The organism is Streptantibioticus cattleyicolor NRRL 8057 = DSM 46488 (assembly GCF_000240165.1).
Taxonomy (GTDB): domain Bacteria; phylum Actinomycetota; class Actinomycetes; order Streptomycetales; family Streptomycetaceae; genus Streptantibioticus; species Streptantibioticus cattleyicolor.
Map to the genome: position 1 here is coordinate 4,276,193 of NC_017586.1, position 56,650 is coordinate 4,332,842.

General features: G+C 74.5%; 51 protein-coding genes and 1 pseudogene (2 of these 52 cut by a window edge). 30 read left to right on the forward strand and 22 right to left on the reverse strand.

What is annotated here, in order from left to right:
* Positions 1-556, forward strand: the 3' portion of a protein-coding gene (gene dapE, locus SCATT_RS18865) for a succinyl-diaminopimelate desuccinylase (RefSeq protein WP_014144709.1). It extends 512 nt beyond the left edge of the window; the window shows 556 of its 1,068 coding nt (coding positions 513-1,068); its start codon lies off the left edge, out of view; its stop codon occupies positions 554-556.
* Between the two features lie 64 nt (positions 557-620).
* On the forward strand, positions 621-1,523 hold the full coding sequence (locus SCATT_RS18870; protein WP_014144710.1) for an LOG family protein: 903 nt from the start codon (positions 621-623) through the stop codon (positions 1,521-1,523).
* Positions 1,524-1,539: 16 nt separating this feature from the next.
* Here SCATT_RS18870 and folP read toward each other — a convergent pair whose 3' ends face one another.
* A complete protein-coding gene (folP, locus tag SCATT_RS18875; RefSeq protein WP_014144711.1) occupies positions 1,540-2,400 on the reverse strand; it encodes a dihydropteroate synthase in 861 nt (286 codons plus the stop codon).
* A 145-nt stretch (positions 2,401-2,545) separates the two neighbouring features.
* On the opposite strand from folP, the gene SCATT_RS18880 reads away from it, so the two are divergent.
* Together SCATT_RS18880 and SCATT_RS18885 are read left to right on the forward strand one after the other, a co-directional pair.
* On the forward strand, positions 2,546-2,965 hold the full coding sequence (locus tag SCATT_RS18880) for a DivIVA domain-containing protein (RefSeq protein WP_014144712.1): 420 nt from the start codon (positions 2,546-2,548) through the stop codon (positions 2,963-2,965).
* The gene (locus tag SCATT_RS18885; protein WP_014144713.1) at positions 2,958-3,599 is read left to right on the forward strand and encodes a DNA-3-methyladenine glycosylase I; all 642 of its coding nucleotides are present in this window, start codon (positions 2,958-2,960) and stop codon (positions 3,597-3,599) included. The genes SCATT_RS18880 and SCATT_RS18885 overlap by 8 nt, the downstream gene beginning before the upstream one ends.
* Here the strand turns inward: SCATT_RS18885 and chcB are convergent.
* Positions 3,584-4,384 carry a 2-cyclohexenylcarbonyl CoA isomerase gene (gene chcB, locus SCATT_RS18890; RefSeq protein ID WP_014144714.1) on the reverse strand — a complete coding sequence of 267 codons (801 nt, stop codon included), beginning with the start codon at positions 4,382-4,384 and terminating at the stop codon, positions 3,584-3,586. The genes SCATT_RS18885 and chcB overlap by 16 nt on opposite strands.
* 305 nt (positions 4,385-4,689) lie before the next feature.
* On the opposite strand from chcB, the gene SCATT_RS36640 reads away from it, so the two are divergent.
* Positions 4,690-4,857, forward strand: a complete 168-nt coding sequence (locus SCATT_RS36640) for a DUF3117 domain-containing protein (protein WP_014144715.1) — start codon at positions 4,690-4,692, stop codon at positions 4,855-4,857.
* 119 nt (positions 4,858-4,976) lie between these two features.
* On the opposite strand, the gene SCATT_RS18895 is transcribed toward SCATT_RS36640, so the two are convergent.
* Positions 4,977-5,612 carry an O-methyltransferase gene (locus SCATT_RS18895; protein WP_041824868.1) on the reverse strand — a complete coding sequence of 212 codons (636 nt, stop codon included), beginning with the start codon at positions 5,610-5,612 and terminating at the stop codon, positions 4,977-4,979.
* A gap of 189 nt (positions 5,613-5,801) precedes the next feature.
* On the opposite strand from SCATT_RS18895, the gene sigE reads away from it, so the two are divergent.
* The 5 genes from sigE (at position 5,802) to SCATT_RS18920 (ending at position 10,587) form a co-directional block, all read left to right on the forward strand.
* The gene (gene sigE, locus SCATT_RS18900) at positions 5,802-6,590 is read left to right on the forward strand and encodes an RNA polymerase sigma factor SigE (protein WP_014144717.1); all 789 of its coding nucleotides are present in this window, start codon (positions 5,802-5,804) and stop codon (positions 6,588-6,590) included.
* A 59-nt stretch (positions 6,591-6,649) separates the two neighbouring features.
* Positions 6,650-7,483, forward strand: a complete 834-nt coding sequence (locus SCATT_RS18905; RefSeq protein ID WP_014144718.1) for an anti-sigma factor family protein — start codon at positions 6,650-6,652, stop codon at positions 7,481-7,483.
* A 151-nt stretch (positions 7,484-7,634) separates the two neighbouring features.
* Positions 7,635-9,101: a S1C family serine protease gene (locus SCATT_RS18910; protein WP_078590899.1), complete on the forward strand. Its 1,467-nt coding sequence runs from the start codon at positions 7,635-7,637 to the stop codon at positions 9,099-9,101.
* A gap of 197 nt (positions 9,102-9,298) precedes the next feature.
* A complete protein-coding gene (locus tag SCATT_RS18915) occupies positions 9,299-9,757 on the forward strand; it encodes a sec-independent translocase (RefSeq protein WP_014144720.1) in 459 nt (152 codons plus the stop codon).
* Positions 9,758-9,891: 134 nt separating this feature from the next.
* Positions 9,892-10,587 carry a hypothetical protein gene (locus SCATT_RS18920; RefSeq protein WP_014144721.1) on the forward strand — a complete coding sequence of 232 codons (696 nt, stop codon included), beginning with the start codon at positions 9,892-9,894 and terminating at the stop codon, positions 10,585-10,587.
* Between the two features lie 39 nt (positions 10,588-10,626).
* On the opposite strand, the gene SCATT_RS18925 is transcribed toward SCATT_RS18920, so the two are convergent.
* From SCATT_RS18925 to SCATT_RS18935, 3 genes are read right to left on the reverse strand one after another with little or no spacing between them, the layout of a single operon-like run.
* Positions 10,627-11,805: an Mrp/NBP35 family ATP-binding protein gene (locus SCATT_RS18925; protein ID WP_014144722.1), complete on the reverse strand. Its 1,179-nt coding sequence runs from the start codon at positions 11,803-11,805 to the stop codon at positions 10,627-10,629.
* Positions 11,806-11,815: 10 nt separating this feature from the next.
* A complete protein-coding gene (locus SCATT_RS18930; protein WP_014144723.1) occupies positions 11,816-12,409 on the reverse strand; it encodes a DUF1003 domain-containing protein in 594 nt (197 codons plus the stop codon).
* The gene (locus SCATT_RS18935) at positions 12,396-13,703 is read right to left on the reverse strand and encodes a magnesium transporter MgtE N-terminal domain-containing protein (RefSeq protein ID WP_014144724.1); all 1,308 of its coding nucleotides are present in this window, start codon (positions 13,701-13,703) and stop codon (positions 12,396-12,398) included. Before SCATT_RS18935 ends, SCATT_RS18930 begins: the two co-directional genes overlap by 14 nt.
* 235 nt (positions 13,704-13,938) lie before the next feature.
* Between SCATT_RS18935 and SCATT_RS18940 the strand changes: the two genes are divergently transcribed.
* Entirely contained in the window at positions 13,939-14,634 is a 696-nt protein-coding gene (locus SCATT_RS18940) for a hypothetical protein (RefSeq protein WP_014144725.1), read from the forward strand.
* On the opposite strand, the gene SCATT_RS18945 is transcribed toward SCATT_RS18940, so the two are convergent.
* On the reverse strand, positions 14,621-15,151 hold the full coding sequence (locus tag SCATT_RS18945; RefSeq protein WP_014144726.1) for a hypothetical protein: 531 nt from the start codon (positions 15,149-15,151) through the stop codon (positions 14,621-14,623). The genes SCATT_RS18940 and SCATT_RS18945 overlap by 14 nt on opposite strands.
* Before the next feature lie 23 nt (positions 15,152-15,174).
* Between SCATT_RS18945 and SCATT_RS18950 the strand changes: the two genes are divergently transcribed.
* Positions 15,175-16,197, forward strand: coding sequence for a DMT family transporter (locus SCATT_RS18950; RefSeq protein ID WP_014144727.1), 1,023 nt, complete (start codon positions 15,175-15,177; stop codon positions 16,195-16,197).
* A 13-nt stretch (positions 16,198-16,210) separates the two neighbouring features.
* Here the strand turns inward: SCATT_RS18950 and SCATT_RS18955 are convergent, their stop codons facing one another.
* Entirely contained in the window at positions 16,211-17,329 is a 1,119-nt protein-coding gene (locus SCATT_RS18955; protein ID WP_014144728.1) for a magnesium and cobalt transport protein CorA, read from the reverse strand.
* A gap of 543 nt (positions 17,330-17,872) precedes the next feature.
* Between SCATT_RS18955 and SCATT_RS18960 the strand changes: the two genes are divergently transcribed.
* The 4 genes from SCATT_RS18960 to SCATT_RS18975 all read left to right on the forward strand — a co-directional run bounded on the left by SCATT_RS18960 (position 17,873) and on the right by SCATT_RS18975 (position 20,987).
* Entirely contained in the window at positions 17,873-18,487 is a 615-nt protein-coding gene (locus SCATT_RS18960) for a suppressor of fused domain protein (protein ID WP_014144729.1), read from the forward strand.
* 98 nt (positions 18,488-18,585) lie between these two features.
* Positions 18,586-19,224 carry a DUF6758 family protein gene (locus SCATT_RS18965; protein WP_041824871.1) on the forward strand — a complete coding sequence of 213 codons (639 nt, stop codon included), beginning with the start codon at positions 18,586-18,588 and terminating at the stop codon, positions 19,222-19,224.
* A gap of 149 nt (positions 19,225-19,373) precedes the next feature.
* Positions 19,374-20,270 (forward strand): PHP domain-containing protein, encoded by an 897-nt coding sequence (locus tag SCATT_RS18970; RefSeq protein ID WP_014144731.1) that lies wholly within the window; start codon positions 19,374-19,376, stop codon positions 20,268-20,270.
* A 111-nt stretch (positions 20,271-20,381) separates the two neighbouring features.
* The gene (locus SCATT_RS18975) at positions 20,382-20,987 is read left to right on the forward strand and encodes a MarC family protein (RefSeq protein WP_014144732.1); all 606 of its coding nucleotides are present in this window, start codon (positions 20,382-20,384) and stop codon (positions 20,985-20,987) included.
* Positions 20,988-21,068: 81 nt separating this feature from the next.
* Here the strand turns inward: SCATT_RS18975 and SCATT_RS39030 are convergent, their stop codons facing one another.
* The 3 genes and pseudogenes from SCATT_RS39030 to SCATT_RS18985 form a co-directional block, all read right to left on the reverse strand.
* On the reverse strand, positions 21,069-21,209 hold the full coding sequence (locus SCATT_RS39030) for a hypothetical protein (protein WP_014144733.1): 141 nt from the start codon (positions 21,207-21,209) through the stop codon (positions 21,069-21,071).
* Positions 21,210-21,410: 201 nt separating this feature from the next.
* The gene (locus SCATT_RS18980; protein ID WP_041824873.1) at positions 21,411-22,313 is read right to left on the reverse strand and encodes an alpha/beta fold hydrolase; all 903 of its coding nucleotides are present in this window, start codon (positions 22,311-22,313) and stop codon (positions 21,411-21,413) included.
* 92 nt (positions 22,314-22,405) lie between these two features.
* Positions 22,406-24,659: pseudogene (locus SCATT_RS18985) on the reverse strand (DEAD/DEAH box helicase).
* 510 nt (positions 24,660-25,169) lie between these two features.
* On the opposite strand from SCATT_RS18985, the gene SCATT_RS18990 reads away from it, so the two are divergent.
* Positions 25,170-25,901 carry a ferritin-like fold-containing protein gene (locus tag SCATT_RS18990; protein ID WP_014628325.1) on the forward strand — a complete coding sequence of 244 codons (732 nt, stop codon included), beginning with the start codon at positions 25,170-25,172 and terminating at the stop codon, positions 25,899-25,901.
* Positions 25,902-25,954: 53 nt separating this feature from the next.
* Here the strand turns inward: SCATT_RS18990 and SCATT_RS18995 are convergent, their stop codons facing one another.
* The 4 genes from SCATT_RS18995 to SCATT_RS19010 form a co-directional block, all read right to left on the reverse strand.
* Complete coding sequence (locus SCATT_RS18995) at positions 25,955-26,227, reverse strand: hypothetical protein (protein WP_014144736.1); 273 nt, start codon at positions 26,225-26,227, stop codon at positions 25,955-25,957.
* Positions 26,228-26,411: 184 nt separating this feature from the next.
* Positions 26,412-26,639 carry a DUF3107 domain-containing protein gene (locus SCATT_RS19000; RefSeq protein WP_014144737.1) on the reverse strand — a complete coding sequence of 76 codons (228 nt, stop codon included), beginning with the start codon at positions 26,637-26,639 and terminating at the stop codon, positions 26,412-26,414.
* A gap of 95 nt (positions 26,640-26,734) precedes the next feature.
* Positions 26,735-27,385, reverse strand: a complete 651-nt coding sequence (locus SCATT_RS19005; protein WP_014144738.1) for a TetR/AcrR family transcriptional regulator — start codon at positions 27,383-27,385, stop codon at positions 26,735-26,737.
* Between the two features lie 146 nt (positions 27,386-27,531).
* Positions 27,532-27,714, reverse strand: a complete 183-nt coding sequence (locus tag SCATT_RS19010; RefSeq protein WP_014144739.1) for a hypothetical protein — start codon at positions 27,712-27,714, stop codon at positions 27,532-27,534.
* Between the two features lie 132 nt (positions 27,715-27,846).
* On the opposite strand from SCATT_RS19010, the gene SCATT_RS19015 reads away from it, so the two are divergent.
* The 10 genes from SCATT_RS19015 to moeZ all read left to right on the forward strand — a co-directional run bounded on the left by SCATT_RS19015 (position 27,847) and on the right by moeZ (position 39,985).
* Positions 27,847-28,845, forward strand: coding sequence for an alpha/beta fold hydrolase (locus tag SCATT_RS19015; protein WP_014144740.1), 999 nt, complete (start codon positions 27,847-27,849; stop codon positions 28,843-28,845).
* 7 nt (positions 28,846-28,852) lie between these two features.
* The gene (locus SCATT_RS19020; RefSeq protein ID WP_014144741.1) at positions 28,853-29,899 is read left to right on the forward strand and encodes a DUF3152 domain-containing protein; all 1,047 of its coding nucleotides are present in this window, start codon (positions 28,853-28,855) and stop codon (positions 29,897-29,899) included.
* A gap of 80 nt (positions 29,900-29,979) precedes the next feature.
* The gene (locus SCATT_RS40595) at positions 29,980-30,072 is read left to right on the forward strand and encodes an Ms4533A family Cys-rich leader peptide (RefSeq protein WP_322972944.1); all 93 of its coding nucleotides are present in this window, start codon (positions 29,980-29,982) and stop codon (positions 30,070-30,072) included.
* A 164-nt stretch (positions 30,073-30,236) separates the two neighbouring features.
* On the forward strand, positions 30,237-31,958 hold the full coding sequence (locus tag SCATT_RS19025) for an ABC transporter substrate-binding protein (RefSeq protein ID WP_014144742.1): 1,722 nt from the start codon (positions 30,237-30,239) through the stop codon (positions 31,956-31,958).
* A complete protein-coding gene (locus SCATT_RS19030) occupies positions 31,955-32,920 on the forward strand; it encodes an ABC transporter permease (protein ID WP_014144743.1) in 966 nt (321 codons plus the stop codon). Before SCATT_RS19025 ends, SCATT_RS19030 begins: the two co-directional genes overlap by 4 nt.
* Entirely contained in the window at positions 32,917-33,909 is a 993-nt protein-coding gene (locus SCATT_RS19035; protein WP_014144744.1) for an ABC transporter permease, read from the forward strand. Before SCATT_RS19030 ends, SCATT_RS19035 begins: the two co-directional genes overlap by 4 nt.
* The gene (locus SCATT_RS19040) at positions 33,906-35,516 is read left to right on the forward strand and encodes a dipeptide ABC transporter ATP-binding protein (RefSeq protein WP_014144745.1); all 1,611 of its coding nucleotides are present in this window, start codon (positions 33,906-33,908) and stop codon (positions 35,514-35,516) included. The genes SCATT_RS19035 and SCATT_RS19040 overlap by 4 nt, the downstream gene beginning before the upstream one ends.
* Positions 35,517-36,642: 1,126 nt before the next feature.
* Positions 36,643-37,620, forward strand: a complete 978-nt coding sequence (locus SCATT_RS19045) for a hypothetical protein (RefSeq protein ID WP_014144747.1) — start codon at positions 36,643-36,645, stop codon at positions 37,618-37,620.
* Positions 37,621-37,698: 78 nt separating this feature from the next.
* Positions 37,699-38,622, forward strand: coding sequence for an NAD-dependent epimerase/dehydratase family protein (locus SCATT_RS19050; RefSeq protein ID WP_014144748.1), 924 nt, complete (start codon positions 37,699-37,701; stop codon positions 38,620-38,622).
* A 184-nt stretch (positions 38,623-38,806) separates the two neighbouring features.
* Positions 38,807-39,985 carry an adenylyltransferase/sulfurtransferase MoeZ gene (gene moeZ / locus SCATT_RS19055; RefSeq protein ID WP_014144749.1) on the forward strand — a complete coding sequence of 393 codons (1,179 nt, stop codon included), beginning with the start codon at positions 38,807-38,809 and terminating at the stop codon, positions 39,983-39,985.
* A 62-nt stretch (positions 39,986-40,047) separates the two neighbouring features.
* Here moeZ and SCATT_RS19060 read toward each other — a convergent pair whose 3' ends face one another.
* The 6 genes from SCATT_RS19060 to SCATT_RS19085 form a co-directional block, all read right to left on the reverse strand.
* A complete protein-coding gene (locus tag SCATT_RS19060) occupies positions 40,048-40,755 on the reverse strand; it encodes a VC0807 family protein (RefSeq protein ID WP_014144750.1) in 708 nt (235 codons plus the stop codon).
* A gap of 176 nt (positions 40,756-40,931) precedes the next feature.
* The gene (locus tag SCATT_RS19065) at positions 40,932-43,508 is read right to left on the reverse strand and encodes a hypothetical protein (RefSeq protein WP_014144751.1); all 2,577 of its coding nucleotides are present in this window, start codon (positions 43,506-43,508) and stop codon (positions 40,932-40,934) included.
* A 183-nt stretch (positions 43,509-43,691) separates the two neighbouring features.
* Positions 43,692-45,635, reverse strand: a complete 1,944-nt coding sequence (locus tag SCATT_RS19070) for an ABC transporter permease (RefSeq protein WP_014144752.1) — start codon at positions 45,633-45,635, stop codon at positions 43,692-43,694.
* The gene (gene modA, locus SCATT_RS19075; RefSeq protein WP_014144753.1) at positions 45,632-46,426 is read right to left on the reverse strand and encodes a molybdate ABC transporter substrate-binding protein; all 795 of its coding nucleotides are present in this window, start codon (positions 46,424-46,426) and stop codon (positions 45,632-45,634) included. The genes SCATT_RS19070 and modA overlap by 4 nt, the downstream gene beginning before the upstream one ends.
* 30 nt (positions 46,427-46,456) lie before the next feature.
* Entirely contained in the window at positions 46,457-46,858 is a 402-nt protein-coding gene (locus tag SCATT_RS19080) for a TOBE domain-containing protein (RefSeq protein WP_014144754.1), read from the reverse strand.
* A gap of 107 nt (positions 46,859-46,965) precedes the next feature.
* Positions 46,966-49,845 carry a flippase-like domain-containing protein gene (locus SCATT_RS19085; RefSeq protein ID WP_407696620.1) on the reverse strand — a complete coding sequence of 960 codons (2,880 nt, stop codon included), beginning with the start codon at positions 49,843-49,845 and terminating at the stop codon, positions 46,966-46,968.
* Positions 49,846-50,012: 167 nt separating this feature from the next.
* Here SCATT_RS19085 and SCATT_RS19090 point away from each other — a divergent pair, with 167 nt between their 5' ends.
* Positions 50,013-50,378: an MGMT family protein gene (locus SCATT_RS19090; protein WP_014144756.1), complete on the forward strand. Its 366-nt coding sequence runs from the start codon at positions 50,013-50,015 to the stop codon at positions 50,376-50,378.
* Between the two features lie 309 nt (positions 50,379-50,687).
* Complete coding sequence (locus SCATT_RS19095; RefSeq protein ID WP_231905124.1) at positions 50,688-53,975, forward strand: ATP-dependent helicase; 3,288 nt, start codon at positions 50,688-50,690, stop codon at positions 53,973-53,975.
* Positions 53,976-53,977: 2 nt separating this feature from the next.
* Here the strand turns inward: SCATT_RS19095 and SCATT_RS19100 are convergent, their stop codons facing one another.
* Entirely contained in the window at positions 53,978-54,517 is a 540-nt protein-coding gene (locus SCATT_RS19100) for a Uma2 family endonuclease (RefSeq protein ID WP_014144758.1), read from the reverse strand.
* 88 nt (positions 54,518-54,605) lie between these two features.
* Between SCATT_RS19100 and SCATT_RS19105 the strand changes: the two genes are divergently transcribed.
* Positions 54,606-56,650, forward strand: partial view of an ATP-dependent helicase gene (locus SCATT_RS19105; protein WP_014144760.1) — the 5' portion only. It continues 1,246 nt past the right edge of the window; 2,045 of the gene's 3,291 nt are visible here — the first part of the coding sequence; the start codon lies at positions 54,606-54,608; its stop codon lies beyond the right edge, outside the window.

Consider the following 56,650-nt stretch of genomic DNA (forward strand, 5'->3'; position numbering starts at 1 on the left):
GCGGGTACGGGTGGAGACCACCGGCCGGCGCGCCCACTCCGCGCGCAGCTGGCTCGGCGAGAACGCCATCCACGCCGCCGCCCCCGTCCTCGCCCGGCTCGCCGCCTACACCCCGCGCCAGGTCGAGATCGACGGGCTCACCTACCGCGAGGGGCTCAACGCGGTGCTGATCGAGGGCGGCCACGCGGGCAACGTCATCCCGGACGCCTGCGCGGTCACCGTCAACTACCGCTTCGCGCCGGACCGCGGCGAGCGGGAGGCGCTCGCCCACGTCCGGGAGGTCTTCGACGGCTTCACCGTGGTGCTCACCGACTCCGCCCCCGGCGCGCTGCCCGGACTGAGCCACCCGGCCGCCGCCGCCTTCACCGCCGCGGTGGGCGGCGAACCCGCCGCCAAGGCCGGCTGGACCGACGTGGCCCGCTTCGCCGCGCTCGGCATCCCGGCCGTCAACTACGGCCCCGGCGACCCGAAGCTGGCCCACACCCGCGAGGAGCACGTGCGCACCGCCGACGTCCTGGCCTGCGAGGAACGGCTGCGTCGCTGGCTCACCGGCTGAGCCGGGCGGGTACGTACGCTGCAAGAGTGCCCCGTGACCCACCCGGGGCGGAAGGGAGCGATCCGTGGGACACACCGACCCCGAGGAGCCGACCGGGCAGCACCCCGCCGATCACCCGCGGCGGCCATCACGCACCCGCGCGGAACCGGACGCGGAACCCAGGTGCAGCCCCGCGCAGGAGGCGTCGGCCGCCGCCAACGCCGCCGCCGAGGCCACCCCGGGCGCCACGCACCCAGCCGGCCGGGCCTGGCCGGAACGCCACCTCGGCCCGGTGGTGCGCCGCCGGGGCCAGGTGCTGGCCGGCACCACCGACCAGCGGCTGCTGGACACCAAGGGGCCCACGGACTGGCTGCACGAGGACCCGTGGCGGGTGATGCGGATCCAGTCGGAGTTCGTCGAGGGCTTCGGCGCCCTGTCCGAACTGGGCCCGGCCATCAGCGTGTTCGGCTCCGCCCGCACCCCGGCCGGCTCGCCCGAGTACGAGGCGGGGGTACGCATCGGCCGGGCGCTGGCCGAGGCCGGCTTCGCGGTGATCACCGGCGGCGGACCGGGCGCGATGGAGGCGGCCAACAAGGGCGCGGGCGAGGCCGGCGGGGTCTCGGTGGGGCTCGGCATCGAGCTCCCCTTCGAGCAGGGCCTCAACCCCTACGTCGACATCGGCATCAACTTCCGGTACTTCTTCGTCCGCAAGACGATGTTCGTCAAGTACGCGCAGGGGTTCGTGGTGCTGCCCGGCGGCTTCGGGACGATGGACGAGCTCTTCGAGGCGCTGACGCTGGTGCAGACCAAGAAGGTCACTCGGTTCCCCATCGTCCTGTTCGGCGGCGACTACTGGCGCGGACTGGTGGACTGGGTGCGCACCGCCGTGGTCGGCCAGGGCAAGGCGTCCGCGGTCGACCTGGAGCTGTTCCACCTCACCGACGACGTGGACGAGGCGATCGCCCTGGTCACCAAGGAGACCTCCTGACCGGGTGAGCGGTGGCTCAGGCCAGCCCCCTGCGGGCCACCGCGGGGGGCCGGTGGCCGGCGATGGAGGCCACCATGTCGAGCACCTGCCGGGTCTCGGCGACCTCGTGCACCCGGTAGACCCGGGCCCCCAGCCACGCCGAGACCGCGGTGGTGGCCAGCGTGCCCAGCAGCCGCTCCTTGACCGGGCGGTCCAGCGTCTCGCCGACGAAGTCCTTGTTGGACAAGGACACCAGCACCGGCCAGCCGGTGCCCACCATCTCGCCGAGCCGCCGGGTCGCCTCCAGCGAGTGCCGGGTGTTCTTGCCGAAGTCGTGCCCCGGGTCGATCAGGATGGCGTCCCGCGGCACCCCCAGTTCGGCCGCCCGCTGCGCCAGGCCCAGCGTCACCCGCAGGATGTCGGCCATCACGTCCTCGTACCCCACCCGGTGCGGGCGGGTCCGCGGCTCGGCGCCGCCGGCGTGGGTGCACACCAGCCCCACCCGGTGCCGGGCGGCGACCTCGGCGAGGTGCGGATCGACCCCGCCCCAGGCGTCGTTGAGCAGGTCGGCGCCGACCGCGCAGACCGCCTCGCCGACCTCGTGGCGCCAGGTGTCCACGCTGATCACCACGTCCGGGTGGCGCTCGCGGACCTCGGCGACGAAGGGCACGATCCGGCGGATCTCCTCCTCGGTGGTGACCTCCTCGCCGGGTCCGGCCTTCACCCCGCCGATGTCGATGATGGCGGCCCCCTCGGCGACCGCCCGGTCGACCCGGGCCAGCGCCGCCTCGTCGGCGAAGGTGGCACCTTGGTCGTAGAAGGAGTCCGGGGTACGGTTCACGATCGCCATGATCACCGGCTCGTGATCGCCGAATTCGCGCTTGCCCAGCCGCAGCATGCTGTTTCCGTCCTCCTCGTGTCCTGTCGGCGACCTTAGCGTCTACGCCGCCGGGGCCCGGACACCGCGATCCCGCGCCGGGCGGGGCATGGCACGATCGTGACCGACAGCAGCCCCACCACAGGTCCGGACCCGGGAGATCGTCTTGTTCTGGTTCATGCTCATCGCGCTGGTCGCGGTGGTCGCCGCGGTCGCCCTCGCGGTGCTCGGCGACGGCGGGACGCTGCCGGAGACCGAACCCGACCTGGCCGCGGGGGCGTTGCCGGCCGACCGGCCCACCGCCCGCGCCGACCTGGAGGAGCTGCGCCTGCCGGTGGCGCTGCGCGGCTACCGGATGACAGAGGTGGACGACGTGCTCGACCGGCTCGGCGCCGAACTGGCCGAACGGGACGCGCGCATCGCGGAGTTGGAGGCCGCGCTGGCCGGGGCGCACGACGCCGCGCTGGGCGGCCGGGCGCTCGGCGAGGGGCATCCGCCCGCCCCGGAACCCGGCGGTCCGCCGGGCGCGCCGGACGCGGGCGCCGGTGACCACCCGGCCGGCGGCGAGGAGGGGCGCCATGAGTGAGCCGGTACGCCCGCCCCGCCCGGTCGCCCCGGTCACCGGCGCCGACGGCCTGGCCCGCTGCCCGTGGGGCATGGAGGGCGACGGGTACCAGGACTACCGCGACTACCACGACACCGAGTGGGGACGCCCGGTCCACGGCGACGACGCGCTCTACGAGCGGGTCTGCCTGGAGGCGTTCCAGTCCGGGCTGTCGTGGCTGACGATCCTGCGCCGCCGGGAGGGGTTCCGGCGGGCCTTCGCCGGGTTCCGGATCGAGGCGGTCGCCGGCTTCACCGAGGCCGACCGGGAACGGCTGCTGGCCGACCCCGGCATCATCCGCAACCGCGCCAAGATCGACGCGGCCATCGCCAACGCCCGGGCGGCGCTGGCGCTGGCCGAGTCGTACCAGGGCGGGCTGGACGCGCTGATCTGGTCCTACGCGCCCGACCCGGCGGGGCGGCCGGTGCCGGATACGCTCGCCGACGTGCCCGCGGTCACCCCCGAGTCCACCGCGCTCGCCAAGGACCTCAAGAAGCGCGGCTTCCGCTTCGTCGGCCCCACCACCGCCTACGCGCTGATGCAGGCGTGCGGCCTGGTCGACGACCACCTCGCCGGGTGCCACGTCCGGCGGGCGGCGGCTCAGCGGCCGGTGTAGCGCGGCTTCTCCTTCTTCAGGAAGGCGTCCACCGCGATCCGGTGGTCGGCGGAGGTGCCGGCGCGCTCCTGGAGTTCGTCCTCCTTGGCCAGCGTCTCGATCAGCGAGTGGCCGGCGCCGTAGGCCAGCGACTCCTTGAGCGCCGCGTAGGCGACGGTGGGCCCCTCGGCGAGCCGCCGGGCCACCGCGCGGGCCGCCTCGGACAGTTCGGCCGCGGGCACCACCTGCTGGGCGATGCCCAGCTCCAGGGCCTCGGCGGCGGTCACGGAGCGTGGGAAGAACAGCAGGTCGGTGGCGCGGGCGTGGCCCACCAGGCGCGGCAGCGTCCACGAGACGCCGGAGTCGGCGGTGAGCGCCACCCCGGCGAACGCGGTGGTGAACGAGGCGCTGTCGGCCACCACCCGGTAGTCGGCGGCGAACGCGAAGCCCGCGCCGGCCCCGGCGGCCACCCCGTTGACCCCGGCCACCACCGGCTTGGCCATGGTGGCGATGGCGGTGACGATCGGGTTGTAGTGCTCCTGCACGGTGCTCATGGTCCGCCCGCCCGGCGCCCGGCCGTCGCCGTGCAGGGTGGCCACGTGCTCCTTGAGGTCCTGGCCGACGCAGAACGCGCGGCCGGTGCCGGTGAGCAGCACCGCGCGTACCGCGGGGTCGGCCCCGGCCTCGCGCAGCGCGTCCCGCAGCGCGTTCTTGGTGGCGGTGTCGAGGGCGTTCATCGCCTCCGGCCGGTTCAGCGTGATGGTGGCGAGGGCGTCGGTCACCTCGTAGAGCACGGTGTCGGCCATGGCAGTAGTCCCTCCGTCGCGGCTCGGGTCGGCCCCAGCATGCCGGAGATCACCGGGGGCGAACATGTGACCTGCGTCAAAGTTCCGGACCGGCCGGGGTGCGCCCGGTACGCGGCGGGACACGAGTATCGCGCCGGGCTCGCCGGATTGGGGGGTTTTGCGGGTGTGCGTCGCCGAAGGGGCGGCCCCCGATGTTGTTCATCGGGGACCGGCATGCGGGATAATGGCGTGGAACCAATGTGTTCGAGTCCGGTGGCGCCTGGGTTGCCGGTTGCGAAGAACGGGTTTCAGGAAGGGGAACGAGCATGGCGGCCATGAAGCCGCGGACGGGTGATGGCCCGCTCGAGGTGACCAAGGAGGGGCGGGGCATCGTCATGCGCGTTCCGCTCGAAGGCGGCGGGCGTCTGGTCGTCGAGCTGACACCGCAGGAGGCCGAGGAACTCGGCGAGGCTCTGAAGAAGGTGTGCGCCTGAATCCGGCGCGCTGAGCCACGGCTCAAGTCATCCGGACGGCTCCGGGCTGCGGTCACCCACGCGGGAAGCGTGAGCGGCCGGAGCCCGGAGCCGTCGGCGTTCCCGCCCGGCCGCGCGGCTCAGGCCCGCTTCACCGCGCACAGCAGGCCGTCGTCGGTGGGGAGCAGCACCGGCACCAGCGCCGCGCTGTCGCGCACCACCCGCAGCACCTCGCGCAGCTCCTGCACCTCGGTCTCCTGGTGCGCGGCGTCCATCGAACGCCCCTGGGCGAGCACGCCCTCGAAGCAGACCACCCCGCCGGGGCGCAGCAGCCGCAGCGACTCGGCGAGGTAGCTGAGGTACTCCTGCCGGTCGCCGTCGCAGAAGACGAGGTCGTAGCCGCCGTCCGCGAGGCGGGGGAGGACGTCCAGCGCCCGGCCGGGGATGAAGCGGGCGCGGTTGGCCGCGAAGCCGGCCTCGCGGTAGGCGGCGCGGGCCAGTTGCTGCCGTCCCGGCTCGGTGTCCACGGTGGTCAGCACCCCGTCCGGCCGCATGCCCTGGAGCAGATGGATACCGGAGACCCCCAGGCCCGTGCCGATCTCGGCGACCACCCGGGCGTCCGCGGTGGCCGCCAGCATCCGCAGGGCGGCCCCGGTGGCCGGGGAGACCGCGCGCACCCCCGCCTCCCGGGCGCGCTCGCGGGCCCGTAGCAGCGCGTCGTCCTCGGCGACGAACGCATCGGCGAACGCCCAGCTCGCCTGCCGGTTGCCGGTAATGGCCCTCTCCTGTCCCCGTCGCTGTGATGCGGTAGCCGCTCGGCGACTGTATCCGCTGCGCGCGGGAACCTGCCCGGGAGGCCGCGCGTTGACGCTGGTGGGATCGGGTACGGAAGGCGCGCAGGCTTCCGGCCCGACGGGAAGAGCTGGGGCAAAGTTTCTTATCCGGAGCTAACGGGCGAGGTGGATATGGTGGGGGCTCTACTGGACACCACCAGAGCCGACAGGGGAGGTGCGGCTGCCGACGGCGACAGGCGGGTGCTTCGGCGCCTCCGCAGGCCGGCCGGCCAGCCGAGATCCGTGAACGAGACCGCTGACCGTCCCGCCGCCGACACCGGCTCCGCGACCGCGTCCTTCGCCGCGACCGCCTCCTTCGGCACCGACGGCGAGGCGTGGACCCCTCCCTCCTGGGAGGAGATCGTCAGCACCCACAGCGCTCGGGTCTACCGCCTCGCCTACCGCCTCACCGGCAACCAGCACGACGCCGAGGACCTCACCCAGGAGGTCTTCGTCCGCGTCTTCCGGTCGCTGTCCACCTACACCCCCGGCACCTTCGAGGGGTGGCTCCACCGCATCACCACCAACCTCTTCCTCGACATGGTCCGCCGCCGCCAGCGCATCCGCTTCGACGCGCTCGGCGAGGACGCGGCGGAACGGCTGGCCAGCCGCGAACCGTCGCCCGCGCAGCACTTCAACGACACCCACTTCGACGCGGACGTCCAGCAGGCGCTGGACACCCTCGCCCCGGAGTTCCGCGCCGCGGTCGTGCTGTGCGACATCGAGGGGCTGTCGTACGAGGAGATCGCGGCCACCCTCGGGGTGAAGCTCGGCACCGTACGCAGCCGCATCCACCGCGGCCGGTCCCACCTGCGCAGCGCCCTCCGGCACCGTGCGCCCGCCACCCGTCCCGGGCGTGCGATGGCTGCCGTGTCGGGCGCGACGGGCAGTGACGGAGCGGCGACGCGGGGGAAACAGTGAGTGGTGCCGGACCCTTCCGACAGATCCGAAACCCCCGGGGCCTCGGTACGAGACCGGCGGTGAAGCCGGCCGCGGCCTCCGCCGCCGAGGAGCACCTCGGCGACCGGCTCGCCGCCTTCGTCGACGGTGAGCTCGCCGACGACACCCGGGAACGCGTGCTGGCCCATCTGGCCACCTGCGAGCAGTGCAAGGCCGAGGCCGACGAGCAGCGCCGGCTGAAGGACGCCATCGCCGGCGCCACCCCGCCGGTGCTCTCCGCCGGGCTGCTGGCCCGGTTGCAGCAGTTGCCCGGGGGCGGCCCGGACGGCCCCGGCGGCGGTCCGCTCGACCGGATCGACGGCGCTCTGTTCGGCGGTGGCCTCTTCGGCCCGGCCGACGGCCACCACGGTCACGGCGAGGCGGAGGTCCGCGGGCCCGAGCGGGAGCCGCTGCTGGCGCCCGGCCGTGGTTCCGCCGCTCACCCGGGGCGGATGGACGGCTTTAGAATCCACGAGTTCTCGCGCCCCTCGCGCGGCCGTCGGTTCGCCTTCGCCGCGGCCGGCGCGTTCTCCATGGCGGCGCTGGCGCTCGGCGGCGCGCTGCCGCTGGACGCGGCGATCGAGGGCGGTACGGGCCCGTCCGACGGCGGGGCGGGCACCTCGCTGACGCCGATCGGGGCGAGCGGTGCCGGGGGGCGTCCGGCCCGCCCGGAGCCGGGGCTGCTCAGCGCCCAGGTGGGCGGCGCGGCCACCCCGGTCTCGGCCTCCTGGCCGCTGCTGCTGCGCCCGCGGCCGGACGCCGGTGTCACGCGGCCGGTGCCGGTCATATCCGGGGTTCCGGCGACGCCGCTGGCACAGGCCCCGTCGCCGCTGATCGGCGGTGCCGTCCCGGCCCGGGGCGACACCCAGCGCTGATCACCCGCCCGCCTCGCACACCTGGTTGAATCCTCGGTGACACCGGCCGCGTTGCGACCCGCGGCGGACGGGTGTGGGCTTGGAGTGCTTCGGCACCGGGGTGACGCCGTTCGCGTCCACCCTCCGCCGGACCGCGGACCGAGGGGAGAACATGGACGAGGGGAAGAACACCCGGCCGCACTGGTGGAGCCGCCCGCGGCAGGCCGACGGCGACCCCGCCCCGGCCGCCCCGCCGCCCCCGGACGCGCCGCCCGCCGGCCCCGGCGCCCCCGTACCGCCCGGCCCGGCCGACCCGGTGCCCGCCGCGCCTCCGGTCGGCCCCCTCGCCGGGGAGCCCCCGGTACCGCCGCCGCACCCGGCCGACCCGTACGACACGCCGCCGTACGGGCCGCCCGGGCCGTGGGCGCCTGCCCCGCCGGTGCAGCGCACCTGGCAGCCGTACGACCCCTGGGCGGCGCCGGGGTACCCCGCGGTGGTGCCGGTGCCGGCCACGGCGACCGGGCGGCGGCGTGGGCGGCTGCTGGCCGGGGCGGTGCTGATCGCGCTGGTGGCCGGCGGCATCGGCGGGGTCACCGGGGCCTGGCTGCAGCGTGCCGGCGGGGTCGGCGGGGTCACCCTGCCGCAGGCGCCCGCCGACCACAGCGGCCGGGCGGCGGGTACGGTGGCCGCCATCGCCCGCGCCGCGCTGCCCGGGGTGGTCTACATCCACGTCAAGGGCGGCGGCGAGGAGGCCACCGGCACCGGTTTCCTGCTCGACTCCGACGGCCGCATCATCACCAACAACCACGTGGTGGAGCCCGCCGCGACCAGTGGCGAGATATCGGTGACCTTCAACGGCGGCACCGTCCGCAAGGCGCGGGTCCTCGGCCGGGACGGCGGCTACGACCTCGCGGTGATCAAGGTGGACGGCGTCGCCGGGCTCAGGCCGCTGCCGCTGGGCAACTCCGACTCGGTGCGGGTGGGCGACCCGGTGGTGGCCATCGGCGCCCCCTTCGGGCTGGAGGGCACCGTCACCTCCGGCATCATCAGCGCCAAGGACCGGCCCATCACGGCGGGCGGCAGTGGCGGCGGGGGCGACCAGGTCTCCTACGTCGACGCGCTCCAGACCGACGCGCCGATCAACCCGGGCAACTCCGGCGGCCCGCTGATGAACGGGCAGGGCCAGGTGATCGGCATCAACAGCGCGATCCGCTCCGCCGACGGCGGCGCCTCCGGCGGCATCGGCGGCCAGGGCGGCAGCATCGGTCTCGGCTTCGCCATACCGGTCAACCAGGCCCGGCGGGTCGCCGAGGAGCTGATCAACACCGGCCACGCCGAGCACCCGGTGATCGGGGTGACGGTGGACATGCGGTACACCGGCGACGGCGCCCGGATCGCCGACAAGGGCACCGGCGGCGCCCCCGCGGTGGTCCCCGGCGGCCCCGGCGACGCGGCCGGCCTCGCCTCCGGCGACGTGATCACCGCGGTCGACGGCGACCGGGTGCACAGCGGCCAGGAGCTGATCGTCAAGACCCGCAGCCACCGCCCCGGCGACCGGATCACGCTCACCGTGCGGCCGTCCGGGGGTGGCGCCGAACACACCGTGGAGCTGGTGCTGGGCAGCTCGTCCGGCGGCTGACCGGCGGCTCGGCCGGGGCGCGGCGCCGCCAAGGCCCCCGCGGCCTGCGCGAAGTCCCGTCCCGGCGGTCCGCCGCCCCCGCCGCGGCGCCCCCGTCGGCCGCCGCTCGCCATCCGGTGTTCAACCCGGTACCCTCCCGCGTCGCCGGGGCGGCCGGGTACCGTGGTGTTCTCTGACGTCTCCGAGGAGCTGCACCGGTGTTCTTCGACATAGGGCCACTCAAGCTGGTCACGCTCGTGCTGCTTGCCGTGATCGTCTTCGGCCCGGACAAGCTCCCGAAGCTCATCCAGGACGTCGCCCGGATGATCCGCAAGCTCCGCGCGTTCTCCGACAACGCCAAGGAGGACATCCGCAAGGAGCTGGGCCCGGAGTTCAAGGACTTCGAGTTCGAGGACCTCAACCCCAAGACGTTCGTCCGCAAGAACCTGCTGGACAACGACCGGCTCGGGCTCCAGGAGATCCGCAACGGCTTCGACCTCAAGGACGAGATGGCCACCGTCACCGACGCGGTGCAGGAGGGCCGTGGCGCCGTGCGCGGTGCCACCGGTTCCGACGCCGGTCCGGTGAACGGCACCCCGTCCGCCGCCGACCCGCTGCGCAAGCGCGACCCGCTGGCCCCCGGGGAGCCGCCGCCGTTCGACGCGGACGCCACCTGATCCGGCGGGCGGCCCGGTGTGCCGTCATGATGTGGCTATTCTCCTAAGGTTGGATTCGCCCGGGGGTGGCGCGCGCGAGCCGCGCGGGGGATCCGGCCGACCGGACGTCAGGGCATGGAGGAGGCGCCGCGCGTATGGAGACGACGAGTCGTACCGGTGGAACGGCGGGCGCCGACCGGACGGCCGAGGACCCGCGGGCGGTGGACGGTTACCTGATGGCCGCCTTTCCCTGGTACGGCCTGGACGAGGCGTTCACCGGCCCCAGATGGCTGTTGCGGGTGGGGGTCACCGCGGACGGCACGGTGGAGCACGGCTCGCTGGGCCACGGGGACACCCCGACGCTGAAGTCCTCGGTGCCCATGGGGGACCCGGCGCCCGACGCCCGACGCTTCGCGGTGGTGGTCACCCTCGCCCGGCGCCCGGTGCGGCCCAGCCCTGACGGCAGCGGGGTGCTGGAGGCCACCACGGCCGCCTCCGCCGCCTGGCTGGCCGGGGCCGGACTGCTCAGCTCCACCTGGCCGCTGCGGATGGCCCGCGGGCTGCGCCAGGCGTGGGTGGACCAGCAGACCGCGATCGCCTGGGAGCTGGCCGACGCGCTCGACGGCCCCGAGTGGTCCTCGCTGACCCTGCCGGTGGACGGCGCGCCGGTGCCGTTCCGCTACCGGGAGTCGGAGTACGGCTGGGTGGTCGCCGGATCGGCGCGCGGGGTGCACCTGGGCGCGTACGGACGCGGGATGAGCCCGTACGGCCTGGGGTTCGCGGTGGTGCGGGACATCACCGGCTACGGGACGCCCGGTGCGGTGCGCGGGGCCGCCGCCCGCCAGGGGTGACCCCGGCGCGGGCGGCGGCCCGTGCGCCGTCCGGAACGTTCAGAACTTGTTGCGCGGGGTGAGCCCCAGCGACATCCCGGACAGGCCGCGCTGCCGGCCGCCGAGCTTGCCGGCCACCGTGCGCAGCGCCGCGCCGGCCGGGGAGCCGGGGTCGGTGAGGACCACCGGGCGGCCGTCGTCGCCGCCTTCGCGCAGCCGCACGTCGATCGGGATGGAGCCGAGCACCGGCACGTTGGCGCCGGTGACCTTGGTGAGCCCCTCGGCGACCCGCTGGCCGCCGCCGGTGCCGAAGACGTCCACCATCTCGCCGCAGTGCGGGCAGGGCATGCCCGACATGTTCTCGATCACGCCGACGATCTTCTGGTGGGTCTGCACCGCGATGGTGCCCGCGCGCTCGGCGACCTCGGCGGCGGCCTGCTGCGGGGTGGTCACCACCAGGATCTCGGCGTTGGGGACCAGCTGGGCCACCGAGATCGCGATGTCACCGGTGCCGGGTGGCAGGTCGAGCAGGAGGACGTCCAGGTCGCCCCAGTAGACGTCGGCGAGGAACTGCTGGAGCGCGCGGTGGAGCATCGGGCCGCGCCAGACCACCGGGGCGTTGCCGGGGGTGAACATGCCGATGGAGATGACCTTCACGCCGTTGGCGGACGGCGGCATGATCATGTTCTCCACCTGGGTGGGCCGCCCCTCGACGCCCAGCATGCGCGGCACCGAGTGGCCGTAGATGTCGGCGTCGACCACGCCGACCTTGAGCCCGTCGGCGGCCATCGCGGCGGCCAGGTTGACGGTGACCGACGACTTGCCGACCCCGCCCTTGCCGGAGGCGACCGCGTAGACCCGGGTGAGCGAGCCGGGCCTGGCGAACGGGATCTCCCGCTCGGCCTGACCGCCGCGGAGCGAGGCCGCCAGCTCACGGCGCTGCTCGTCGCTCATCACGTCCAGCTCGACCTCGACCCCGGTGACCCCGGGGACCTTGGCCACCGCGTCGCCGACCTGCCGGGTGATGGTCTCCCGCAGCGGACAGCCGGAGACGGTCAGGTACACGCCAACCCGTACGGTGCCGTCCGCCTCGACGCCGATCGATTTGACCATGCCCAGGTCGGTGATGGGCTTGTGGATCTCGGGGTCGTTGACCGTGGCGAGCGCGGCGCGGATCGCGTCCTCGCCGGGCGTCTCGGGCAGGCCTTGTGTCCCGGAGCCGTACGTGTCGGTAGCCATACGACCGATGTTACGGCGCCTCGGGCGGCGAGCCGTCGTCGCCTTCGTCACGCCGGTCGCGGCGGTGGCGCTCGACGTCGGCGTAGACGCGTTCCTCCAGTTCCTTGATCATGTCCTGGAGTTCGGAGCGGATCCAGTCGCGGGTGGCCACCTCGCCCAGGTTCATCCGCAGCGCGGCGATCTCCCGGGTGAGGTACTCGGTGTCGGCGATGGAGCGCTCGTTCTGCCTGCGGTCCTGCTCCAGGTTGACCCGGTCGCGGTCGTCCTGCCGGTTCTGCGCCAGCAGGATCAGCGGGGCCGCGTAGGACGCCTGCAACGACAGCGCCAGCGTCAGGAAGATGAACGGGTACGTGTCGAAGCGCAGATCACGCGGGGCCGAGACGTTCCAGATGATCCACACGATGATGACCACGGTCATCCAGACGATGAACCGTCCGGTTCCCAGGAACCGCGCGATGCGTTCACTCATCCGCCCGAACGCCTCCGGGTCCCAGGCGGGCAGCAGACTGCGGCGCGGTGCCCGCGGCTGGTCCAGCCGCACCCGGGAACGCGGCGGCGCGGCGGTGGCGCCCAGCGCCGGCTTGGTCCGCTCAGTGCTGCTCATCGGTGGCCTCCCGCAGCCCCGGCACGGGGGTCAGCCCGGTCGTCGTGTCGTGGGCCGCCGAGTCCCGCCAGTCCTCCGGCAGCAGATGGTCGAGCACGTCGTCGACGGTGACCGCGCCCAGCAGCGACCCGCTCTCGTCGACCACCGGCGCGGCCACCATGTTGTACGTGGCGAGATAGCTGGTGACCGCGGGCAGCGAGGTGTCCGGCGGCAGCGGACGCAGGTCGGTGTCGACGATCGAGCCGACCAGGGTGAACGGCGGATCACGCAGCAGCCGCTGGAAGTGGACCACCCCCAGGTACTTGCCGGTCGGCGTTTCGTCCGGCGGGCGGCACACGTACACCTGCGCGGCGAGCGCCGGCGACAGGTCCTTGTTCCGTACCCGGGCGAGCGCGTCGGCGACCGTGGCGTCCGGGCGCAGCACGATCGGCTCGGTGGTCATCAGGCCGCCCGCGGTGCGCTCCTCGTAGGTCAGCAGCCGGCGCAGCGGGGCGGCGTCCTGCGGGCGCATCAGCTCCAGCAGCCGCTCCTTGTCCTCCTCCGGCAGCTCGGACAGCAGGTCGGCGGCGTCGTCGGGGTCCATCGCCTCCAGCACGTCCGCGGCGCGCTCCTCGGCCAGCTTGCCCAGGATCTCCACCTGGTCGTCCTCGGGCAGCTCCTCCAGCACGTCGGCGAGGCGGTCGTCGTCGAGGGCGGCGGCCACCTCGGCGCGGCGCTTGGCCGACAGATGGTGGAGCACGTTGGCCAGGTCGGCGGGGCGCAACTGCTCGAAGGTGGCGAGCAAGGTGGCCGCGCCCTGCCCCTGTTCCTCGGCGGAGAACCCGGTCACCGCCGACCACTCCACGGTCAGCGCCTCCCCGCGCCGGCGCAATGGGCCGCCCTTGCCGCGCCGTACGAAGACCTTGTCGATCTCCCACTCGCGGCGGGCCGGCAGCTGCACCATGGCCACGTCCAGCACGGTGACCTCCTCTCCGCCGTCCACCAGGCGCACCCGCCGGTCCAGCAGCTCGCCCAGGACCAGCGTCTCGGCGGCGCGCTGCTCGAACCGGCGCAGGTTGACCACCCCGGTGGTGATCACCTGCCCGGACTCCAGGCTGGTGACCCGGGTCATCGGCAGGAAGATCCGGCGCCGGCTGACCACCTCGACCACCAGGCCGAGCACCCGCGGCGGCAGCTTGCCGACCCGCAGTATGACGACGACGTCCCGTACCCGGCCGACCTCGTCGCCGTTCGGGTCGAAGACGGCGACCCCCGACAGATGCGAGATGAACACCCGTGGGGCCCCTGCGACCATGCCGAGCCTCCGTTGCGGTATGCGCGCGCCGCGCCTGCCGGTACGACGCGCGTGTGGTGTGCGGATGATGGGGCCGATCTCGTCAACGGTCCCGGACCGAACAGAAGATCAGTCGTAAGACTAACCGCCCGGCGCGGCCGGGTCGCGGCGCGCCTACCCGTGGGCGCGCGGGCGGACACCCACCGCCCTCGGCTGCGGTAGCTTCGGTGGCCGACCGGAACGGAAGGGAGCGCGGGTGATCGCCGGACGGGTCGGGTCCGCGGGGTTGGCGGTGGTGTGCGCGGGGCTGCTGGCCGCCGGGTGCGCCGGCGACCCCGACGAGGGCACCAACGGGGTGGGCAGACTGCCCGCGCCGACGATAGTGCGCCAGGCCCGGGACGCCGCCGAGCACGCCGACACCGTACGGCTGACCGGCTCGGTGGTCAGCCGGGGGCGCACCTACCGGCTCGACATGCGGCTCGCCCCGGACGGCGGCACCGGCCAGGTGGCCACCGACCGGCGGACCTTCACCCTGCTGCGGGTCGGCGGCGACCTCTACCTCAAGGGCGGCGCCGGCTTCTACGACCACGCCCAGCCGTCCGCCGCCGCCGCGCTCACCGGCAAGTACGTCAAGGTGCCGGCCGGCGACCCGGCCTACCGCGAACTGTCCGGCTTCACCGACAAGAAGAGCCTGCTGGACGGGCTCTTCGCGCTCGGCGGCCACCCCGCCCGCGGCGACCACCGCACCGTGGCCGGCGTCCGCACCGTCGCCGTCACCGCCGACGCCGGCACGCTGGACGTCTCGCTGGAGGGGCTGCCGTACCCGGTGCGCTACCAACGGGCCGGCGGCGCCGGATCGCTCCGGCTGGCCGACTGGGGCGAGCCGGTCGCGGTACGGGCGCCACGCCGCGGTGACGTGGTCGACTACGGCCGGCAGATCAGCGCGGGGTGACCCCGCGGCGCCGCAGGAGCAGCTTGGGCAGGGCCGCCGGGACCGGGCGGCGGGTGGTGGCCGGCGAGGGGACCGGGGCGGCGGCCCCGCTGCCGTCCGGCATCGCCCCGGGCGTCTCGGTGGGCGGCCCGGACGGCTCCAGCCGCAGCACCCGGCACTCCCGGGCCCACCGCCGCGGCATGGTGTCGGCGTCCGGGGCGTTGAGCCGCTTGCCCTTCAGCTCCTCGACGGCGGCCGTCCACGCCTCGCCGTCCGGCGGCAGGGCGACGACCCGGGCCGGGAAGGACACCAGCCGCCCGCCCTTGTCCTTGCTGCGGACGGTCACCGTCGCCGTGCCGCCGTCCGCCAGCCCCGGCAACGGCTGCTCGCCGGGCCCGTCACCGACCACGCAGACGGCCCCGTCGTGCCAGACGTGCCACAGCGCCGTCGTCCTCCCCTCCGCCCCGCGCACCCACACCAGCCCCGACTTCTTGGCGGCCTCCTCGACGAGCGCGCGGCCCAGCAGCATGTCGTCCATGCGGCCAGCCTAGTGGGGGGTGGATGAGGGGCCACTACGGGCGGATCCGGCGCCCGCACTACGCTGAACGGGTGCGCGCCTCACCCCGTTCCTCCCTGCCCTCGGCCGTCGTTCCGCGGAGCGGAGGCGGGGAGCCGGACGGGGCGGGTGGACGCCGGGTCGACCTGGTGCTGCTGGCGGTGGCGATCTGCGGGGTGTCGCTGTCGGCCCCGCTGATCGCGGCGACCGCGGCGCCGGCGCTGGCCATCGCGTTCTGGCGCAACGCCATGGCGGTGGGCGTGATGTCGCCGTTCGTGCTGGTGCGCAACCGTGCGGAGCTGCGCGGGATGGGGCGGCGGGCGGTCGGGCTGTCGGCGGCGGCCGGGGTGGTGCTCGCGGTGCACTTCGGGCTGTGGCTGCCGAGTCTGTCGATGACCTCGGTGGCCTCCTCCACGGCGCTGGTGACGACGACCCCGATCTGGACCACGGTGCTGCTGCGGCTGCGCGGGCAGCGGCGGCCGGGGCTGGTGTGGGCCGGTGGCGCGCTGGCCGTGCTGGGCGTGGCCGTCCTGTCGGGGCTGGACTTCTCCGCCTCGCCACGGGCGCTGGCCGGGGACGCGCTGGCGCTCGGCGGCGGGATGGCGGCGGCCGGGTACGTGCTGCTCGGCGCCGAGGTGCGGCGCACGGTGGGCACGGCCGCGTACACCTACGTCTGCTACGCCACCACGGCGCTGGCGCTGCTGGTGGCGTGCCTGGTCTCCGGCGCGTCGCCGTTCGCCGGCTACCCGGCGGCGACCTGGGGCAAGCTGGCGGCGCTGACGGTGGCCGCGCAGTTGCTCGGGCATTCGCTGCTCAACCGGGTGGTGCGCGGGCTGGGCCCGTCGGTGACCTCCACCGCGATCCTGCTGGAGACGCCGGGCGCGGCGCTGGTCGCCGCCGTGTGGCTGGGCCAACGGCCGCCGGTGGCCGCCTACCCGGCGCTGCTGCTGGTGCTCGCCGGGCTGGCCCTGGTGATCCTCGCCGACCGCCGGGGGAGCGCCACCGCCACCCCCGAACCGGGCGTGTGAGGCGGTACCGCGGCTACAGCCAGCCGTTGCGCCGGAAGCCGCGGTGGATGGCGGCGCAGACCACGACCATGGAGACGAGCACCACGTAGTAGCCGTAGCGGGTGTGCAGTTCGGGCATGTGGTCGAAGTTCATCCCGTAGACCCCGGTGATCATCGTGGGGACGGCGAGGATGGCCGCCCACGCGGTGATCTTGCGCATGTCCTCGTTCTGCGCGACGGTCGCCTGGGCCAGGTTGGCCTGGAGGATGGAGTTGAGCAGGTCGTCGAAGCCCACCACCTGCTCGTGGACGCGCACCAGGTGGTCGGCGACGTCCCGGAAGTACTTCTGGATGCCGGGGTCGACCACCGGCAGCGGGCGCTCGCTGAGCAGTTGCAGCGGACGCATCAGCGGGGTGACCGCGCGCTTGAATTCCAGCACCTCGCGCTTGAGTTGGTAGATCCGGCCGGCCGTGGTGTCGGCGCCGGAGGTGGCGGTGTCGGAGAAGACATCGATCTCCACCTCGTCGATGTCGCTCTGCACCGCGTCGCAGACCGCGAGGTAGTCGTCGACCACCCGGTCGGAGATCGCGTGCAGCACCGCGCTGGGCCCCTTGACCAGCAGCTCCGGCTCGTCCTCCAGCCGGTGCCGCAGCGCCCGCAGCGAGCCGTGGCCGCCGTGCCGGACGGTGATGACGAAGTCGGGGCCGGTGAAGACCATCACCTCGCCGGTCTCCACCACCTCGCTGGTGGCCGTCAGTTCGGCGTGCTCGACGTAGCGGATCGTCTTGAACACGGTGAACAGCGTGTCGTCGTACCGCTCCAGCTTGGGCCGCTGGTGGGCGTGGACGGCGTCCTCCACGGCCAGCGGGTGGAGGCCGAACTCCCCGGCGAGACCGGCCAGTTCGCGCTCGCCCGGCTCGTGCAGCCCGATCCACACGAAGCCCTCCCCGGCGCCTCGGACCCGTTCCAGCGCCTCGCGCGGGGTGAGCCGTTCGGCACAGCGGCGCCCACCGGTGTAGACGGCGCAGTCGACCACCGAGTCGCCCAGGGCGTCGGCCCCGGCGCGCGGGGCGGCACCGGAACCGGCGGCGTAGGCATCGCCCTTGCGCAGGGCCGGGCGGACCACGGCACGCAGATCGCGCATCATCGACATGGCAAGCTCCTTCACGGGCCGGCCGCCGGGACGGTCGGCGGCGCCTGGCCGAACGGGGACGTTTCGGCAACTGCGGGAAAGGGCGCTCTTCCCGAGGAGCGGGCCGCCTCGGCCGTCGCCCCGCGACCGCGTCCGGTACGCCGGCCTACCCGCGCGTGGAACGGATCGCGGGACGGACGGAGCCGGTGACGTGCCGCGGGGTTACCCGGCTGTGGGGCCGGGTAGGGGGACGACGCCTGGAGTCGACGGAGCCGGTGCTTCACGCGGCCGACGGGCGCACGGCCGATGCCATGGACGGCCGGCGAGGGCCGGCATCGCGGGGGATCGGTGCGTCAGGCGGACAGGGACGCTCGGCGGGAAGAGCTGCCGGTACTGCACGGTCGACTGGGATCCATCGCAGCCCCACCTCCTCCGGCCGGTCCCCGCCAGGGGATTGTCCAACAGGAGCCGCCGGAACACCGGCGGCCAGCGATCCACCTTATCAAGGGGGCACCCCGTCACCATGCCGTTTTGCCTGTTCGATACGGGCTCTATGCTCCCCGTATGGCTGACGATGCGCGCCCCCCGGCGGACGCCGATGTGCTGGAGCTGACGGAACGACGGCTGCGTGCGGCCCTCGGCGAACCCGACGCCCGCGCGGCGGTGACGTTCCTGGGCACCGAACGCATCGAGGTGCTGCGCTTCGCCGACGGCGACGTGATCCGCTACGCCACGCTCGGCATGGCCCGGCAGCCGATGAGCGACCCCACCGCCCCGACCGCCGACCCGTTCCGCGGCCCCCGGGCCGAACTGGTGCTGTCGGTACGGGGCGGCAGGGCCGACACCGACAAGGTGCTGCGCCCGCTGGCCGTGCTCGCCGCCACCCCGCAGGTCGAGGGCGTCGTGGTGGCCCCGGGCGCCTCGCTCGACCTGGGCGAGCCGCTATGGCCCGGGGCGCCGTTCTCCGCCGTGCTGGTCGCCGAGCCCGGCGGGCTGGTGGCCGACCTGGAGCTGCCGGAGCCGATGGAGGCGGTGCGGTTCTTCCCGCTGCTGCCGATGACCGCCAACGAGGCCGCCTGGAAGCGGGTGCACGGCGCCGCGGCCCTCCAGGAACGCTGGCTGGCGGCCGGCACCGACCTGCGGGACCCGCTGCGCGCCCCGGTGCCGCTGGCCGGCTGACCCCCGCCGGGCCGCCCCCGCCGGGCCGCCCCGGCGACCCGCTGCGGACGGGTGATCGTCCTTGACGCGGCCTGCCGCGGAGAGGACCGTGGGGCGCTATGAGGGGCGAACCCAGTTGCCCGAAGTGCGGTGGCCGGGTGCGGGCGCCCGGCCTCTTCTCGGATTCCTGGCAGTGCGACGACCACGGCGCCGTCCACCCGTTGCAACCGGTCGTACCGCCCAGCGTGGAGGCGCTCGGCGTGGTCGTGCACCGGGCGCGGGTGCCGGTGTGGATGCCGTGGCCGCTCCCGGTCGGGTGGCTCTTCACCGGGGTCGCCTCGGCCGGCGACGACCGCAGCGGCGGACGCGCGACCGCCGTCGCCTGCTCCGGCCCCGGCCCGCTCGGCGGCCCCGGCGAGCTGCTGCTGGTCGCCGAGGAACTGGGGGTCGGCCTCGGCGCCCGGTACGCCGGCATCCCCGGCCCGGACCCGGGGCCCCACATGTGCGTGGACAAGCCGCCGGACGCCAAGGTGCTGGCGGCCGGCCACCCCACCCCGCTGTGGCACGTGGCCGGCTCCCCGGCCGACCGCGCGGTCTTCGCCGGCGAGGCGTCCGGCCTGTGGCTGTGGGCCGTCGTCTGGCCCGAGCGCTCCGGGATGCTCGTCTACGACGAGCTGATACTGGCCGATCTGCGTGACGCGGGCGCGGAGGTGGAGATGGTGCCGTGCGGGGCGCTCTCGCCCCGGCTGCTGGAGTGAACCCCGGGCGCTCGGCCCCACCCGCGCCCCCGCGGCTCGCCTTGCGAAACGGGGGTTGCCACGGCCGTTATCCTTGGAATCCGAAGATTGACCCCGGGCCCGGGGTCGGGACCTGAAGCGAGGCCGGGGAAGCCGGGAGGAGGAGAGCCGTGCGCATCGACCTGCACACCCATTCCACCGCCTCCGACGGCACCGACACCCCGGCCGAGCTGGTCCGCAACGCCGCCGCGGCCGGGCTCGACGTGGTGGCCCTCACCGACCACGACACGGTGGCCGGACACCCCGAGGCCACCGAGGCGCTGCGCACCCTGCACCGGCTGGACGGCTCCCGCCTGACCCTGGTCACCGGAGCCGAACTCTCCTGCCGGGTCGGCGGCGTCAGCATGCACATGCTGGCCTACCTCTTCGACCCGGCCGAGCCGGAACTGGCCCGGGAACGCGAACTCGTCCGCGACGACCGGGTGCCGCGCGCCAAGGCCATGATCGCCAAACTGCGCGACCTGGGGGTCCCGGTCACCTGGGAACAGGTCGCCCGGATCGCCGGCGTACCGGCGACGGCCGCCACCGGCGGCGGGATATCGGTCGGCCGCCCGCACCTGGCCGCCGCGATGGTCGAGCTCGGCGTCGTCGCCACCGTCTCCGACGCCTTCACCGACCAGTGGCTGGCGGACGGCGGCCGGGCCTACGCCGAGAAGCACGAACTCGACCCGTTCGACGCGATCCGCCTGGTCAAGGCGGCCGGCGGGGTCACCGTCTTCGCCCACCCGGCCGCCGCCAAGCGCGGCCGGCTGGTCCCCGAGGACGTCATCGCCGAACTCGCCGCGGCCGGCCTCGACGGCATCGAGACCGACCACATGGACCACGACGAGGACACCCGCGTCCGGCTGCGCGGCCTCGCCGCCGAGCTGGGCCTGCTGACCACCGGCTCCAGCGACTACCACGGCAGCCGGAAGACCTGCCGGCTCGGCGAGTACACCACCGACCCCGAGGTCTACCGGGAGATCTCGCGCCGGGCCACCGGCGCGGTCCCGATCAGCGCCATCTAGCGCGCTCCCCTCCGCCCCGGCGGCCACGCGCCCGTCAAGCGCGCCGCGCCGCCGCCCCCGCCCGCCCGGCGGCGTCACCCTGCCCGAGAACCGCGAAAGCCCCTCACTGAAATGTTCGACGTCACCCTCTTCGGGTCGGTCTTCGTCACGCTGTTCGTGATCATGGACCCGCCCGGGATCACCCCCATCTTCATCGCCCTCACCGGCGGTCGCACCACCAAGGTCCAGCGGCGGATGGCCTGGCAGGCGGTACTGGTCGCGTTCGGCGTCATCGCCGTCTTCGCCCTGTGCGGCCAGCAGATCCTGGACTACCTGCACGTGTCGGTGCCGGCCCTGCGGATCTCCGGCGGGCTGCTCCTGCTGCTGATCGCGCTCGACCTGCTGACCGGCAAGGCCGACGAGCCGAGCCAGACCAAGGACGTCAACGTCGCCCTGGTGCCGCTGGGCATGCCGCTGCTGGCCGGCCCCGGCGCCATCGTCACGGTGATCCTCGCCGTGCAGCACGCGGGCGGCGCCGGCCAGCAGATCTCGGTCTGGGCGGCCATCGTCGCCATGCACATCGTGCTGTGGCTGACCATGCGCTACTCGCTGGCGATCATCCGGATCATCAAGGACGGCGGCGTGGTGCTGGTCACCCGGCTCTCCGGCATGCTGCTGTCGGCCATCGCCGTCCAGCAGGTGGCCAACGGCGTGATGGGCTTCATCCACGGCGGCTGACGGCACCCGCGCCGTCCCGGACGCGTCAGCGCCCCCGTACCACGTCGTACGGGGGCGCTCGGCGTCTTCAGTCTCGACCGTTCACTCCGCAGGGCGGATGTAGAGGCGCTGGCCGGTCGCCGCGGCCTGCTGCACGATCTTCTTGACGGAGGCGGCGTCCACGACGGTGCTCTCGACAGCGGTGCCGTCGACATCGTCGAGTCGCATGATCTCGAAGCGCATGGGGCTTCTCCCTTCGTCCGTCCCGCGTCGACCACGGGGTTCAGGCAAGCGAGCACTCCTCCATTGGAGAACGACGCTGGGTCACGGCCGTTGCCGGGCCGTGAACACTGAGTTGCGCGGCCGACGTGTGACCGCGCTCCACCAGTTCCAACGACGCTGTCGCAGGGATTGTTCCCTTGGCTAACAAAATTTTTGAGCGGTCTAATTCCCGCCCTGCGCAACGGAACCGGAAAACCAGAAGTCGAGCAGCGCGCGTGCCGTCCCACCTGGGCGTTCGGCGTTGGGGGAGTGCTCGGCGCCGGGGATCACCACGCGTCGGGCGGCGAGGCGGCGGGCCATCTCGTCCAGCCACGGAACGGGCCAGGCGTAGTCGACCTCGCCGGAGATCACCAGCTTGGGCAGCGGGACGGCGGCCAGCTCGGCGACCCGGTCGGGCTCGGTCGTCAGTTGCTCACCGGTGACCGCGAGCTGCTCGGGCACGTTGGCCAGCCAGCGCTGGTGCAAGAACTCCTCGATCCCGGAGGGCAACGGGGGCTCGCCGCCGCCCCCGGGGCCGCCCGCCGCCCGCCGGGCCGCGGCCTGCTCGGCGTCCATGGCCCGCATGGTCCGCCAGATGGACTCCAGATCGGTGGCGGCCAGCGCCTCGACGAGCAGCCGGGTGCGCACCCGCTGGCCCTCGTCGATCGCGGCCGGGCCCGAGCTCATCAACGTCAGCGAAGCCCACGGCCCACCGCCGCGCAGCACCGCGGCCCGGGCCAGCTGACCCCCCATCGAGTGGCCCACCAGATGCACCGGCCCGCCCAACGCCTCGCCCTGCGCCAGCAGATCGGCCGCCAGCTCGTCCTGGGCGTACGCGCCGCGCACCCGCGGCCCACCGGTCTCGTACTGCCCGCGGCCGTCCACCGCCACCGCCCGCAGCCCGGCCTCGGCCAGCGGTTGCAGCAGCGCGATGAAGTCCTCCTTGCTGCCGGTGAACCCCGGCACCAGCAGAACGGTCCCGCGCCGCGGCTCACCCGCGTCCAGCACGGCGAACGACCCCCGCCCCGTCTCCAGCCGACGGGCACGGGCGGAGGGCGGGAGGGTCAGCATCGGAGGTCGGCTCATGACCGCAGGCTAACCGTCCGGCCTGGGCGAACGCCGGACGGCCGGCCACCCCACGGGTGACCGGTCGTCCGTCGCGTACGCCCTCGCGCGGCTCAGCCGGCGACGGCCTCCTCGGCCACGACGGCCTTGGCGGCCGTCTTGCGGGTCGTCCGCTTGCGCGGCGCGGGTGCCGCGTCGGCCTCGGCCGGCTCGGCGGCGACGGCCTTGCGGGTCGTCCGCTTGCGCGGCGCGGGTGCCGCTTCGGCTTCGGGAGCCTCGGCGACGGCCTTGCGGGTGGCCCGCTTGCGCGGGGCCGGGGTCGCTTGGGCTTCGAGTGCCTCGGCGACCGTCTTGCGCGTGGTGCGCTTGCGCGGGGCCGGGGTGGCTTCGGCCTCCGGGGCGTCGGCTACCGCCTTGCGCGTGGTGCGCTTGCGCGGGGCGGGCGCGGCCTCGGCCTCGGGTGCTTCCGCTACCGCCTTGCGGGTCGTGCGCTTGCGCGGCGCGGGGCGCCTCGGCCTCCGGTGCCTCGGCGACGGCCTTGCGGGTGGCCCGCTTGCGCGGGGCCGGGGTGGCTTCTGCCTCGGGGGCGTCGGCTACCGCCTTGCGGGTGGTGCGCTTGCGCGGGGCGGGCGCGGCCTCGGCTTCGGGGGCCTCGGTCGGCTCGGCGGCCACGGCGGCGGCCTTGCGGGTGGTCGTGCGCTTGCGCGGGGCCGGGACGGTCTCGGTGACCGGCGCCGTGACCTCGGACGCGGTCTCCGGCGCCGCCTCGGGCTCGGCGACGGCCTTGACGGCACGGGTACGACGGCGGGCGGGCTTGGCGGGGGCCTCGGCCGCCGGCTCCAGCACCGTCACCGCGACGGGAACCTCGACCGGCTCGGCCACCGCAGCCACCGGAGCGGAATCCACCGGAGCGGAATCCACCGGCGCCAAGGCCACCGGGGCGGAGGCGCCCGACCGGGTACGGCGACGGCGGCGCGGGGTGCGACGGCCTTCCGGAGCCTCCGGCGCGGCGGAGTCGCCGCCCTCGGCCACGGCGGCCGGCTGCTCGGCCGGGGCGTCGGACGTCTGGCCGCCACGGGTACGGCGACGGCGGCGCGGCGTACGTTCCCGCCGGGGCCGCTCGGCCTCCGGCTCGGCGTCACCGCGGCGGCGGCCACGCGGCCCCCGTCCGCCGGTCTCGCCGAGGTCCTCGATCTCCTCGGCGGCGAGCCCGGCCCGGGTGCGCTCGGCGCGCGGCAGCACACCGGTGACGTCCGTCGGGATGTCCAGCAGCTCGTAGAGGTGGCCGGAGGTGGAGTAGGTCTCCTCCGGCTCGTTGAACGACAGGTCGAGCGCCTTGTTGATCAGCTGCCAGCGCGGCACGTCGTCCCAGTCGACCAGGGTGATCGCGGTGCCCGAGGCGCCCGCCCGGCCGGTGCGGCCGACCCGGTGCAGATAGGTCTTCTCGTCCTCGGGGCACTGGTAGTTGACGACGTGGGTGACGCCGTCCACGTCGATGCCGCGCGCGGCGACGTCGGTGCACACCAGCACGTCGACCTTGCCGTTGCGGAACGCGCGCAGCGCCTGCTCGCGGGCGCCCTGGCCGAGGTCGCCGTGGACCGCACCGGCCGCGAAGCCGCGCCGGGAGAGCTGGTCGGCGACGTCGGCGGCGGTGCGCTTGGTACGGGCGAAGATCATGGCGAGCCCGCGCCCGCGCGCCTGGAGGATGCGGGAGACCATCTCGACCTTGTCGAGCGAGTGGGCCCGGAAGACGTGCTGGGTGATGTTGGCCACGGTCGCGCCCTCGTCGTCCGGGGCGGTGGCCCGGATGTGGGTGGGCTGCGACATGTAACGGCGGGCGAGGGAGATCACCTGGCCGGGCATGGTGGCCGAGAAGAGCATGGTCTGGCGCTTGCGCGGCAGCATCTCCATGATCTTCTCGACGTCGGGCAGGAAGCCCAGGTCGAGCATCTCGTCGGCCTCGTCGAGCACCAGCGCGCGCACCGAGCCCAGCGCCAGCTTGCGCTGTCCGGCCAGGTCGAGCAGCCGGCCCGGGGTGCCCACGACCACGTCGACGCCCTTGTTCAACGCCTCGACCTGCGGCTCGTACGCCCGGCCGCCGTAGATCGCCAGCACCCGCACGTCACGTACCTTGCCGGCGGTGAGCAGGTCGTTGGTGACCTGGACGCACAGCTCCCGGGTGGGGACCACGACGAGGGCCTGCGGGGCGCCGTCGGCCAGCTCCTCGGGCCGGGCGCGGCCGGCCTCCACGTCGGCGGCGACGGTGACGCGCTCCAGCAGCGGGAGGCCGAAGCCGAGCGTCTTGCCGGTGCCGGTCTTGGCCTGGCCGATGACGTCGTTGCCGGCCAGCGCGACCGGCAGGGTCATCTCCTGAATGGGGAACGGGGTGGTGATGCCGACGGCCTCGAGGGCCTCGGCGGTCTCGGGGAGGATCCCGAGATCACGGAACGTCGTGGTGGACAGGGTGCTTGCCTCTTCCATGAGCGCGGCACCGTCGGTGAGGGGGGTCGAACATCCGTGAGCCGGATGTTGACCGCGCCGAAGGGTCGTACGGCCGCGAAGTCCCCCGGGCACAAGGCCGGGGGCGGCCGAGAAGCGCGGGACCGCAGCCCTCACGCGTGCCGCGAGCGGGGCCCCTCCCACCGGCAGGTGGGCGAGGCGGTCGGTTCGGAGCCGATCGGGCCACCGACCGGGCATCCGCGTTCATACGTCGGCCCGTCGGCGGTCCGTTGGCACGGACTCAGGCGGGCTCTTTATCACTGTACCCCGGAATGCCGCACGCGCGCGGAACGGATTCCGCGCGACCGCCCGGGGCCGGGCCGGACGCCGCCCGGGCGGGGGCTTGTGGCGCGGTTCCGGCGGGCTATTGTGCCGAGCATGCAGACGCCTGACGAGACCAACGCCACCCCCGCCACCGGCATCGCCGCCCGCGACTGGGCCACCGCCGCCGCGGACCCGCAGTACCGCGCCGCGGTCGTCGACCTGCTGGGGGCGCTGGCCTACGGCGAGCTGGCCGCGTTCGAACGGCTGGCGGAGGATGCCAAGCTGGCGCCCACCCTGGCCGACAAGGCGGAGCTGGCGAAGATGGCGTCGGCCGAGTTCGGCCACTTCGAACGGCTGCGGGACCGGCTCGCCGAGGTCGGCGAGGAGCCCACCGCCGCGATGGAGCCGTTCGCCGCCGCGCTCGACGGCTTCCACCGCCAGACCGCCCCGTCCGACTGGCTGGAGGGCCTGGTCAAGGCGTATGTGGGCGACTCGATCGCCAGTGACTTCTACCGCGAGGTGGCCGCCCGGCTCGACTCCGACACCCGCTCGCTGGTGCTGGCGGTGCTGGACGACACCGGGCACGCCAGCTTCGCGGTGGAGAAGGTGCGGGCCGCCATCGAGGCCGAACCGCGGGTCGGCGGACGGCTGGCGCTGTGGGCCCGCCGGCTGATGGGCGAGGCGCTCTCCCAGGCCCAGCGGGTGGTCGCCGAGCGCGACGCCCTGTCCACGATGCTGGTCGGCGGGGTCGCCGACGGCTTCGACCTGGCCGAGGTGGGCCGGATGTTCACCCGGATCACCGAGGCGCACACCAAGCGGATGTCCGCCCTCGGCCTCGCCTCCTGACCGTACGGCGGCGGCACCCGCCGGATGCCGCCGCCCCGTCGTCCCGCGGCCGGTCATGCCGTCCGCGGCGAGGCTGATCGGCGCGGCGCCGCCTCCCGTACCAGCAGCGACAGCAGCGCGCCGGCCACTGCCAGGGCACCGGCGAGCACCAGCGGCGGATGGCCGGCGCCGAGCACGGCCCGGGTGACCAGACCGCCGAGGAGCGCCGCCACCGGGCCGGTGGCCAGCGTCAGCGGCCGGGCCGGGAACCGTGCCGGGAACAGCCGCAAGGCCACGTACGCCAGCCCCAGGCCGATCGCCGCGCTGCCGAGCGCCTCCCAGACCATGGTCTCCCTCCCGCTTCCTCGAGCGCGAAGTGCCGCCGCCGCAACCGACGGCGAGCGGTCGTCGGGTGGCGTCCTACCCATGGCGCGGGGGCGGCCAAACGAAAGCGGCCGGCCCGGTTCTGCGAGGAACCGGGCCGGCCGTGACGCGTACGAGAAGGGCCCGCCGGGGGCGCACCCGAGGGCTTCAGATGGCTCCGAAACCGACCTTGTGCTTGGTCGGCTCGCCGATCTCGACGTAGGCGAGGCGCTCGGACGGCACCAGGACCTTGCGGCCCCGGTCGTCGGTGAGGCTGAGCAGCTTGGCGGAACCGGTGAGCGCGGCGGCGACCGCCTGCTCGATCTCCTCACCCGACTGCTCGCTCTCGATGACGATCTCGCGCGGCGCGTGCTGCACGCCGATCTTGACCTCCACGGTGCTTCCCTCCGATGGTCTGGCGGTACGCGTGTCAGCCACGCGTTACGCCGCCCACATTAGCGAACCCCAAGGCCGGGCAAACCGCCCGACGATCAATGCTGGCCCGGCACTCCCTCGGCGCCGTGCAGCGGGAAGCCGGCGATGCCGCGCCAGGCCAGCGAGGTCAGCAGCTGCACGGCCTCCTCGCGGGGCAGCCGGCTGCCGGTGGACAGCCAGTAGCGGGCCACCACCTGGGAGACCCCGCCCAGGCCCACCGCGAGCAGCATCGCCTGCTCCTTGGCGAGGCCGGTGTCCTCCGCGATGACCTCGCTGATCGCCTCCGCGCAGTCCAGCGAGACCTTGTCCACCCGCTCGCGCACGGCCGGCTCGTTGGTCAGGTCCGACTCGAAGACCAGCCGGAAGGCGCCGCCCTCGTCCTCCACGTAGGCGAAGTAGGCGCGCATGGTGGCCTCGACGCGCTTCTTGTTGTCCGTGGTGGTGGACAACGCGGTGCGCACCGACTGCAGCAGCGCCTCGCAGTGCTGGTCGAGCAGGGCCAGGTAGAGCTCCAGCTTGCCGGGGAAGTGCTGGTAGAGCACGGGCTTGCTGACCCCGGCGCGCTCGGCGATGTCGTCCATCGCCGCCGCGTGGTAGCCCTGGGCGACGAACACCTCCTGGGCCGCGCCGAGGAGCTGGTTGCGTCGGGCGCGGCGCGGCAGACGCGTCCCGCGCGGGCGCGCCTCGGTCTGCTCCGTGGCTGTCACGCCGCCTCCAAATGCTTGCCGTGCCGGTGTCGGGAAAACTGCCGCCATCGTACTTTTCGGTAACCGGGGTGTGCGTGGCGCTGCGGCAGAATCTCATCACCTGGGACTTGTGGGAAGCCGACAGACGTCCCCGTCGGGGCGGGATGTCAGCGGTAGTCCTCTTCGTCCAGTGGCACCGGGATCTGCTGGTCGGCGGTGTCGGCCGGATCGGCCTCCACCGGCGGCTCGGCGGGCACCGGCACCGGGGCCGTCTGCTCCTCCTCGTCCACCAGGGCGGAACTCTGCTCCACCGCGTCCGCCTCGTTGGCCTCCAGAGGTTCCTCGGACATGACGCCTCCCTTCCCTGCGGGCGTAGGGAAGGGTGCCCGCAGCGGCCGGGCGCATGCACGCCGGGCGGTCCGGATGGGGGCTGTGAGCGTGGCCACAGCGGGACGCGTGTGATCAGCTCGTAATATTGGGCCATGTCATCGACCGAGTCGTCCGACGCCGACGCGGCCCAGACGGCCGTCACCGTCCCGCCCGCCGGGCCGGTGGCGCAGGGCGGCGAGAGGCTGCGGGTCTTCTCCCGGCCCGGCTTCTCGCTGACCGTACGGTCGCGGGCGGGACGGACCGCGGGGCTGCCGACCGCGCTCTTCCTGCACGGGCTCGGCGGCTCCTCGCAGAACTGGTCGGTGCTGATGGCCAAGGTCGCCGACGTCGTCCAGGGCGAGGCGCTCGACCTGCCCGGCTTCGGCTACTCCCCGCCGCCGGACGACGGCGACTACTCGATCAGCGGCCACGCCCGCACCGTCGTGCGCTACCTGGAGGAGTCCGGGCGCGGCCCGGTGCACCTGGTCGGCAACTCGATGGGCGGCACGGTGGCCGTCCGGATCGCCGCCCGCCGCCCCGACCTGGTGCGCACCCTCACCCTGATCTCCCCGGCGCTGCCGGAGATCCCGCCGCAGCGCACCGCGTGGCCCACCGCGCTCGCCTCGGTCCCCGGGCTGCCCCGGCTCTACCAGCGCGTCACCCGCGACTGGCCGATCGAACGGCGCACCCGGGCGCTGCTCGCCCTGTGCTACGGCGACCCGGGGGCCGTCGGGCGGCGCGAGTTCGAGGAGGACGCCCGGGAGTACGCGCGGCGGTTGACGCTGCCGTACTTCTGGGACGCCATGGCGCGCTCCACCCGGGGCATCGTCGACGCCTACACCCTCGGCGGCCAGCACGCGATGTGGCGGCAGGCGGAACGGGTGCTGGCGCCCACGCTGCTGGTCTACGGTGGGCGGGACAAACTGGTGTCGTTCCGCATGGCACGCCGGGCCGCCAGGGCGTTCCGGGACTCGCGGCTGCTGGCCATCCCGGACGGCGGCCACGTGTCGATGATGGAGCACCCGGAGCTGGTGGCGCGGGCCTTCCGCGACCTGCTCGCCGAGCGGGCCGACGGCAAGGGGACCGCCCCCGGCACCACGGACAGGAGCTGAATCCCTCGTGGGACGCCACAGCGCGAGGGGCCGCACGGCCCCCGAGGAGGCACGCCCGTCGGACGGGACGGTACCCGTCCCGGCACCCGGCACCGGCCGCCGGCGCAAGCCGCAGGGCCACCCCGGGCACCGGGAGCCGCCGGCCCGTCCTCACCCGGACGAGACCGCGGCCACCGACGACCACCTCCCCCGGCCGGGTGAAACCGGTGCGCGGGACGAAGAGGGCGCCGCGCCCGCCCGTACCCGCCGGGTCTCCCGGCCGCTGATCCTCGCCGGAGCAGCCGCCGCGGCGGTCACCGCGGTGCTCGCCGTGGTCGTCGGCGGCCCGGCGACCGGCGGCGGCGCCACCCACGACGAGGGCGCCGCCGGCCACGGCCCGGCCGGCCACGCCGCCCCCGGCGCGGCCTCCCGTTCCGACCAGCGGCCCACCCCGGACACGTCCCCCGCCCGGCTCGACTACGACCAGGCGATGGCCAAGGCGTACCCGCTCGACCCCAAGCTGGCGCTCGACGGCACCTTCCGTACCGTCCCCGGCCACGACCCCGCGCCGGGCCACGGCACCGTGCTGCGCTACCGGGTGGACGTCGAGGACGGACTCCCGCTGGACGGCGCCCTGTTCGCCCAGGCCGTGCAGAGGACGCTCAACGACGACCGCAGTTGGGCGCACGGCGGGACCCGCACCTTCGAACGGGTCTCCGGCGGCCACCCCGACTTCGTGATCACGCTGGCCAGCCCCGGCACCACCGCCCAGTGGTGCGCCAAGTCCGGGCTGGACACCCTGGACGAGAACGTCTCGTGCGACTCGGCCGCCACCGACCGCGTGATGATCAACGCCTACCGGTGGGCGCAGGGCGCGGCCACCTACGGACCGGGCCGGATGCACATGTACCGGCAGATGCTGATCAACCACGAGGTCGGCCACCGGCTCGGCCACAACCACGAGAAGTGCCCGGCGCAGGGCGCCCTGGCCCCGGTGATGATGCAGCAGACCAAGTTCCTCACCCTCGACGGGGTCACCTGCAAGCCCAACCCCTGGCCGTACCCGGCCAGTTGAGCCGGACCGGCCCCGCGGACGGCGGCGGGGCCGGTCGGCCGGTTTTGACATCGCACCCGACATCGGTCAATCTCTTCGGCATGTCGTCCCACCACGCCCCGCTGCGCGCCGCCATCGAGCTGGCGCTCATCGGCGTGGCCGGACACTCCGTCGCCGACGTCGACTGTCGCTGACCCGCCCGTCCCCGCCGCGCCCCGGCCTGCCGCCGGCCCGCGCCGGGACGGTTCCGCCGCGGGTGCAGTACCTCCCGGGCCGCCGTCCGGCCGTCCTTCCCTTTCCGCTGCCGCCCGCGGGATCGATCTCCCCAGCCCCCCGGCAGTGAAAGGTCCACCGACCCGTGTCACCCCTGTCCGCCATACCCCGTCCCCGGCGGCGCGCCGCCGCCGTCGCGGCCCTCACCGCCGTCGTCGCCGTGGCCGCCGCCGCGTGCGGCCCCAAGAGCCAGAACGCGGCCACCGACGCCGCCCCGCACCCCGGCGGCACCCTCACCGTGCTCAACCAGGACCCGCAGGACAAGTTCGACCCCGCCCGGGAGTACACCTCCGGCGGCGGAAACGTTCCCTCGCTGGTCTTCCGCACCCTGACCACCCGCAACCGCGCGGCCGGCCAGGCGGGCACCAAGGTCGTCCCCGACCTCGCCACCGACACCGGCACCCCCTCGCACAACGCCACGGTGTGGACCTACCACCTCAAGGACGGGCTGAAGTACGAGGACGGGACCGCGATCACCACCGCCGACATCAAGTACGGCATCGAGCGCTCCTTCGCTCCCGAACTCACCGGCGGCCCGCCCTACTTCCGCGACTGGCTGGCCGGCGCCGCCGACTACCAGGGCCCGTACAAAGACCCCAAGGGCCTCGCCTCCATCGAGACCCCCGACCCGAAGACCATCGTCTTCCACCTGCGCAAGCCCGAGGGCGACTTCCCGTACCTGGCCACCGCCACCCAGTTCGCCCCGGTGCCCAAGGCCAAGGACACCGGCGTGAAGTACGCCGAACACCCGGTCTCCTCCGGCCCGTACGAGGTCGTCAGCAACGAGAACGACGGCCAGCACCTGGTGCTCGAGCGCAACCCCCACTGGTCCGCCAGGACCGACCCGCAGCGCAAGGCGTACCCCGACACCATCGACGTGCGCTCCGGGCTCGACCCGGCGGTGATCAACCAGCGGCTGGCCGGCAGCACCGGCCCGGACGCCGCGGCCGTCACCACCGACACCAACCTCGGCCCCTCCGAACTCGCCCGGATCTCCGGCGACAAGGAGCTGGCCGCCCGGGTCGGCACCGGCCACTTCGGTTACACCGACTACCTGGCCTTCAACACCAAGGTGAAGCCGTTCGACAACCCCAAGGTGCGCCAGGCCATCGCCTACGCGATCAACCGCACCTCGGTGGTGAACGCGGCCGGCGGCTCCTCCCTCGCCGAGCCCGCCACCACCTTCCTGCCCGACCAGGCGGCCTTCGGGTACACCCCCTACGACCCGTTCCCGGCCGGCGCCGCCGGTGACCCGGCCAAGGCCAAGGAACTGCTGAAGCAGGCCGGTTACCCCGACGGGCTCACCGTCACCCTCACCCACTCCGACTCCAACGCCGCCGCCTACGGCCCCGACATCGCCACCGCCGTGCAGGACGGGCTCAAGGCGGCCGGCATCACCGTCAAGCTCAGCGCCGTCCCGGAGAGCGGCTACCGGCAGACCATCCACGCTCTCAAGACCGAGCCCGGGTTCTTCCTGGCCGGCTGGGGCGCCGACTGGCCCTCCGGCGGCCCCTTCCTCGCCCCGATCTTCGACGGCCGGCAGATCGTCGCCGACGGCTCCAACTTCAACAGCGCCCAGTTCGACGACCCGGCCGTCAACCAGGAGATCGACGCCGTCAACGGGCTCACCGACCACGCCGCGGCGGCCAAGCGGTGGGGCGCCCTCGACCAGCGGATCGGCGCCCAGGCGCTCACCGTCCCGCTCTTCCACCCGGTCTACAAGCGGCTCGTCGGCAAGGACGTGCGCAACGTCGTGATCAGCGACTGGACCGGCGTGCTGGACATCTCGCAGGTCGCGGTCAAGTGAGCACCGGAGCACCCCCGATCACGCGCGAGGCCGCCGGGACCGTCCCGGCGGCCCCGCCCCGGCCGGTGTGGCGGCGGCTGCGTTCCCGGCGCGCCGCGCTGGCCGGCGGTGTCGTCCTCGCCCTGCTGGCGCTGACCGCGATCGCCGCGCCGTGGCTGGCCGCGGCCGAGGGCCAGGACCCCACCACGTACCACGACACCCTGCTCAACTCGGCCGCCGGCGGGGTGCCCCACGGCGCCTTCGGCGGGGTCAGCGGCAGCCACTGGCTCGGCGTGGAGCCGGGCACCGGCCGGGACGTCTTCGCCCGGCTCGTCTACGGCGCGCGGATCTCCCTGCTGGTCGCCCTCGGCGCCACCGCCGTCCAGGTGCTCGTCGGGGTGGCCGTCGGCCTCGCCGCCGGACTCGGCAGCCGCCTGCTGGACCAGGCGCTCGACCACACCACCTCGGTGATGCTGGCGCTGCCCACCCTGGTGCTCGCCCTGGCGCTGATGGCCGTCGTCCCGGCCGGCTTCCCCCGCCCGGTGCTGCTGATGCTCGTCATCGGCCTGCTCGGCTGGGGCGGCACCGCCCGGGTGGTACGCGCCCAGACGCTCACCCTGAGGGAACTCGACTACGTGGCCGCCGCCCGGCTCGGCGGCGCCTCCCGGCTGCGCATCGCCCGGCGCGAACTGCTGCCGTCGCTGGCCGCGCCGGTGATCACCTACGCGGCGCTGCTGCTCCCCACCAACGTGGTCAGCGAGGCCGGGCTCTCCTTCCTCGGCGTCGGCGTCCGTCCGCCGACCTCCTCCTGGGGCCAGACGCTCTCCACCGCGACCACCTGGTTCCGCGCCGACCCCACCTACGTGCTGCTGCCCGCGCTGCTGCTCTTCGTCACCACGCTGGCCTTCACCGTCACCGGCGACGCGGTGCGTTCCGCGCTCGACCCGCGCGCCGCCTCCCGGGTGAACGGAGGCACCCGGTGACCGGTTACGTCCTGCGCCGGCTCGTCGGCATGGCCGTTGTCCTGCTGGTGCTCTCGGTGGTCGTCTACGCGGTCTTCTACCTCGCCCCCGGCGACCCCGCCCAGATGGCCTGCGGCATGCGCTGCGGCCCGGTACAGGTGCACCAACTGCGCGCCCAGCTCGGCCTGGACGAGCCGGTGCTCACCCAGTACGGCCACTTCCTCATCGGGCTGTTCACCGGCCGCACCTTCGGCTCCGGCGCCGCCGCGCTCCACTGCGACGCGCCGTGCCTGGGCATCTCCTACCGCACCAACGAGCAGGTCTGGGCCATGATCACGGCCCGGCTGCCGGTCACCGCGTCGCTGGCGCTCGGTGCCATGGTGGTCTGGCTGCTGCTCGGGGTGGGCACCGGGCTCCTCTCCGTGCTGCGCCGCGGCCGGTTCACCGAACGGCTGCTGACCTCGCTCACCCTGGCCGGCACCGCGGTCCCGGTGTTCATCATCGGGCTGCTGCTCCTGCTGCTGTTCTGCGCCTACCTGCAATGGCTGCCGTTCCCCAGCTACGTACCGCTCACCCAGGACCCGCAGCAGTGGTTCTGGGGGCTGCTGCTGCCGTGGGTGTCGCTGGCGCTGATCGAGTCCGCCAAGTACGCGCGGCTGACCCGCTCGGCGATGCTGGAGACGCTCGCCGAGGACCACATCAGGACGTTCCGCGCCTACGGCATCGGTGAGCGCCACCTGGTCACCCGGCACGCGCTGCGCGCCTCGCTCACCCCGGTGATCGCCTTGTCCGCGATGGACCTGGGCACCATGTTCGGCAGCGCGGTGCTCACCGAGTCGCTCTTCGGACTGCCCGGCCTCGGGCGGCTGATGGTCGGCTCGGTCAACGTCCTCGACCTGCCGGTGGTGGTCGGACTCGTCCTGGTCACCGGCTTCTTCGTGGTGGCCGCGGGCGCGGTCGCCGACATCCTCTACGCGGTCGCCGACCGAAGGGTGGTGGCGCGGCCGTGAACGACGCGAACGAGCCGCTGATCGACATCGCGGGGCTCACCGTGGACTTCCCGGTGGCCGACGGCAACGTACGGGCCGTGGACCGGCTCGACCTGCGCCTCGATCCGGGCGAGGCGCTCGGCATCGTGGGCGAGTCCGGCTCCGGCAAGAGCACCGTCGCCTTCAGCCTGCTGGGGCTGGAACGCGGCACCGGGGCGCGGGTGACCGGACGGATCCGGGTCGGCGGGATCGACCCGCGCACCGCCGAGGGGGCCGAACTGCGCAGACTGCGCGGGGAGGTGGCGGCCATGGTCTTCCAGGACCCGCTCTCCGCCCTCGACCCCTACCAGGCCGTCGGCGACCAGATCGCCGAGGTGGTCCGGGCACACCGGGCGCTGCCCCGCAAGGCGGCCCGGGCCCGCGCCGTCGAGGTCCTCGACCGGGTCGGCATCCCCGACGCCGCCCGCCGCGCGCGGTTCCGTCCGCACGAGTTCAGCGGCGGCATGCGGCAACGGGTGCTCATCGGCATGGCGTTGGCCTGCGAACCCCGGCTGGTCGTCGCCGACGAGCCGACCACCGCGCTGGACGTCACCGTGCAGGCGCAGATCCTCGCCCTGCTGCACGAGGTGCGCCGGGAGACCGGCGCCGGACTGCTGCTGGTCACCCACGACCTGGGGGTGGCCGCCGGGGCGGTGGAACGGGTGCTGGTGATGAAGGACGGCCGCGCGGTGGAGAGCGGCCCGGCCGGACAGGTGCTCGCCACCCCGCGTGAGCCGTACACCAAGGCGCTGCTGTCCGCGGTGCCGCGGGTGGACGCGCCGCGCGAACCGGCGCGGCGGACCGGGGACGAGGTGCTGCTCCAAGCGGACGGCCTGCGGCGGGAGTTCGGGCGCCGTGGCGCCGCCGTCACCGCCGTGGACGGCGTCTCACTGACCGTACGGCGTGGTGAGACGCTGGGCGTCGTGGGCGAGTCCGGCTCCGGCAAGACGACGCTGGGCCGCATGCTGGTCGGTCTGCTGCCGCCCACGTCCGGGCGGCTGGTCCTGGACGGGCGGGAGCTGACCGGGCTCGGCGAACGCCGGCTCCGGCCGCTGCGGCGCGAGTTGCAGATGGTCTTCCAGGACCCGGTCGCCTCGCTCAACCCCCGGCGCACCATCGGCGAGTCCGTCGCCGACCCGCTGCGCGCGGCGGGCCGCCCCGACCCCGCCGCCGTCCGGGGGCGGGTACGGGAACTGCTGGAACGGGTCGGCCTCGACCCGCGCTGGTACGACCGCTACCCGCACGAACTCTCCGGCGGACAGCGACAACGCGTCGGCATCGCCCGCGCGCTGGCCCCCGGGCCCCGGCTCATCGTCTGCGACGAACCGGTCTCCGCCCTCGACGTCACCACCCAGGCACAGGTCGTCGAGGTCCTCAAGGACGTGCAACGGGACCTCGGCGTCGCCCTCGTCTTCATCGCCCACGACCTCGCCGTCGTCCGGCAGATCAGCGACCGCGTCGCCGTCCTGCGGGCCGGTCGCGTCGTCGAGGAGGGCCCCGTCGACACCGTGTACGACGCTCCCGCGCATCCGTATACGCGGACGTTGCTGGCCGCGGCCCCGATGCTCCCGGCGGGGGCGCTGGACTGAGGGCTCGCTCGCGCTGGCGTCAGCCATTACCTCCTCGGGGTGCGCCCGTTCCCCGTTTCGTCGTGGCTGGCGTCACAGCTGTTTCCCCCCGCCCACCCGTGGCTGTGTTCGTACAGTGCGGGGTGCGCACTGTCTGCCTTGGGTCCGGGGGCCCTCCGGGGTGAGGGTTCGCTCGCGCTGGCGTCAGCCATTACCTCCTCGGGGTGCGCCCGTTCCCCGTCTCGTCGTGGCTGAGGTCACGGATGTTTCCCCCCCGCCCACCCGTGGCTGTGTTCGTACAGTGCGGGGTGCGCACTGTCTTCCTGGGTTTCCGGGGGCCCTCCGGGGTGACTCCTCGCTCCGCGTATCCGCCACGGTTGCGCTCCGGTTGCTGGGTCGCTGCGGGGACACCCCTGCACGCCCCCGTTCTGTTGCGTTCCGCGCTGCGGCACGGGGTGGGTGAGAAAAAAAATCGGGGTCACCCCAACCTCCTCACTCACCCCCACCCGCGAAGAGAGGCACCCGCCAACGGACAGAAGGGGGTGTGCCGGGGGTGTCCCCGCAGCGACCCAGCGGGGCGGGCGCAACCTTGGAGCGAAACCTGGGGCGAGGAGTCACCCCCGGCGCGCCCCCGACCCCGTACCGGCAGTAGGCGAAGCCCCCGGTGCCGAACCAAACCAAAAACCCACCCCCACCCCCCACCGGGCAGGGGCGAACGGGGGCCACCCCGGAACCCTGAAACGGGCGAACCGGCCACCACGTAATGGCTGACCGCCAGCGCGAGCGAACCCGCGCGAGCGGACCCGCCCTAGCGGGGATTCGGGGGGTTGGGAGGGGAAAGTCGGCGGGGTTCACCCGTTTTGGTGGCGCGGCGGAGGTCTTTTCGTCGGGGTGGTGGGGGACGGGCATAGCGTCACCCCGTCGTGCTCACCCACGCCCTGAGGGGGTGCCTGTTGCGTTCAGCCGTGCCTGTGCGCTGCCGCGTCACCGGCGAGGCGGACCGTTTCAGCATCGCGGGGGCGGGGGTGCGGCTGATCGTTTTTGCCGCCACGGGCCGCCGGCGGGGTGGGCCGTGGTGATGGCCGAGTGGGTGATATCCGCCGGGCGCCGCGGGAGCGGGGCCGGCCGGTCTCGTCCGGGAGGGCGAATGAGCGACCACACCGAGGACCTCGTGCAGGCGGTGCTGGAACGCCACCGGGAGCTGTGCGTCCGGGCGACGCACCCGGTGCAGATCGCGGCGGCGCTGGAGGCGCACGGGGTGACCGACCGGGTCGCCGTCCTCTTCCACCACCGGGACGTGTTCTCCCTCGCCGAGGAGTTGTACGCCAGGGTGGCGCGCCCGCCGGCCCCGGTGCCCTCGGCGGCCCGCACCGCCGTACTCCACCTGCTGCCCGGGGCGGCCTGCGCGGCCGGGGTGGTGGCGGTGCGGCTGGCCGGGCCGGACCCGTGGCGCGCGGCGGCCTGCGCGGCGCTGGCGCTGGTCGCGGTGGCGGCGACGACACGGGCCGCGGTGCGCGAGGGCCCGTTGCGCGGCCCGGCGGTCCCCGGCGGCGCGCTGACCGCGCTGTGGCTGCTGGCGTTCGCCCTCTTCGGCGGCGAGGTGCTGGGCGGCGCCGGCATCGGCACCCCGGACACCGGGGTCGACGCGGGCGTCCTCGGTCCGGCGTTCGCGGTGCTCCCCGCGGCCTGGTGCGCCCGCCGGTTCGCCGCCCGCGAGCGCGTCCGGCTGGCCCCGGCCCTCGCCGCGTTCGCCACCGTGGTGGCCGCCCTGTGCGCCGCCGCCTACCTGGTGCTCGCCCTGGCCGGCGCGGACGGCCGCCCCGACCCGGTGCGGGCCGGCGGCACGGCCGCGCTCGGCGTGCTGCTCTTCGCCGCCCGGCTGCTCGCCACCCGCGGCCTGACCGCCGCCGCCGCGGCCGGCTGCGCCGCCGCCTGCGCCGTCGAGGCCGCCGCGCTCGCCGTCACGGCCTGGTCCGGCCCCGCCGTCCGGCCGCTGGACGCCCTGGTGCGGGCCGGCGGCCCCGGCGCCGTCGAGGCGGTCGCCTGCGCCGTCGCCCTCGCCGCGCTGACCGGCTATGCCCTGCCGGTCCTCGCCCGTACCGCCACCACCTCGCAGCAACACTGAGGAGCAAAGGAACATGACAACCTGTCAGCAGGGCGCCGCGACCTGCGGCACCCTCCGCCCGACGTGGGGTGGCGGCCGATGAGAGTGCTGCTCCTCGGCGCCGACGGCTTCCTCGGCCGGCACGTGGCCGACCGGCTGCTCGCCGACCCGGCCGTGCAGCTCACCGCGCTCGGCCGGCGCGACGGGTCCGACGTACGGTTCGACCTCGCGGCCGGCAGCCCCGGCGCCCTGGCCCGTTTCCTGGACGCCGTCCACCCCGGCGTCGTGGTCAACTGCGCCGGCACCACCCGGGGCAGCGCCCGCGACCTGACCCGGCACAACACCGTGGCGGTGGCCACCGTCTGCGAGGCGCTGCGGCGCAGCTCGTGCGGGGCCCGGCTGGTGCACGTCGGCTGCGCGGCCGAGTACGGGCCCGCCCCGGCCGGCTCGTCCACCGGCGAGGACGCGGTGCCCCGGCCGGGCGGACCGTACGGGGTGAGCAAGCTGGCCGCCACCGAACTGGTCACCGGCTCCGGCCTCGACGCCATCGTGCTGCGGGTCTTCTCCCCGGCCGGCCCCGGCACCCCGCCCGGCTCCCCGCTCGGCCGGCTCGCCGAGGCGATGCGGCGGGCGATGCAGAACGGGGACGGCGAGCTGAAGCTGAGCGGCCTGGGCATGCAGCGGGACTTCGTGGACGTCCGGGACGTGGCCCGCGCGGTGCACGCCGCCTCCCTCTCCGCCGCGCAGGGCGTGGTCAACATCGGCACCGGACGCGCGGTACGGCTGCGGGACGCGGTCGGCTGCCTCGCCCGCGCCGCCGGCTTCTGCGGCACCGTCCACGAACTGGACGAGGGCCACCCCGCCGCCCCCGGCGTCCCGCACCCGGTGCCGTACCCGGACGGCTGCGGCGGCTGGCAGCAGGCCGACGTGCGCACCGCCCGCGACCGGCTGGGCTGGCGGCCCCGGATCGCCCTGGAGGAATCGCTGGCCGACATCTGGATGGAGGCCGCCTGCCGGGTGTGAACGGCCGCTCCGGGACCGGCGTTCCGGCCCCGGAGCACCGGCGCCGTACCGGACGGCTCCACCGCTGCCCGGTATATGGGCGCAAACCATCTCGCGCCTCGGAACAGGTGTCTCGGAATGGCGGACGGCGTGGCAGTGTTACGGGGAGAGCCATCGTATTGAGATACCGACCAACGGAGTCCCCGTGTCGCTGCCACCCCTGGTAGAGCCGGCCGCCGAGCTCACCGTCGACGAGGTCCGCAGGTACTCCCGTCACCTGATCATCCCGGATGTCGGGATGGACGGACAGAAGCGGCTGAAGAACGCCAAGGTGCTGTGCGTCGGCGCCGGCGGTCTCGGTTCCCCGGCGCTGATGTACCTGGCCGCCGCCGGCGTGGGCACCCTCGGCATCGTCGAGTTCGACGAGGTCGACGAGTCGAACCTGCAACGGCAGATCATCCACAGCCAGGCGGACATCGGCCGCTCCAAGGCGGAGTCCGCCCGCGACTCGGTCCTCGGGATCAACCCGTACGTCAACGTGGTGCTCCACGAGGAGCGCCTCGAGGCCGAGAACGTCATGGACATCTTCGCCCAGTACGACCTGATCGTGGACGGGACGGACAACTTCGCCACCCGTTACCTGGTCAACGACGCGTGCGTGCTGCTGGGCAAGCCGTACGTGTGGGGCTCCATCTACCGCTTCGACGGCCAGGCTTCGGTCTTCTGGAGCGAGCACGGTCCGTGTTACCGCTGCCTGTACCCGGAGCCGCCGCCGCCCGGCATGGTGCCGTCCTGCGCCGAGGGCGGGGTGCTCGGCGTGCTGTGCGCCTCGATCGGCGCGATCCAGGTCACCGAGGCGATCAAGGTGCTCACCGGCACCGGCGAGCCGCTGGTCGGGCGGCTGATGATCTACGACGCCCTGGAGATGCAGTACCGCCAGGTCAAGGTCCGCAAGGACCCCGAGTGCGCGGTGTGCGGCAAGAACCCCACGGTCACCGAGCTGATCGACTACGAGGCGTTCTGCGGTGTCGTCTCCGAGGAGGCGCAGGCCGCCGCGGCCGACTCCACCATCACCCCCAAGCAGCTCAAGGCGTGGATCGACGCGGGCGAGAACATCGAGATCATCGACGTCCGCGAGCCCAACGAGTACGAGATCGTCTCCATCCCGGGCGCCCGGCTGATCCCGAAGAACGAGTTCCTGATGGGCACCGCCCTCGGCGACCTGCCGCAGGACAAGCGGATCGTGCTGCACTGCAAGACCGGGGTGCGCTCGGCCGAGGTGCTCGCGGTGCTGAAGAACGCGGGCTTCGCCGACGCCGTCCACGTCGGCGGCGGCGTGATCGGCTGGGTCAACCAGATCGAGCCGGAGAAGCCGGTCTACTGACCCCTCGACGCCGCGGGCGGTGAACGGAAGGTCTTCCGTTCACCGCCCGCGTGCTTTCCCGGTCAGGCGGAGGTCTCGCGGGCCAGCAGCCGTTCCATGGTGGGCACCGAGACCGGGCCGGCCACCAGGCAGGCCAGGGCGATCGCGGCGAACAGCAGCGTGGACGACAGCCACACCATGGTGGTCACCGGCAGGGTGTAGGCGCCGATCACCCGGGCCGCGGACTCGGCGAGGAAGACGGCCCCCCACACCGCGGTGAACCGCTGCTCGGCCCGGCGGAAGCGGCGCGAGGAGGCGCTGAGCCGGTCCCACGCCGCGGATTTGGCGGCGTCCTTCTTGACCACCATCGGCTTGAGACCCGCGGTCATCAGCGGCTTGCCGCGCCACGCCGACAGCAGGATGCCCAGCCCGATCACCCCGGAGCCGACGGAGTCCTTGGCGATCATCAGACGGGGGTCGCCGGTGAGGAAGTTGAGCGCGATGCCGGCCAGGTTGACCACGAGGATGAGCCCGGCCAGCCCGTTGAACCGGCGCTTGCGCAGCGCGGTGACGACGGTGCTGACGGCCGGCGGGATGCTGCTGATCACCAGCGCGGGGACCACGCCGACGCCGAACACCTTGTGCAGCAGGTAGTAACCGCCCAGCGGCAGGCCCACGTCGAGCAGCAGGGACTTCATCCCGTCCAGCGGGGAGCCCTCGGGCGCGGGCGCGGCGGGTGCCGTCCCGGTGCCCTCGGTCCGCTCGTCCGTGCTGGTGGTCGTGGTGGTCATGTCCCCCGCCTCTTCCCGTCTGTACGCGTCGTCCGGTGGTGTCGTGCCTCAGCTTCGCGGTTGGCGCGGGGCCGGCGGCAGTGTCGTCGCTCCACATCCGGGCAGTACAAATGTCCCGGCCGGCCCCTCCCCGCGGGTGGGCGGGAAGGGGCCGGCCGGAACGGGTGGCCGTGGGCTCAGCGGTGGCCGGGCAGGGCGATCGACCAGATGCCGCGGCCGTGGGTGGCCGCGTAGATCCGGCCGTCCGGGCCGAGTTTGACCTGGAGGACGGCGACCGCGGGCAGCCGGCCCAGGCGCTGCCAGCCGGTGCGGCCGGGGGCGCGGTAGAGCACGCCCAGGTCGGTGGCGACCACCAGGCCGCCGCCGGGCAGCGCGAGCACCGAGTCGGCGGGGACGTCGGGCAGGTCGGCGGAGATGTCCCGCCAGGTGGCGCCGGAGTCGGTGGTCTCGAACAGGTGGCCCGTGCCGGCGCCGGGGCCGTCGGTCCAGTGCCGGGAGAAGCCGTTGACCGCGAGGTAGACGTGGCCGGCGTCGGCCGGGTCGACCGCGAGGCCGGCCAGGTAGCGGTTGGGCACGGTGGCGTCGGCGGGCAGGTTCAGCTGGTGCCACCCGGTCCCGTCGGCCTGTCCCACCGCGATGCCGCGGGTGAAGCCGACCCGGTCGCACGGGCCGCACCAGGCGGCGTAGACCGTGCCGCCGGAGGCGGCCAGCGCGGTGGCGGTGTGGCCGGCGCCCAGGTCGAAGGCGTTCTTCCACTGGGCCGGGGTGCGGATGGCGTACCCGGCGGTGTTGACCCACACGTGCCGGCCGCCGGCGATCCAGGTGTTGCCGTCCTTCAGGTCCGCGGTGAGCGGGGCGATGAAGCGGGCCTCGTTGGTGGCGTTGTCCGGCGGGGCGACCGCGTAGGAGGTGGCCTTGGTCGGGTCCGTCTCCCACGAACCGTTGTTGACCGCGCAGTTCTGGGTGACGTTGACCGCCAGGTAGACGTACTCCTGGGCGATCTCGCAGCCGTTGGCGGGGTTGGTGAGGGTGTCGCCGCCGTCGCCGCCGAAGTTGGAGCCCATCACGGTGTCCCGGCCGCGCAGGATCGACTGGCCGTTGTCCTGGAGGCCGCCGCCCACCGCGACGCCGCCGAAGTCGTGGTCGGCGCCGATGCCCACCGAGTAGTACTGGAGGGTGTCGATGGTGCCGTCGTTGAGGGATGTCCAGTCGGTGGCGTGGCCGGCGCTGTCCTGGGAGCCGGCGACCGGGCGCCGGTAGACGCCGCCGTCGTTGCCGACGTACAGGTAGGTGTGGCCGTGCGAGCCGCCCACGGCGACCGCGTGCTGGTCGGAGTGGGTGGTGGGGTGGCAGTCACCGGTCTGCTTGGCGGGGTCGATGTTCCAGCAGGGGAAGGTGAAGTTCCAGTAGGGGCCCACCGCCGACCAGGTGGCGCCGCCGTCGTGGGACTCGAAGACCTCTTCCAGGCCGGCCCACACGTGCTGGGGGTCGGCCGGGTCCACCTGGAGGAACTGGTTGTACCAGGACTGGACGCCGGGCATGTCGCCCTTGGTGGTGAGCGCCGAGCCGGCCGCGCTGAGCTGCTGGTAGCCGGTGAGTTTGGTCCACGGGCCCAGCGGGGAGCCGGAGGCGGAGACGAAGATCCCGGCGAGCGAGCTGTCCGCGTTGCCGCCGCTCAGCGCGGCGGGCGACTGGTCGATGGCGTAGAGGCGGGAGCCGTCGGCGGCCTGGGCGAAGGTGACCTCGCCCACCTGGCCGCTGTCGGTGGGCAGATCGCCCAGCGAGGTCAGCCGGCGCCAGGTACCGGTGGCGTCCTTGGCGTAGAAGCCGTTGTAGTCGTCACCGCTGCGCCAGCCGAGCGCCAGCACGATCCTGGACGGGTCCTCGGGGTCGACGGCCAGGTCGTTGGCGATGTTCTTGTACGGCGCGTCGGGGGCGCCGGCCTGTGAACCACCGGGCAGGTAGGCCGGGTTGGGGGCGAACTCCAGCTTCCACGGGCCGCGGGTGTCGGTCGCCGAGTGCGACCACACCCCGCGGCTGGTGGCCGCCCACACCCGGCCCCCGGCGAACCGCAGCCGGTGGATGGTGGTGCTGTCCAGCTCGCTGCCGCCGACCCGGTCGCGCGCGGTGAACCGGCCGTGCCGCGGGTCCTTCAGCACGTACACGCCGCTGCCCAGGAAGGCGTCGGAGTTGGTGGTCGCCTCGCCGGTGCCCAGCCACAGCCGGCCATGGTCCAGCGCGAGCGCGCCGGTGGACTGGGTGGGCAGGGCGTCGCTGATCGGCTGCCAGTGGCCGCCGCCGGAACGGGACCGCCACACGCCGCCGCCGGCGCTGCCCGCGTACACCGTGCCGTCATCGTCCGCGGCGAGGGCCGCCATGCGTCCGGTGACCCGGCCGGAGCCGCCGGAGGAGTTGGAGTCCACGTCCCGGTAGCGCGGGTCGTCGGAGTCGTAGGGCAGCCCGGTCAGATGGCGCCACCGGCCGCCGGTGGCGGGCAGCGCGGACAGCTCGTTCCAGGCGGCGGTGTAGGCGCCCGGGCGCAGCGTCCCCGGCGAGGTGCGGGCCTCCGCGTACTGGTCGGCGCCCTCGGCTATCTCGTCGGCCTCGCCGCCCCGGTCGCCGTCGTCCAGCGGGGAGAGCAACCGGCCGGTGCGGTACGGGTTGCCGTACGGGCCCGGCCCCTTGGCGTGGCCGCCGGCCGCCGACGCGGGGACGGCGACCAGGGCCGCCGTGGCGGTCAGTGAACAGAGCATGAGCAGACGTCTGGTGCGTTTGGACGCGGCTGCCGTCGGCACGGAACCTCCCCGGGGTCACGACTGCCACCACTGCCGGTGGGGTCATCGCGTGGCACCCGATCACGGAGGGGGCGCGGGCGGTCGCATTTGACCAAAACTTGACGGTGTCCCGTCAGAAATGTCTCGTTCGGGGCGCCCTGGTCACAGCGTCACCAGGGTCACCTCGGTCGCCTTCACGCTCAGCCACACCCCGGCGCCCTCGGCCAGCCCCAGCTCGTCCGCCGCAGCCGCGGTGACCTCGGCGACCACCTCCAGGCCGGCGTCGGCGGCGACCAGCACCCGGATCCGGCCGCCCAGCGCGGTCAGTTCACGGACCCGGCCGCGGGCCACGTTGCGCGGACTCCCCGACGGGCGCTCCCGGTGCAGCGAGACCGCCTCCGGGCCCACCACGGCGAGCGCGGCGGCCCCGGCCGGCACCGGGTCGGCCGCCACCAGCCGCGCCCCGCCCGGGAGTTGGAGCCCGTCCCCGGTCGCGGTGCCGGCCCACGCGTTGCGCCCCAGCATCCGGGCCACCCAGGGCGAGCGGGGGTGCCGGGCCACCTCGGCGCAGGGCGCGTACTGCACCGCCCGGCCGTCCTGAAGCACCAGCACCCGGTCGGCCAGCGAGACCGCCTCCACCGGATCGTGGGTGACGATCAGGCAGACCCCGGGGAACCCGGCCAGATGCTCGCGCAGCGCGTGGCGCACCCGGGAGCGCGTGGTCTGGTCGAGGGCGGCCAGCGGCTCGTCCAGCAGCAGCAGCCGGGGCCGGGCCGCCAACGCCCGGGCCAGCGCCACCCGTTGGGCCTGGCCGCCGGAGAGCCGTCCGGGCCGGGCCCCGGCCAGATGGCCCACCCCGAGCCGGTCCAGCCACGCCTGGGCCTCGGCCCGCGCCCGCCGCCGGGGCACCCCCTGGGCCCGCAGCCCGTACGCCGTGTTGGCCAGCGCCGACAGATGCGGGAAGAGCGCGCCGTCCTGCGGCACCCACGCCACCCGGCGCCGGTGCGGTGGCAGCGCCTCGGCCCGGGTCGTCCCCAGCGCCAGCGACTCGGCCGTGGCCCGCGGGGTGAGCCCGAGCAGCGCCCGCAGCAACGTGGTCTTGCCCGCGCCGTTGGGGCCCACCACCGCGATCGTCGTCCCGGCCGGCGCGTCCAGCTCCACCGCGGTGTGCCCGGTCACCCGGGCCCGCAGCGGCCAGCTCTCCGCGCCGGAGACGGCCGGGCGCGGCGGCGGCGCCGGCCACCCGGCGGACCCGTCCGCCTCCGCCGCCGGATCCGGCCGGTGCTCCCGCTCCGGCCCGCCCTGCGCCCCGGCCCACCGGCCGCGCAACGCCACCAGCACCGCCAGCGCCACCGCCAGCAGCAGCAACGAGACCGCGGTGGCCCCCTCCGGGTCGTCCTGGAGCATCAGATAGACCTTGAGCGGCAGCGTCTGGGTCACCCCGGGCAGGTTGCCGGCGAAGGTGATGGTGGCCCCGAACTCGCCCAGCGCCCGCGCCCAGCACAGCGCGGCGGCGGCCAGCAGCCCGGGCGCCGCCATCGGCAGCGTCACCGTCCGGAAGACCCGCAGCGGGGTCGCCCCCAGCGAGGCCGCCGTCTCCTCGTAGCGGCGGTGCAGCCCGCTCAGCGTGCCCTCCAGGCTCACCACCAGGAACGGCATCGCCACGAAGGCCGCCGCCACCACCGCGCCCGCCGTGGAGAACGGCAGGGTCACCCCGAACCAGTCGGCGAGCCACGGCCCGGCCACCCCGCGGCGGCCGAACCCCATCAGCAGCGCCACCCCGCCCACCGTCGGCGGCAGCACCATCGGCAGCATCACCAGCGCCCGCACCAGCGTCCGGCCCGGGAACTCGGTCCGCGCCAGCAGCCACGCCAACGCCACCCCGAACAGCAGCGAGAGCCCCAGCGCCCAGAACGAGACGGTCAGCGAGAGCACCAGCGCGCCGGTGACATCGGGCGCGGAGAGCCGTCCGGCCAGACCGGACCAGGGGGTACGGGAGAGCACACCGGCCAGCGGGAGCGCCAGAAAGGCGATCGCCGCCATCGCGGGGAGGGCGAGGAGCAGCGGCGGTCTCCTGCCGCCCGCCGCCGGCCGGGTGCCGGTCACGGCTGCTGGAATCCGGCGGCGCGCAGGATCGACTGCGCCTGCGGGGAGTCCAGCCAGGCCACGAAGTCGGCGGCGGCCTTGGCGTGCGCCGAGCCCTTCAAGGTGGCCGCGGGGTAGGCGGCGATGGCGTTTCGCGCATCGGGCACGGTGACGGTGGACACCTTCGCGCCGCCGGCCTTGGCGTCGGTGACGTAGACGATCCCGGCGTCCGCCTCGCCCAGCTCCACCTTGCCGAGCACCGAACGCACGCTGGGCTCCTGCGAGACCGGGTGGACGGTGACGTGCTGGGCGTCGAGCACCTTCTTGCCGTACCGGCCCACCGGCACCTCGGGGGCGGCGAGGACGACCTTCAGGCCCGGCTTCGCCAGGTCGGACAGGCCGGTGATCTTCTTCGGGTTGCCCGGGGCGGTGACGATGGTGAGCCGGTTCTTCGCGATGACGGTGGGGGTGCCGGTCTCCTCGCGCAGCCCGTCCATCGTCTTGGTGTCCGCGGTGACCAGGGCGTCGGCGGGGGCGCCCTGCCGTACCTGGGCGGCCAGGTCCTGCGAGCCGGCGAAGGAGAACTTCACCGTGGTGCCGGGGTGGCTCTTCTCGTAGGCGGCGCCCTCGTTCCTGAAGACGTCGGTGAGCGAGGCGGCGGCCAGCACGGTCAGCGTGGTCCGGCCGCCGGCCGGGGCGCTGCCGGAGGCGGCCGGGGCCGCGCTCTTGCTTCCGCCGCAGGCGGCCAGCGGTATGACGAGGGCGGCGGCGCCCATCACGAGCGCGGCGCGGCGGGGCAGGGAACGGGACATCTGGTGACTCCGGGGGGCTGCGGGATCCGCTCAGGCGCGGTCGATGTGGACGTTGGTGGACTTCACCCGGGCGACGGCCTCCATCCCGACCTCGAAGCCCAGTTCCTCGACGGCCTCCCGGGTCAGGAGGGAGACGAGGCGATGCGGACCCGCCTGGATCTCCACCTGCGCGGCGACGTCCCCGAGCTTGACGGCGGTGATGATGCCCGGGAAGGCATTGCGCGCCGAGGTGTACGGGGCCTCCCCGTCCTCGGCGGCCCCCGACTCCTCGGCGAGGGCGACCGAGAACGCGGCGAGATCCCGGCCGTCGATCAGCCGCTTGCCGGACTCGTCCCGATGGGTACGCATCCGTCCCGCGTCGGCCCAGCGCCGCGCGGTGTCCGGGCTGACGCCGAGCAGCCGAGCCGCCTGGCCGATGGTGTAGGACCGCATGTGCGGCACCGTAGGGGCACCCACCTCGCACCTGCAAGCAGGTTCAGCCGATCCGACCGGCGTATGCGAGGCTCCTCATACGTTCCTCCGAGACCGCGGGGGCCCCGCTACAGGGCTTCCTTACGGGTCAGATGGGTGAAGGAAGCCCAGCCGGGCAGCACCGGCAGCCACAGCGTCATCATCCGGTAGAGCAGCACCGCCGGGGTGGCCACCTCCTTGGGCACCCCGAACGCGATCAGCGCCGCGATCAGCGCCGCCTCGACCGCCCCGATCCCGCCCGGGGTCGGTGCCGCGGAGCCCACCGCGTTGGCGGTCAGGAAGACCACCGCGATGCTCGCGTAGCTGGCGCTGCCGCCGAACGCCCGGATCGAGGCGTCCAGGCACATCACGAACGTCAGGCTCAGCAGCAGCATGCCGCCCACCCCGGTCAGCAGCTTCTTGGGCCGCTGCAACAGGTCGAGCATGCGCGGCACCACACCCGCGAAGAGCGACCGCAGCCGGGTCATCACGAACTTCCGCAACTGCGGCACCGCGGTGACCACCAGCACCAGCACCGCGGCCGTCAGCAGCCCGGCGATCACCGTGTGCGAGGTGGACAGCGTCGGCTGCCGCTCGGTTCCGGTGATGTAGCCGAACGTCAGCAGCAGCAGGATGTGGGTGCCCAAGGTGGCCAGCTGCGAGGCGCCCACACTGGCCACCGCCAGCCCCGGCCGCACCCCGTTGCGTTGCAGGAAACGGGTGTTGAGCGCCACGCCGCCCACCGCCGCGGGCGTGACGATCTTCACGAACGACCCGGCGACCTGCGCCATCACCGCCCGCCAGAACGGCACCTTCTCGGGGACGAACCCCAGCAGGCTCATCGCCGCGGCCACGTAGCTGAGCGCCGAGAACGCCATCGCGGCGGCCACCCAGCCCCAGTCCGCGTGGGCCACCGTGTCCAGGTGGAAGTCGCTGATCTGGGAGAGCAGGAAGTACGCGGCGACCGCGCCGGCGATGAAGCTCACCAGGGTGCGCGCCTTGAACCGCTCCAGCCGCACCGGCTCCACCGGCGCCTGAGGCCGGATCCGCAACACCTGCTGGCGGATCTGGGAGAGCAGGTCGGCCTCGCGCGCCTCCTCCAGCGCCTCGTCGATGGCCCGCTTCTCGGCGTGCTTCTCCGCCTTGGACGCCTTGCGGTCGCCGTGGCCGGCCTCCTCGCGGGCCCGGTCCGCCGCCGCGATCACCGCCTCCCGCTCCCGCCGCGCCCGTTCCTTGCCGAGCTGCCGCAGCCTCCCCCGGGTGGAGCGGCTCAGCGCGATCGGCTGGAGCAGCGGCAGGCTGTCGGCGACCGCGTCCGGCCCCAGCACCCGTACCGCCGAGGCCACCGCCCGCTCCGGCCCGATCCGCAGCGCGAACGTGGTCAGCAACTGCGCCACGTCCATCCGCAGCACGATGTCCCCGGCCGCGATCTCCCCGCTGCGCAGATCGGTCACGTACAGCCGCCCGGACCGGTCCAGCAGCAGCGACTCGCCGATCAGCCTGCGGTGCGCGATCCGGCGCGACTGCAGCGCCGCCACCTGCCGCCACGCCGCGTCCATCACCTCGTCGGTGACCTCGGCGTCGGCCAGGGTGTCCAGCGAACGGGCGTCGATGTGCTCGTAGACCAGCATCACCGCGTCCGGGCCCAGCTCGGAGGTGGCGATCAGCTTGGGCGCGTTGGCCCCCGCCGAGATCGCCGCGTAGGCCAGCAGCGCCTCCTGCTCCAGCGCCTGGCGCAGCGAGAGCAGGCTGCGGCGCTCGTTGACGCCGCGCAGCAGCATGCGCCGCCAGACCCGGTAGAAGAAGCCGTGCGCCTGCTGTTCCCGGTCCACCACGGTGACGCTCAGCGGCGGGCCGTCCTCCAGGGTCACCAGGTAGCGCCGGCCGCGTTCGGCGTCGGGCGCCTCCGGGCCGTCGTCCACCCGCTGCGCGGTGACCGGGGCGAAGCCGACCCGGCGCAGCCCGGACAGCAGCGTCTTGCCGGTGGGACGCACGTTGGGCGAGCCGACCGCGTAGATCGTGCCGTACGCCACCGTCCAGCCGATCAGCACGGTCACCAGGATGGAGAACGGCGTGGTGAAGCCGCCGACCAGCACCGCGAAGGCGTCCAGCAGCAGCACGCACCACAGCGCCACCCGCCAGCGCGGCCGGCGGGCCATCCCCACCGCCGTCATGTACGCGATCACCGGCGCCAGATAGCCGTGCACCGGGTCGGTGATCCCGCCGCCGGGCGCGGGCTGGGTGAGCGCCAGCCGGATCGCGCTCGGCGCGGCGTTGGTCACCCACAGGTCACCGGCGAGCGAGAGCCCGTGCGCCAGCACCGCCGCCAGCACGCCGTCGGCCACCCGCAGCCCGTCCCGCTGGAGCAGCCGCTCCACCGCGAAGGCCACCGGGACGATGAGCACGGCCACGCTGGCGGTGAACCCGGCGAAGGTGATCAGGAAGTCCGGCGCGTGGCCCGCGCCCCGCGAGATGTCCTGCTCCACGCCGGTCGTCGTACCATGCGCGAAACCGGCGATGGCGAGCACCACGGCGACCCCGAGCAGCCCGAGCAGGAACCGCAGCAGATCGCCGGGCCGGTGCACCCGGGCGGCGAGCAGCGGCTCGTCGCCGGAGAGCTGGTCGACGTGTTCGACGGGGGCCTCGGCGGAGAGCGGGTGCGCCCCGGCGGGCCGGGGCGATCCGCCGGGGCGGCCCCCGGGGCCTGGTGGCTGCCCGGGGTCACCGGGGCCGGTGGGGTCACCGGGGGGCGCGGGCACCGCGGGCTCCTCGGAGGACGGGCCGACAGGTGGGTCGGGCGACGGGTCCGCCGGTGGGTCCACCGGCGGCTCGACGGGTGGGTCGACCGGGGGAAGGGCCGGTTCGTCGGCCGCCGCCTCGCCGGTTCCGGGCACGCCCGAGGGGGCGCGGAGCGCCCGTCGTGGCTCCGTGCCCTGCTCTCCGGCCGTCGATTCTTGATCTCGTATCACCAGTCACCGCCCGGAAGATGGTGGCACGACCAGAGCCCGGATGGGGGCATCAGGGTGCATTTCGCGAGCGCGGAGGACGGATGATATGCGCCCTCGTACCCTCTTTCCGGAGATCGCCACGCCTGGACGCGGGCGGGTTGTCGGTGCCCTGCGGCAGGATGGGGAGAATGAGCGAGGAAGGGATCCCGGACTACGCGGAACGGGTGCTCGGGATCGCCGAGACCATTCCGCCCGGAAAGGTGATGACCTACGGGGACGTCGCCGAATGGATCGCCCAGCAGGTCGAGGGCGTCGGCGGCGGCCCCCGCCAGGTCGGCCGGGTGATGTCGCTGTACGGCGCCGCGGTGCCGTGGTGGCGCGTGGTGCGCGCGGACGGCGTGCTCCTCCCCGGCCACGAGCAGCGCGCACTGGCGCACTACCGCGAGGAAGGCACCCCGCTGCGCGCCGCCACCCACTCCTCCCCCCACCACATACCCCGCCTCGACCTCCCCCGAGCCCGCTGGACGGCCCCCTTCGACCCCCCGCCGAACTGAGCACCGCCGTCCCGGCGACGTGCGGGTCCCCGCGGGGCGGGATCGTTCGGCGGTCCGGCGTCCCGGGCGTGCCGGGGCCGTCGGCGTGAGGTCGTCCGCCGGGCGGAGCCGTTCGGCGGTGCGGTGCCTCGCGCCGGGCTTCCCCGGCGGGGCGGAGCCGTCCGCGTTCGCCGGGCGGAGCGTCGGCGTGGGCGTGACCCCGTCCGGCGGCGGGGGCGCGGATCGCGTACCGTCAACGGGCGCACCGCGTCGGGGACCGGCCGGGGCGGGCAGATCCGTACGCGACCGGAACCGGAACAGCCGATTCACGTGACCTCCTCCACTCGACAGACGCGAACCCGCACGGTGCCCGGCGGCTACCGGCTGGTGCGCACACCGCCGGAGCAGGTCGAGCCCCCTGTCCTGGACGCGCGGCAGCGTGCCGTGGTTGAGCACGACGGCGGACCGCTGCTGGTGCTGGCCGGCCCCGGTACAGGCAAGACCACCACGCTCGTCGAGGCGGTCGCCGCCCGGGTGGCGCGCGGCGGCGACCCGGAACGCGTCCTCGTCCTCACCTTCAGCCGCAAGGCCGCCACCGAGCTGCGGGACCGGATGGCCGCCCGGATGCCGGTGGCGCCCCGGGCCACCACGTTCCACTCGTTCTGCTACGCCCTGGTCCGCGCCGAGCAGGCGCCCGACCTCTTCGCCGAGCCGCTGCGCCTGTTCTCCGGTCCGGAACAGGACCTCGCGGTGCGCGAGTTGCTGGCCGGCCACGCCGAGCTGGCGCGCGCCGGGCACGCCCCCGTGCGCTGGCCGGACGACGTGCGCGCCGGCTTGACCACCCGCGGCTTCGCCGACGAGGTACGCGCCGTCCTCGCCCGCACCCGCGAACTGGGCCTCGGCCCCGGCGACCTCGCCGCCTTCGCCGCCCGCGCCGGACGCCCCGACTGGTCGGCCGCCGCCCGCTTCCTCAACGAGTACCTGGACGTGCTCGACGCCCAGGGCGCGGTGGACTACGCCGAACTCGTCCACCGCGCGGTGCTGCTCGCCGAACGCCCCGGCGCCGCCGCCCGGATCACCGCCCGCTACGACGCCGTCTACCTCGACGAGTACCAGGACACCGACGCCGCCCAGGTCCGCCTGGTGCGCGCGCTCGCCGGCGACCACCGGGCCGGGCGCACCCTGGTGGCCTTCGGCGACCCCGACCAGTCGATCTACGCGTTCCGCGGCGCCGACGTGGGCGGCATCATCGACTTCCCGGAGACCTTCCGGCGCCCCGACGGCCGGCCCGCCCCGGTCGTGGTGCTGGGCGTCTCCCGGCGGGCCGGCGCCCGGCTGCTCGCCGCCACCCGCCTGATCACCGCCCGGATGCCGCTGCCCCGGCTGCCCGCCGACGCGGTCCGCGCCCACCGCGAGCCAGCCGCGGACCGCCCCGGCGGCCGGGTCGAGGTCTACACGTACCCCACGCCGGGCGCCGAGACCGCCAACATCGCGGACATCCTGCGCCGGGCGCATCTGGAGGACGGCGTGCCCTGGCGCGAGATGGCCGTGCTGGTGCGCGCCGGCGCGCGCGGCCTGCCCGTTCTGCGCCGCGCGCTGACCCAGGCCGGCGTCCCGGTGGACATCGACGGCGACGACCTGCCGTTGCGCGCCGAGCCCGCGGTGGCTCCGCTGCTGCTCGCGCTGCGCGTGGTGGCCACCCCCGCGCCGCCGCCGGAGGATCCGGACGAGGACGCCGGCCCCTCCTTCCCGCTGCCCGTCGCCGACGCGATCGCCCTGCTCACCTCGCCGCTGGGCGGGATGGACGCGGCCGACCTGCGGCGGCTCGGACGGGCGCTGCGGGAGGAGGAACGGGCCGCCGGGCAGGCGGTGCCGCGCCCCTCCGACGTCCTGCTCGCCGAGGCGCTGGCGCAGCCGGAACGCCTCGTGGCGCACGACCAGTCGTACGCGCGGGGCGCACGCCGGCTCGGCGAACGGCTGGCGCGCGCCCGCGCGATCCTGGCCGGCGGCGGCACCGCCCACGACGCGCTGTGGGCGCTGTGGCACGAGACGCCGTGGGCCGACCGGCTGGCCCGGGCCGCCCACGGCGGCGGCGCCGCGGCCCGCAACGCCGACCGCGACCTGGACGCCGTCTGCGCCCTGTTCGACACCGCCGCCCGCGCCGAACAGCGCACCGGTGGCCGGGGCGCCCTCAACTTCCTGGAGGAACTCGACGCCCAGGACATCGCCGCCGACGTCCTCACCCGCCGCGCGGTCCGCCCCGACGCCGTCCGCCTGATGACCGCCCACCGCGCCAAGGGCCTGGAATGGCACCTGGTGGTCGTGGCCGGCGTCCAGGAAGGGCTCTGGCCCGACCTGCGCCGCCGCGGCTCGGTGCTGGAGGCCGACCGCATCGGCCGCGACGGCCTGGCCGAGCCGCTCACCCCCGGCGCCCTGCTCGCCGAGGAACGCCGGCTGTTCTACGTGGCCGCCACCCGCGCCCGGGAACGCCTCGTGGTCACCGCCGTCAAGGCCCCCGCCGACGACGGCGACCAGCCCTCCCGCTTCCTGGCCGAACTCGGCGTCGAGCCACGCGACGTCACCCAGCGCCCGCTCCGCCCGCTGGCCGTCGCCGCCCTCGTCGCCGAACTGCGGGCCACCACGGTCGACCCGGCCGCCTCCCCGGCGCTGCGGGACGCCGCCGCCCGCCGGCTCGCCCGGCTCGCCGCGCTCGCCGACGACGAGGGCCGCCCGCTGGTGCCCGCCGCCCACCCCGACCGCTGGTGGGGGCTGTACGAGCCGACGCGCTCCGCGGTGCCGCTGCGCGACCGGGACCGCCCGGTGACGCTCACCGGCAGCGCCCTCGACCAACTGGTCAACGCCTGCTCGCTCCAGTGGTTCCTGGGCCGCGAGGTACGCGCCGAGGACCCGGCCTCCACCGCCCAGGGGTTCGGCAACGTCGTCCACGTCCTCGCCGACGAGGTGGCCTCCGGGCAGACCCCGGCCCGCCTCGACGCGCTCCTGGCCCGGCTGGACTCGGTGTGGGACTCGCTCGCCTTCGACGCCCCCTGGAAGTCCCGCCAGGAACGCGACCAGGCCCGCGCCGCCCTCGAACGCTTCCTGCGCTGGCACGTCCTCGAACGCGGCCGTGAGCCGGTCGCCACCGAGCACGGCTTCGACGTGACGCTCGGCGCCGGCGAGTACCAGGTGCGGGTGCGCGGCAGCATGGACCGCGTCGAACGGGACGCGGCCGGCCACGCCTACGTGGTCGACTTCAAGACCGGCCGCTCCGCCCCCACCGGCCCCGAGGTCGCCGCCCACCCCCAGCTCGCCGTCTACCAGCTCGCCGTCCGCGAAGGCGCCGTGGACGACCTCTTCGACGGCCACCGCCCCGAACCCGGCGGCGCCGAACTCGTCCACCTGCGCCTGCCCGCCCCCAAGAAGGAGGGCGGCGACACCCTCCCGAAGGTGCAGACCCAGCCCCCGCCCGACACCGACTGGGCGGCCGGCCTCCTCGCCGAGGCCGCCGGCCGGGTCCTCGACGAACGCTTCACCCCCGCCCCCGGCCGCCCCTGCGGCACCTGCTCCTTCCGCCCCGCCTGCCCCGCCCGCCCGGAGGGCCGGCAGATCGTCGAATGAGGTCAGTCCCGGGGCCAGTCCGACGTGTCGATCCGGATCTGCGACACGGGCAGGGTGAACGCCTGGCCGAAGGCCCATGTGTCCACGTTCGTGTAAGCACCGTCGCGCGGGGTGTTGTGGACGTGGACGTATCCGAGCTTCGGGTCCGCGAGGAGGTAGACGGGGACGAGGGCGCTGGCGTAGGTCTGGAGTTTGACGCCGTAGTCATCGCGCCGACTGCTGTGGGAGACGACCTCGGCGACCAGTTCAAGGTCCTGGTAAGCGTAGGTCCCGTTGGGAGCCGCCTTGGCGTCCCGCGCGACCAGGGCGAGGTCGGGCGCATAGCCGTTCAGGGTCCCGGGGAAGTCGACGCGCATGTCCCACAGGATGGGGGCGCTTCGGCCCCGGGCTTTCGCCAGGTCGTCACCGATCAAACGGATGATCGTCCCATGTACGAAACGCTGCGGGTTCATGACGATCTCCCCCTCGATGATCTCCGCGCGGTAGCCCTCGGGAACCCGCCCCTCGATCAGCTCGAACATCTCGTCCAACGTGGTGGACATCACGCCCTCCCAGGTCGTTTTGGTTCAGTCTAGGGCCCCCGTACGACACCCGGCCGGGGTTGTCACAGGGGGCGGTTAGCCTCCTTGGGTGGCTTCCCGTATCACCGATGCCGAGCAGCTCAAGGAGGTGCTCGGCATCCCGTTCACCACGGAGCAGCTGGCGTGCATCACCGCGCCGCCGGCTCCGCAGGTCGTCGTGGCCGGGGCCGGGTCCGGCAAGACGACGGTGATGGCCGCGCGGGTGGTGTGGCTGGTGGGCACCGGACAGGTGGCGCCGGAACAGGTGCTGGGGCTGACGTTCACCAACAAGGCCGCCGGCGAGCTGGCCGAGCGGGTGCGCAAGGCGCTGGAACGGGCCGGGGTCACCGAGGCCGACCCGGCCGACCCGGAGCAGGCCCCCGGGGAGCCGCGGATCTCCACCTACCACGCCTTCGCCGGCCAGCTCCTGGCCGACCACGGGCTGCGCATCGGCCTGGAACCGCAGGCCAGGCTGCTCGCCGACGCCACCCGCTACCAGCTCGCCGCCCGCGTGCTGCACACCGCCCCCGGCCCCTACCCCGCGCTCACCAAGGGGCTCCCCGCCCTCGCCGCCGACCTGCTCGCGCTCGACGGCGAGCTGGCCGAACACCTCGTCCCCCTCGACCGGCTGCGCGAGCACGACACCGAGCTGGCCGGCCACCTCGACCCGCTCGACCCCGCCACCCGCGGCTACGCCTGGGTCGGCGAGGTACGCCCCGCGGTACGGGCCCGTACCGAGCTGGCCGGGCTCGTCGAGCGCTACCGCGCCGAGAAGAACAGCCGCGACCTGCTCGACTTCGGCGACCAGATAGCGCTGGCCGCCACCCTCGCCCGGGAGCGTCCCGAGGTGGGACGCACGCTGCGCCAGGAGTTCGCGGTCGTCCTGCTCGACGAGTACCAGGACACCTCGGTCGCCCAGCGGATCATGCTCTCCGGGCTCTTCGGCGCCGGCACCGGCCACCCGGTCACCGCGGTGGGCGACCCCTGCCAGGCGATCTACGGCTGGCGCGGCGCCTCGGTGGCCAACCTCGACGACTTCCCCGACCACTTCCGCGCCGCCGACGGCACCCCGGCCCGCCGCTACTCGCTCAGCGAGAACCGGCGCAGCGGCGGACGTCTGCTCGCCTTCGCCAACCGGCTCGCCGCTCCGCTGCGCGCCCGCCACGAAGGCGTCGAGGCGCTGCGCCCTGCCCCCGGCGCCGAACGGGACGGGATGGCGCGCTGCGCCTTGCTGCCCACTCAGGACGAGGAGATCGCCTGGCTCGCCGACCGCATCGCCCACCTGACGGCCACCGGCACCCCGCCCGGGGAGATCGCGGTGCTGTGCCGCACCGCCGGCCAGTTCGCCGAGGTGCACGCCGCCCTGGTGGCCCGCGAGGTGCCGGTGGAGGTGGTGGGGCTGGCCGGGCTGCTGCACCTGCCGGAGATCGCCGACCTGGTCGCCACCTGCCAGGTGCTCCAGGACCCGACGGCCAACGCCGCCCTGGTCCGGCTGCTCACCGGCCCCCGCTGGCGCATCGGCCCCCGTGACCTGGCGCTGCTCGGCCGCCGCGCCCGCCTGCTGGTGCGGTACGGACCGGCCGGCCCGGACCCCGACGCGCCCCCCGCCGACCGGCTGGCGCTCGCCGTCGAGGGCGTCGACCCCGCCGAGGTCGTCTCCCTCGCCGACGCCCTGGAGACGTTCCTGGAGCCCCAGGGCCACGACGACGGCCTGCCGTTCTCCGCCGAGGCCCGGGTACGGTTCGCGCTGCTCGCCGCCGAGATACGCGACCTGCGGCGCTCGCTGGCCGACCCGCTGATGGACATCCTCCACCGGGTGCTCGCCGTCACCGGCCTGGAGGTGGAGCTGGCCGCGTCCCCGTACGCGCTGGCCGCCCGCCGCCGCGAGACCCTGCAGAACTTCCTGGACGTCGCGGCCGGCTTCGCCGCCCTCGACGGCGCCACCACCCTCGCCTCCTTCCTCGCCTTCCTGCGCACCGCCGAGCAGTACGAGAAGGGGCTCGACAGCTCGCTGCCCGGCGGCGACAACACCGTCAAGGTGATGACCGCGCACAAGTCCAAGGGCCTGGAATGGGACGTGGTGGCCGTGCCCGGCCTGGTCAAGGACGCCTTCCC

What these genes read in the sequence shown, in the direction of transcription:
- folP (WP_014144711.1), bottom strand. Translation starts at nt 2,400, where the DNA reads ATGCTGCGGCTGGGCAAGCGCGAATTCGGCGATCACGAGCCGGTGATC.
- SCATT_RS18885 (WP_014144713.1), top strand. Translation starts at nt 2,958, where the DNA reads ATGAGTGAGCCGGTACGCCCGCCCCGCCCGGTCGCCCCGGTCACCGGC.
- chcB (WP_014144714.1), bottom strand. Translation starts at nt 4,384, where the DNA reads ATGGCCGACACCGTGCTCTACGAGGTGACCGACGCCCTCGCCACCATC.
- SCATT_RS36640 (WP_014144715.1), top strand. Translation starts at nt 4,690, where the DNA reads ATGGCGGCCATGAAGCCGCGGACGGGTGATGGCCCGCTCGAGGTGACC.
- sigE (WP_014144717.1), top strand. Translation starts at nt 5,802, where the DNA reads ATGGTGGGGGCTCTACTGGACACCACCAGAGCCGACAGGGGAGGTGCG.
- SCATT_RS18910 (WP_078590899.1), top strand. Translation starts at nt 7,635, where the DNA reads ATGGACGAGGGGAAGAACACCCGGCCGCACTGGTGGAGCCGCCCGCGG.
- SCATT_RS18920 (WP_014144721.1), top strand. Translation starts at nt 9,892, where the DNA reads ATGGAGACGACGAGTCGTACCGGTGGAACGGCGGGCGCCGACCGGACG.
- SCATT_RS18925 (WP_014144722.1), bottom strand. Translation starts at nt 11,805, where the DNA reads ATGGCTACCGACACGTACGGCTCCGGGACACAAGGCCTGCCCGAGACG.
- SCATT_RS18930 (WP_014144723.1), bottom strand. Translation starts at nt 12,409, where the DNA reads ATGAGCAGCACTGAGCGGACCAAGCCGGCGCTGGGCGCCACCGCCGCG.
- SCATT_RS18935 (WP_014144724.1), bottom strand. Translation starts at nt 13,703, where the DNA reads ATGGTCGCAGGGGCCCCACGGGTGTTCATCTCGCATCTGTCGGGGGTC.
- SCATT_RS18945 (WP_014144726.1), bottom strand. Translation starts at nt 15,151, where the DNA reads ATGGACGACATGCTGCTGGGCCGCGCGCTCGTCGAGGAGGCCGCCAAG.
- SCATT_RS18950 (WP_014144727.1), top strand. Translation starts at nt 15,175, where the DNA reads ATGAGGGGCCACTACGGGCGGATCCGGCGCCCGCACTACGCTGAACGG.
- SCATT_RS18955 (WP_014144728.1), bottom strand. Translation starts at nt 17,329, where the DNA reads ATGTCGATGATGCGCGATCTGCGTGCCGTGGTCCGCCCGGCCCTGCGC.
- SCATT_RS18960 (WP_014144729.1), top strand. Translation starts at nt 17,873, where the DNA reads ATGGCTGACGATGCGCGCCCCCCGGCGGACGCCGATGTGCTGGAGCTG.
- SCATT_RS18965 (WP_041824871.1), top strand. Translation starts at nt 18,586, where the DNA reads ATGAGGGGCGAACCCAGTTGCCCGAAGTGCGGTGGCCGGGTGCGGGCG.
- SCATT_RS18975 (WP_014144732.1), top strand. Translation starts at nt 20,382, where the DNA reads ATGTTCGACGTCACCCTCTTCGGGTCGGTCTTCGTCACGCTGTTCGTG.
- SCATT_RS39030 (WP_014144733.1), bottom strand. Translation starts at nt 21,209, where the DNA reads ATGCGCTTCGAGATCATGCGACTCGACGATGTCGACGGCACCGCTGTC.
- SCATT_RS18980 (WP_041824873.1), bottom strand. Translation starts at nt 22,313, where the DNA reads ATGAGCCGACCTCCGATGCTGACCCTCCCGCCCTCCGCCCGTGCCCGT.
- SCATT_RS18990 (WP_014628325.1), top strand. Translation starts at nt 25,170, where the DNA reads ATGCAGACGCCTGACGAGACCAACGCCACCCCCGCCACCGGCATCGCC.
- SCATT_RS18995 (WP_014144736.1), bottom strand. Translation starts at nt 26,227, where the DNA reads ATGGTCTGGGAGGCGCTCGGCAGCGCGGCGATCGGCCTGGGGCTGGCG.
- SCATT_RS19010 (WP_014144739.1), bottom strand. Translation starts at nt 27,714, where the DNA reads ATGTCCGAGGAACCTCTGGAGGCCAACGAGGCGGACGCGGTGGAGCAG.
- SCATT_RS19015 (WP_014144740.1), top strand. Translation starts at nt 27,847, where the DNA reads ATGTCATCGACCGAGTCGTCCGACGCCGACGCGGCCCAGACGGCCGTC.
- SCATT_RS40595 (WP_322972944.1), top strand. Translation starts at nt 29,980, where the DNA reads ATGTCGTCCCACCACGCCCCGCTGCGCGCCGCCATCGAGCTGGCGCTC.
- SCATT_RS19045 (WP_014144747.1), top strand. Translation starts at nt 36,643, where the DNA reads ATGAGCGACCACACCGAGGACCTCGTGCAGGCGGTGCTGGAACGCCAC.
- SCATT_RS19050 (WP_014144748.1), top strand. Translation starts at nt 37,699, where the DNA reads ATGAGAGTGCTGCTCCTCGGCGCCGACGGCTTCCTCGGCCGGCACGTG.
- SCATT_RS19060 (WP_014144750.1), bottom strand. Translation starts at nt 40,755, where the DNA reads ATGACCACCACGACCACCAGCACGGACGAGCGGACCGAGGGCACCGGG.
- SCATT_RS19065 (WP_014144751.1), bottom strand. Translation starts at nt 43,508, where the DNA reads ATGCTCTGTTCACTGACCGCCACGGCGGCCCTGGTCGCCGTCCCCGCG.
- modA (WP_014144753.1), bottom strand. Translation starts at nt 46,426, where the DNA reads ATGTCCCGTTCCCTGCCCCGCCGCGCCGCGCTCGTGATGGGCGCCGCC.
- SCATT_RS19080 (WP_014144754.1), bottom strand. Translation starts at nt 46,858, where the DNA reads ATGCGGTCCTACACCATCGGCCAGGCGGCTCGGCTGCTCGGCGTCAGC.
- SCATT_RS19090 (WP_014144756.1), top strand. Translation starts at nt 50,013, where the DNA reads ATGAGCGAGGAAGGGATCCCGGACTACGCGGAACGGGTGCTCGGGATC.
- SCATT_RS19100 (WP_014144758.1), bottom strand. Translation starts at nt 54,517, where the DNA reads ATGTCCACCACGTTGGACGAGATGTTCGAGCTGATCGAGGGGCGGGTT.